Annotated in this window: 76 protein-coding genes and 3 pseudogenes (2 of these 79 only partly in view); 47 read left to right on the top strand and 32 right to left on the bottom strand. The window is 62.5% G+C overall.

Translation table 11 applies throughout. The features are described 5' to 3' along the window. The 5 genes and pseudogenes from HNP02_RS35435 to HNP02_RS35415 all read left to right on the top strand — a co-directional run. Positions 1-1,106 carry the final stretch of an MMPL family transporter gene (locus HNP02_RS35435; RefSeq protein ID WP_184445330.1) on the top strand. Its footprint begins 1,225 nt before the window's first position, so the window shows 1,106 of its 2,331 coding nt (coding positions 1,226-2,331); the start codon falls outside the window, past its left edge; the stop codon is at positions 1,104-1,106. A 1-nt stretch (position 1,107) separates the two neighbouring features. Next, entirely contained in the window at positions 1,108-1,791 is a 684-nt protein-coding gene (locus tag HNP02_RS35430; RefSeq protein ID WP_184445329.1) for a TetR/AcrR family transcriptional regulator, read from the top strand. 52 nt (positions 1,792-1,843) lie between these two features. Continuing rightward, positions 1,844-2,476, top strand: a complete 633-nt coding sequence (locus HNP02_RS35425) for a bifunctional 2-polyprenyl-6-hydroxyphenol methylase/3-demethylubiquinol 3-O-methyltransferase UbiG (RefSeq protein ID WP_184445343.1) — start codon at positions 1,844-1,846, stop codon at positions 2,474-2,476. A 384-nt stretch (positions 2,477-2,860) separates the two neighbouring features. Next, a complete protein-coding gene (locus HNP02_RS35420) occupies positions 2,861-3,127 on the top strand; it encodes a DUF4190 domain-containing protein (protein ID WP_184445328.1) in 267 nt (88 codons plus the stop codon). A 3-nt stretch (positions 3,128-3,130) separates the two neighbouring features. Further along, positions 3,131-3,430, top strand: a pseudogene (locus HNP02_RS35415) (SAM-dependent methyltransferase); the annotation flags it as partial. Positions 3,431-3,438: 8 nt separating this feature from the next. Here HNP02_RS35415 and HNP02_RS35410 read toward each other — a convergent pair. Beyond that, positions 3,439-4,152 (bottom strand): NAD-dependent deacylase, encoded by a 714-nt coding sequence (locus tag HNP02_RS35410; protein ID WP_184445327.1) that lies wholly within the window; start codon positions 4,150-4,152, stop codon positions 3,439-3,441. 36 nt (positions 4,153-4,188) lie between these two features. On the opposite strand from HNP02_RS35410, the gene HNP02_RS35405 reads away from it, so the two are divergent. Continuing rightward, on the top strand, positions 4,189-4,554 hold the full coding sequence (locus HNP02_RS35405; RefSeq protein ID WP_184445326.1) for a GntR family transcriptional regulator: 366 nt from the start codon (positions 4,189-4,191) through the stop codon (positions 4,552-4,554). Positions 4,555-4,589: 35 nt separating this feature from the next. Here the strand turns inward: HNP02_RS35405 and HNP02_RS35400 are convergent. The 3 genes and pseudogenes from HNP02_RS35400 to HNP02_RS35390 form a co-directional block, all read right to left on the bottom strand. Next, positions 4,590-4,852, bottom strand: a pseudogene (locus HNP02_RS35400) (class I SAM-dependent methyltransferase); the annotation flags it as partial. Between the two features lie 21 nt (positions 4,853-4,873). Beyond that, positions 4,874-5,392 (bottom strand): DUF1697 domain-containing protein, encoded by a 519-nt coding sequence (locus HNP02_RS35395; RefSeq protein ID WP_184445325.1) that lies wholly within the window; start codon positions 5,390-5,392, stop codon positions 4,874-4,876. Next, positions 5,389-6,207, bottom strand: a complete 819-nt coding sequence (locus HNP02_RS35390; protein ID WP_184445324.1) for a class I SAM-dependent methyltransferase — start codon at positions 6,205-6,207, stop codon at positions 5,389-5,391. Before HNP02_RS35390 ends, HNP02_RS35395 begins: the two co-directional genes overlap by 4 nt. Before the next feature lie 80 nt (positions 6,208-6,287). On the opposite strand from HNP02_RS35390, the gene HNP02_RS35385 reads away from it, so the two are divergent. After that, entirely contained in the window at positions 6,288-6,731 is a 444-nt protein-coding gene (locus HNP02_RS35385; protein WP_184445323.1) for a PPOX class F420-dependent oxidoreductase, read from the top strand. A 56-nt stretch (positions 6,732-6,787) separates the two neighbouring features. Further along, positions 6,788-6,955 carry a DUF5302 domain-containing protein gene (locus HNP02_RS35380; RefSeq protein WP_184445322.1) on the top strand — a complete coding sequence of 56 codons (168 nt, stop codon included), beginning with the start codon at positions 6,788-6,790 and terminating at the stop codon, positions 6,953-6,955. Between the two features lie 7 nt (positions 6,956-6,962). On the opposite strand, the pseudogene HNP02_RS35375 reads toward HNP02_RS35380, so the two are convergent. The 15 genes and pseudogenes from HNP02_RS35375 to HNP02_RS35305 form a co-directional block, all read right to left on the bottom strand. Beyond that, positions 6,963-7,856, bottom strand: a pseudogene (locus HNP02_RS35375) (acyltransferase family protein); the annotation flags it as partial. Between the two features lie 1,682 nt (positions 7,857-9,538). Next, positions 9,539-9,892 carry a DUF732 domain-containing protein gene (locus HNP02_RS35370; RefSeq protein WP_184445320.1) on the bottom strand — a complete coding sequence of 118 codons (354 nt, stop codon included), beginning with the start codon at positions 9,890-9,892 and terminating at the stop codon, positions 9,539-9,541. 298 nt (positions 9,893-10,190) lie between these two features. Next, positions 10,191-10,607 (bottom strand): DUF3846 domain-containing protein, encoded by a 417-nt coding sequence (locus HNP02_RS35365; protein ID WP_184445319.1) that lies wholly within the window; start codon positions 10,605-10,607, stop codon positions 10,191-10,193. Between the two features lie 110 nt (positions 10,608-10,717). Continuing rightward, the gene (locus HNP02_RS35360) at positions 10,718-11,083 is read right to left on the bottom strand and encodes a histone-like nucleoid-structuring protein Lsr2 (protein ID WP_184445318.1); all 366 of its coding nucleotides are present in this window, start codon (positions 11,081-11,083) and stop codon (positions 10,718-10,720) included. Between the two features lie 137 nt (positions 11,084-11,220). After that, a complete protein-coding gene (locus tag HNP02_RS35355; protein ID WP_184445317.1) occupies positions 11,221-11,472 on the bottom strand; it encodes a hypothetical protein in 252 nt (83 codons plus the stop codon). Next, complete coding sequence (locus HNP02_RS35350; protein ID WP_184445316.1) at positions 11,469-11,666, bottom strand: hypothetical protein; 198 nt, start codon at positions 11,664-11,666, stop codon at positions 11,469-11,471. The genes HNP02_RS35355 and HNP02_RS35350 overlap by 4 nt, the downstream gene beginning before the upstream one ends. Continuing rightward, the gene (locus tag HNP02_RS35345) at positions 11,663-11,878 is read right to left on the bottom strand and encodes a hypothetical protein (RefSeq protein WP_184445315.1); all 216 of its coding nucleotides are present in this window, start codon (positions 11,876-11,878) and stop codon (positions 11,663-11,665) included. The genes HNP02_RS35350 and HNP02_RS35345 overlap by 4 nt, the downstream gene beginning before the upstream one ends. Beyond that, entirely contained in the window at positions 11,878-12,114 is a 237-nt protein-coding gene (locus HNP02_RS35340; protein WP_184445314.1) for a hypothetical protein, read from the bottom strand. The genes HNP02_RS35345 and HNP02_RS35340 overlap by 1 nt, the downstream gene beginning before the upstream one ends. Beyond that, positions 12,095-12,358, bottom strand: a complete 264-nt coding sequence (locus HNP02_RS35335) for a hypothetical protein (RefSeq protein ID WP_184445313.1) — start codon at positions 12,356-12,358, stop codon at positions 12,095-12,097. Before HNP02_RS35335 ends, HNP02_RS35340 begins: the two co-directional genes overlap by 20 nt. Then, positions 12,349-12,645, bottom strand: coding sequence for a hypothetical protein (locus tag HNP02_RS35330; protein ID WP_184445312.1), 297 nt, complete (start codon positions 12,643-12,645; stop codon positions 12,349-12,351). Before HNP02_RS35330 ends, HNP02_RS35335 begins: the two co-directional genes overlap by 10 nt. Continuing rightward, positions 12,642-12,923, bottom strand: a complete 282-nt coding sequence (locus HNP02_RS35325) for a hypothetical protein (protein ID WP_184445311.1) — start codon at positions 12,921-12,923, stop codon at positions 12,642-12,644. Before HNP02_RS35325 ends, HNP02_RS35330 begins: the two co-directional genes overlap by 4 nt. After that, on the bottom strand, positions 12,920-13,147 hold the full coding sequence (locus HNP02_RS35320; RefSeq protein ID WP_184445310.1) for a hypothetical protein: 228 nt from the start codon (positions 13,145-13,147) through the stop codon (positions 12,920-12,922). Before HNP02_RS35320 ends, HNP02_RS35325 begins: the two co-directional genes overlap by 4 nt. Further along, positions 13,144-13,335, bottom strand: a complete 192-nt coding sequence (locus HNP02_RS35315; RefSeq protein ID WP_184445309.1) for a hypothetical protein — start codon at positions 13,333-13,335, stop codon at positions 13,144-13,146. Before HNP02_RS35315 ends, HNP02_RS35320 begins: the two co-directional genes overlap by 4 nt. Further along, a complete protein-coding gene (locus HNP02_RS35310; RefSeq protein ID WP_184445308.1) occupies positions 13,332-13,559 on the bottom strand; it encodes a hypothetical protein in 228 nt (75 codons plus the stop codon). The genes HNP02_RS35315 and HNP02_RS35310 overlap by 4 nt, the downstream gene beginning before the upstream one ends. Continuing rightward, entirely contained in the window at positions 13,556-13,786 is a 231-nt protein-coding gene (locus tag HNP02_RS35305; RefSeq protein WP_184445307.1) for a hypothetical protein, read from the bottom strand. Before HNP02_RS35305 ends, HNP02_RS35310 begins: the two co-directional genes overlap by 4 nt. A 97-nt stretch (positions 13,787-13,883) precedes the next feature. Between HNP02_RS35305 and HNP02_RS42330 the strand changes: the two genes are divergently transcribed. The 31 genes from HNP02_RS42330 to HNP02_RS35155 all read left to right on the top strand — a co-directional run bounded on the left by HNP02_RS42330 (position 13,884) and on the right by HNP02_RS35155 (position 44,852). Next, positions 13,884-14,204 (top strand): hypothetical protein, encoded by a 321-nt coding sequence (locus HNP02_RS42330; protein WP_221318379.1) that lies wholly within the window; start codon positions 13,884-13,886, stop codon positions 14,202-14,204. A gap of 142 nt (positions 14,205-14,346) precedes the next feature. Continuing rightward, a complete protein-coding gene (locus HNP02_RS42325) occupies positions 14,347-14,535 on the top strand; it encodes a hypothetical protein (RefSeq protein ID WP_221318378.1) in 189 nt (62 codons plus the stop codon). A 133-nt stretch (positions 14,536-14,668) separates the two neighbouring features. Beyond that, entirely contained in the window at positions 14,669-16,186 is a 1,518-nt protein-coding gene (locus HNP02_RS35295) for a terminase large subunit (protein WP_184445305.1), read from the top strand. Then, a complete protein-coding gene (locus HNP02_RS35290) occupies positions 16,183-17,901 on the top strand; it encodes a phage portal protein (protein ID WP_184445304.1) in 1,719 nt (572 codons plus the stop codon). Before HNP02_RS35295 ends, HNP02_RS35290 begins: the two co-directional genes overlap by 4 nt. Further along, positions 17,898-19,040: a hypothetical protein gene (locus tag HNP02_RS35285; RefSeq protein ID WP_184445303.1), complete on the top strand. Its 1,143-nt coding sequence runs from the start codon at positions 17,898-17,900 to the stop codon at positions 19,038-19,040. The genes HNP02_RS35290 and HNP02_RS35285 overlap by 4 nt, the downstream gene beginning before the upstream one ends. A 55-nt stretch (positions 19,041-19,095) precedes the next feature. Next, complete coding sequence (locus HNP02_RS35280) at positions 19,096-19,779, top strand: DUF4355 domain-containing protein (RefSeq protein WP_184445302.1); 684 nt, start codon at positions 19,096-19,098, stop codon at positions 19,777-19,779. Between the two features lie 39 nt (positions 19,780-19,818). Next, complete coding sequence (locus tag HNP02_RS35275; protein ID WP_184445301.1) at positions 19,819-20,991, top strand: P22 phage major capsid protein family protein; 1,173 nt, start codon at positions 19,819-19,821, stop codon at positions 20,989-20,991. Positions 20,992-21,003: 12 nt separating this feature from the next. Further along, complete coding sequence (locus HNP02_RS35270; protein WP_184445300.1) at positions 21,004-21,486, top strand: hypothetical protein; 483 nt, start codon at positions 21,004-21,006, stop codon at positions 21,484-21,486. Next, a complete protein-coding gene (locus HNP02_RS35265) occupies positions 21,483-21,863 on the top strand; it encodes a hypothetical protein (RefSeq protein ID WP_184445299.1) in 381 nt (126 codons plus the stop codon). Before HNP02_RS35270 ends, HNP02_RS35265 begins: the two co-directional genes overlap by 4 nt. Next, positions 21,847-22,257, top strand: a complete 411-nt coding sequence (locus HNP02_RS35260) for a hypothetical protein (protein ID WP_184445298.1) — start codon at positions 21,847-21,849, stop codon at positions 22,255-22,257. The genes HNP02_RS35265 and HNP02_RS35260 overlap by 17 nt, the downstream gene beginning before the upstream one ends. Beyond that, complete coding sequence (locus HNP02_RS35255; RefSeq protein ID WP_184445297.1) at positions 22,254-22,778, top strand: hypothetical protein; 525 nt, start codon at positions 22,254-22,256, stop codon at positions 22,776-22,778. The genes HNP02_RS35260 and HNP02_RS35255 overlap by 4 nt, the downstream gene beginning before the upstream one ends. Positions 22,779-22,793: 15 nt before the next feature. Next, positions 22,794-23,696 carry a hypothetical protein gene (locus HNP02_RS35250; RefSeq protein ID WP_184445296.1) on the top strand — a complete coding sequence of 301 codons (903 nt, stop codon included), beginning with the start codon at positions 22,794-22,796 and terminating at the stop codon, positions 23,694-23,696. Between the two features lie 93 nt (positions 23,697-23,789). Continuing rightward, on the top strand, positions 23,790-24,128 hold the full coding sequence (locus HNP02_RS35245; RefSeq protein WP_184445295.1) for a hypothetical protein: 339 nt from the start codon (positions 23,790-23,792) through the stop codon (positions 24,126-24,128). A gap of 499 nt (positions 24,129-24,627) precedes the next feature. Beyond that, entirely contained in the window at positions 24,628-31,182 is a 6,555-nt protein-coding gene (locus tag HNP02_RS35240; RefSeq protein ID WP_184445294.1) for a transglycosylase SLT domain-containing protein, read from the top strand. Between the two features lie 2 nt (positions 31,183-31,184). After that, on the top strand, positions 31,185-32,102 hold the full coding sequence (locus tag HNP02_RS35235; protein ID WP_184445293.1) for a hypothetical protein: 918 nt from the start codon (positions 31,185-31,187) through the stop codon (positions 32,100-32,102). Then, on the top strand, positions 32,099-33,823 hold the full coding sequence (locus HNP02_RS35230; RefSeq protein WP_184445292.1) for a hypothetical protein: 1,725 nt from the start codon (positions 32,099-32,101) through the stop codon (positions 33,821-33,823). The genes HNP02_RS35235 and HNP02_RS35230 overlap by 4 nt, the downstream gene beginning before the upstream one ends. 54 nt (positions 33,824-33,877) lie before the next feature. Further along, positions 33,878-34,333, top strand: coding sequence for a hypothetical protein (locus HNP02_RS35225; protein WP_184445291.1), 456 nt, complete (start codon positions 33,878-33,880; stop codon positions 34,331-34,333). Next, positions 34,330-35,343: a hypothetical protein gene (locus HNP02_RS35220; protein ID WP_184445290.1), complete on the top strand. Its 1,014-nt coding sequence runs from the start codon at positions 34,330-34,332 to the stop codon at positions 35,341-35,343. Before HNP02_RS35225 ends, HNP02_RS35220 begins: the two co-directional genes overlap by 4 nt. 9 nt (positions 35,344-35,352) lie before the next feature. Continuing rightward, entirely contained in the window at positions 35,353-35,643 is a 291-nt protein-coding gene (locus HNP02_RS35215; RefSeq protein WP_184445289.1) for a hypothetical protein, read from the top strand. After that, a complete protein-coding gene (locus tag HNP02_RS35210) occupies positions 35,643-36,293 on the top strand; it encodes a hypothetical protein (RefSeq protein WP_184445288.1) in 651 nt (216 codons plus the stop codon). The genes HNP02_RS35215 and HNP02_RS35210 overlap by 1 nt, the downstream gene beginning before the upstream one ends. Continuing rightward, positions 36,293-37,573, top strand: coding sequence for a hypothetical protein (locus HNP02_RS35205; RefSeq protein ID WP_184445287.1), 1,281 nt, complete (start codon positions 36,293-36,295; stop codon positions 37,571-37,573). Before HNP02_RS35210 ends, HNP02_RS35205 begins: the two co-directional genes overlap by 1 nt. After that, complete coding sequence (locus HNP02_RS35200; RefSeq protein ID WP_221318377.1) at positions 37,573-38,595, top strand: hypothetical protein; 1,023 nt, start codon at positions 37,573-37,575, stop codon at positions 38,593-38,595. The genes HNP02_RS35205 and HNP02_RS35200 overlap by 1 nt, the downstream gene beginning before the upstream one ends. Next, a complete protein-coding gene (locus tag HNP02_RS35195; RefSeq protein WP_184445285.1) occupies positions 38,592-39,926 on the top strand; it encodes a hypothetical protein in 1,335 nt (444 codons plus the stop codon). The genes HNP02_RS35200 and HNP02_RS35195 overlap by 4 nt, the downstream gene beginning before the upstream one ends. 11 nt (positions 39,927-39,937) lie before the next feature. Beyond that, positions 39,938-40,096: a hypothetical protein gene (locus HNP02_RS35190; protein WP_184445284.1), complete on the top strand. Its 159-nt coding sequence runs from the start codon at positions 39,938-39,940 to the stop codon at positions 40,094-40,096. 69 nt (positions 40,097-40,165) lie between these two features. Further along, the gene (locus HNP02_RS35185) at positions 40,166-40,495 is read left to right on the top strand and encodes a hypothetical protein (RefSeq protein ID WP_184445283.1); all 330 of its coding nucleotides are present in this window, start codon (positions 40,166-40,168) and stop codon (positions 40,493-40,495) included. 13 nt (positions 40,496-40,508) lie between these two features. Next, complete coding sequence (locus HNP02_RS35180) at positions 40,509-41,468, top strand: hypothetical protein (RefSeq protein ID WP_184445282.1); 960 nt, start codon at positions 40,509-40,511, stop codon at positions 41,466-41,468. After that, positions 41,465-42,898 (top strand): N-acetylmuramoyl-L-alanine amidase, encoded by a 1,434-nt coding sequence (locus HNP02_RS35175; protein WP_184445281.1) that lies wholly within the window; start codon positions 41,465-41,467, stop codon positions 42,896-42,898. The genes HNP02_RS35180 and HNP02_RS35175 overlap by 4 nt, the downstream gene beginning before the upstream one ends. Beyond that, the gene (locus HNP02_RS35170; protein WP_184445280.1) at positions 42,895-43,131 is read left to right on the top strand and encodes a hypothetical protein; all 237 of its coding nucleotides are present in this window, start codon (positions 42,895-42,897) and stop codon (positions 43,129-43,131) included. The genes HNP02_RS35175 and HNP02_RS35170 overlap by 4 nt, the downstream gene beginning before the upstream one ends. After that, positions 43,128-43,442 (top strand): hypothetical protein, encoded by a 315-nt coding sequence (locus HNP02_RS35165; protein ID WP_184445279.1) that lies wholly within the window; start codon positions 43,128-43,130, stop codon positions 43,440-43,442. The genes HNP02_RS35170 and HNP02_RS35165 overlap by 4 nt, the downstream gene beginning before the upstream one ends. Positions 43,443-43,512: 70 nt before the next feature. Further along, positions 43,513-44,610: a hypothetical protein gene (locus tag HNP02_RS35160; protein WP_184445278.1), complete on the top strand. Its 1,098-nt coding sequence runs from the start codon at positions 43,513-43,515 to the stop codon at positions 44,608-44,610. After that, positions 44,607-44,852: a glutaredoxin domain-containing protein gene (locus HNP02_RS35155; RefSeq protein WP_184445277.1), complete on the top strand. Its 246-nt coding sequence runs from the start codon at positions 44,607-44,609 to the stop codon at positions 44,850-44,852. Before HNP02_RS35160 ends, HNP02_RS35155 begins: the two co-directional genes overlap by 4 nt. A 106-nt stretch (positions 44,853-44,958) precedes the next feature. On the opposite strand, the gene HNP02_RS35150 is transcribed toward HNP02_RS35155, so the two are convergent. From HNP02_RS35150 to HNP02_RS35095, 13 genes are all read right to left on the bottom strand, one after another. After that, positions 44,959-45,111 carry a hypothetical protein gene (locus tag HNP02_RS35150; RefSeq protein ID WP_184445276.1) on the bottom strand — a complete coding sequence of 51 codons (153 nt, stop codon included), beginning with the start codon at positions 45,109-45,111 and terminating at the stop codon, positions 44,959-44,961. 10 nt (positions 45,112-45,121) lie between these two features. Then, complete coding sequence (locus HNP02_RS35145) at positions 45,122-45,313, bottom strand: hypothetical protein (protein ID WP_184445275.1); 192 nt, start codon at positions 45,311-45,313, stop codon at positions 45,122-45,124. A 17-nt stretch (positions 45,314-45,330) separates the two neighbouring features. Next, positions 45,331-45,696, bottom strand: coding sequence for a hypothetical protein (locus HNP02_RS35140; RefSeq protein ID WP_184445274.1), 366 nt, complete (start codon positions 45,694-45,696; stop codon positions 45,331-45,333). 40 nt (positions 45,697-45,736) lie between these two features. Beyond that, entirely contained in the window at positions 45,737-45,907 is a 171-nt protein-coding gene (locus HNP02_RS35135; RefSeq protein ID WP_184445273.1) for a hypothetical protein, read from the bottom strand. A 256-nt stretch (positions 45,908-46,163) separates the two neighbouring features. After that, entirely contained in the window at positions 46,164-46,289 is a 126-nt protein-coding gene (locus HNP02_RS43195) for a hypothetical protein (protein ID WP_255507318.1), read from the bottom strand. Continuing rightward, positions 46,289-46,690: a potassium channel family protein gene (locus HNP02_RS35130; protein WP_184445272.1), complete on the bottom strand. Its 402-nt coding sequence runs from the start codon at positions 46,688-46,690 to the stop codon at positions 46,289-46,291. Before HNP02_RS35130 ends, HNP02_RS43195 begins: the two co-directional genes overlap by 1 nt. Beyond that, positions 46,687-46,878 (bottom strand): hypothetical protein, encoded by a 192-nt coding sequence (locus HNP02_RS35125; protein WP_184445271.1) that lies wholly within the window; start codon positions 46,876-46,878, stop codon positions 46,687-46,689. Before HNP02_RS35125 ends, HNP02_RS35130 begins: the two co-directional genes overlap by 4 nt. Beyond that, positions 46,878-47,528: a hypothetical protein gene (locus HNP02_RS35120; RefSeq protein ID WP_184445270.1), complete on the bottom strand. Its 651-nt coding sequence runs from the start codon at positions 47,526-47,528 to the stop codon at positions 46,878-46,880. The genes HNP02_RS35125 and HNP02_RS35120 overlap by 1 nt, the downstream gene beginning before the upstream one ends. After that, positions 47,525-47,740 (bottom strand): hypothetical protein, encoded by a 216-nt coding sequence (locus HNP02_RS35115; RefSeq protein WP_184445269.1) that lies wholly within the window; start codon positions 47,738-47,740, stop codon positions 47,525-47,527. The genes HNP02_RS35120 and HNP02_RS35115 overlap by 4 nt, the downstream gene beginning before the upstream one ends. Then, the gene (locus HNP02_RS35110) at positions 47,737-48,045 is read right to left on the bottom strand and encodes a hypothetical protein (RefSeq protein ID WP_184445268.1); all 309 of its coding nucleotides are present in this window, start codon (positions 48,043-48,045) and stop codon (positions 47,737-47,739) included. Before HNP02_RS35110 ends, HNP02_RS35115 begins: the two co-directional genes overlap by 4 nt. Continuing rightward, the gene (locus tag HNP02_RS35105; RefSeq protein ID WP_184445267.1) at positions 48,017-48,310 is read right to left on the bottom strand and encodes a hypothetical protein; all 294 of its coding nucleotides are present in this window, start codon (positions 48,308-48,310) and stop codon (positions 48,017-48,019) included. The genes HNP02_RS35110 and HNP02_RS35105 overlap by 29 nt, the downstream gene beginning before the upstream one ends. After that, the gene (locus HNP02_RS35100; protein ID WP_184445266.1) at positions 48,307-48,642 is read right to left on the bottom strand and encodes a hypothetical protein; all 336 of its coding nucleotides are present in this window, start codon (positions 48,640-48,642) and stop codon (positions 48,307-48,309) included. The genes HNP02_RS35105 and HNP02_RS35100 overlap by 4 nt, the downstream gene beginning before the upstream one ends. 13 nt (positions 48,643-48,655) lie before the next feature. Next, entirely contained in the window at positions 48,656-49,468 is an 813-nt protein-coding gene (locus tag HNP02_RS35095; protein ID WP_184445265.1) for a hypothetical protein, read from the bottom strand. A gap of 577 nt (positions 49,469-50,045) precedes the next feature. Between HNP02_RS35095 and HNP02_RS35090 the strand changes: the two genes are divergently transcribed. The 8 genes from HNP02_RS35090 to HNP02_RS35055 form a co-directional block, all read left to right on the top strand. Continuing rightward, complete coding sequence (locus tag HNP02_RS35090) at positions 50,046-50,306, top strand: hypothetical protein (protein ID WP_184445264.1); 261 nt, start codon at positions 50,046-50,048, stop codon at positions 50,304-50,306. A gap of 36 nt (positions 50,307-50,342) precedes the next feature. Then, on the top strand, positions 50,343-50,669 hold the full coding sequence (locus tag HNP02_RS35085; RefSeq protein WP_184445263.1) for a hypothetical protein: 327 nt from the start codon (positions 50,343-50,345) through the stop codon (positions 50,667-50,669). 73 nt (positions 50,670-50,742) lie between these two features. Next, positions 50,743-51,564: an ERF family protein gene (locus HNP02_RS35080; RefSeq protein WP_184445262.1), complete on the top strand. Its 822-nt coding sequence runs from the start codon at positions 50,743-50,745 to the stop codon at positions 51,562-51,564. After that, positions 51,561-51,731 carry a hypothetical protein gene (locus tag HNP02_RS35075; protein WP_184445261.1) on the top strand — a complete coding sequence of 57 codons (171 nt, stop codon included), beginning with the start codon at positions 51,561-51,563 and terminating at the stop codon, positions 51,729-51,731. The genes HNP02_RS35080 and HNP02_RS35075 overlap by 4 nt, the downstream gene beginning before the upstream one ends. Further along, positions 51,728-52,636, top strand: a complete 909-nt coding sequence (locus HNP02_RS35070) for a hypothetical protein (RefSeq protein WP_184445260.1) — start codon at positions 51,728-51,730, stop codon at positions 52,634-52,636. Before HNP02_RS35075 ends, HNP02_RS35070 begins: the two co-directional genes overlap by 4 nt. Continuing rightward, positions 52,633-52,878 (top strand): hypothetical protein, encoded by a 246-nt coding sequence (locus tag HNP02_RS35065; RefSeq protein WP_184445259.1) that lies wholly within the window; start codon positions 52,633-52,635, stop codon positions 52,876-52,878. The genes HNP02_RS35070 and HNP02_RS35065 overlap by 4 nt, the downstream gene beginning before the upstream one ends. Beyond that, on the top strand, positions 52,875-53,405 hold the full coding sequence (locus HNP02_RS35060) for an ATP-dependent Clp protease proteolytic subunit (protein WP_184445258.1): 531 nt from the start codon (positions 52,875-52,877) through the stop codon (positions 53,403-53,405). The genes HNP02_RS35065 and HNP02_RS35060 overlap by 4 nt, the downstream gene beginning before the upstream one ends. Continuing rightward, positions 53,402-53,510 carry the 5' end (the start) of a hypothetical protein gene (locus tag HNP02_RS35055; protein ID WP_184445257.1) on the top strand. Its footprint extends 278 nt past the window's final position, so only the first 109 of its 387 coding nucleotides appear in the window; it begins with the start codon at positions 53,402-53,404; the stop codon falls past the right edge of the window. The genes HNP02_RS35060 and HNP02_RS35055 overlap by 4 nt, the downstream gene beginning before the upstream one ends.

Below are 53,510 nucleotides of genomic sequence, written 5' to 3'. Positions count from 1 at the left end.
TGCTGCCCGCATCGGCGTCGGCCCATCAGGTCGGTGACCAGTTGCGCAACGATTTCGCCGACGACTCCTCGACCGCGATCACCGTCGTCGTACCGGACGCTGCCGGGCTTGCCCCCGCCGAGATCGAGCGCTACGCCACCGACCTGTCCCGGGTCCCCGACGTGCAGGCAGTGTCCGCGCCGACGGGCACGTTCATCGGCGGACACGAGGTCGGGCCACCAACGGCGCCGACCGGTGCGGTCGACGGCAGCGCCTTCCTCACCGTCGGAAGCACGGCGCCACTGTTCTCCGACAGCTCCGAGACGCAGCTCGACCGCCTGCACCAGGTGCCAGGACCCGACGGCCACGCGGTGCAGATGACCGGCAGCGCGCAGATCAACCGTGACAGCGTTGATGCGATCACCACCCGGCTGCCGTGGGTGCTCGGTCTGATCGCGGTGATCATGTTCGGCCTGCTGTTCCTGTTGACGGGCAGCGTGACCTTGCCGCTGAAAGCCATTGTGCTGAACGTGTTGTCGCTGACCGCCGCATTCGGCGCCTTGGTGTGGATATTCCAGGACGGACATCTGAACGCCCTCGGCACCACGGCGACCGGCACACTGGTGGCCAACATGCCAGTTCTGTTGTTCTGCATCGCGTTTGGGCTGTCGATGGACTACGAGGTGTTCCTCGTCGCCCGAATCCGCGAGTACTGGCTGCAGCTGCGGACCAACGGCGAAGCCGCGCCGTCCGGCCTGCAGGCGATCAAGGCCGCCCGTGCCGACAACGACGCCGCGGTGGCACTCGGGTTGGCACGTACGGGCCGGGTGATCACCGCTGCCGCCGTGGTGATGTCGATTTCGTTCGCCGCCTTGATCGCCGCGCAGGTGTCGTTCATGCGGATGTTCGGCGTCGGGCTGACGCTGGCCGTGCTGGTCGACGCCACGCTGATCCGGATGGTTCTGGTGCCTGCCTTCATGCACGTGATGGGCGGCTGGAACTGGTGGGCGCCGCGGCCCTTGGTCCGGCTGCACCGGCGGATCGGGATCAGCGAGTCCGGACCAGAAGCCGACGCGACCGAACCCAAATCTGACCGGGCCATGGTCTCGGTAGTGGACACTGGCTAGCGTGACTATTCAGCCACTCAAGCGTCGTCGTGCTCCGCGCGGCTCCGGGGAACACCTTCGCGAGGAGATCCTCGATGCTGCCACCGATCTGCTGTTGGAGACCGGCCACGCGAAGGCCGTCTCCATCCGGTCGGTGGCGCTGCGCGTCGGAGTCACTCCGCCGTCGATCTATCTGCACTTCGCCGACAAGGACGCACTGCTGGATGCGGTGTGCGCCAGGTACTTCGAGCGACTCGACGAGGAGATGCAACAGGTCGCGGCCGATCAACCGTCGAATATCGACCGGCTCCGCGCGCAGGGGCTGGCATACGTGCGCTTCGCCACGCAGAACTCAGAGCTGTACCGCATCGCCACGATGGGCGAGGGCCGACTCGGCAGCGATGTCGACGTGGCGCTGAACAGCTCGGCGTTCGTGCACCTGCGCAACTCCGTCGAGGCATTGATCGAGGAGGGCATCTTCCCGCCAGGCGATTCCACCGTGGCGGCGCTGGAGCTATGGACCGTCGCGCACGGGGTGGCCGCGCTGTTGATCTCGCGGCCCTACCTGCCGTTCGGCGACGCCGAGGAGTTCGCCGACCGGACGTTGAGGTCGGTGTGCGCCGGTCACATCGTGACGGGTGCGATGGGGGTCGACGTGCCACCGCAGGAGGCCGTCGCGAGAATCAAGGAGCTTACTGATGGGTGACACCGGCGCTGGGGGTCCCCCCGCTTGCGGGGGAGAGCGCAGCGACCGGGGGATGGACACCGTCGACAACCCGTTCTTCGCGAAGGTGTGGTCGACGCTGTCCACCCGCGAGCCCGAGTCGATCCGGCAGCTGCGCCGTGAGAACCTCGCCGGGCTGACCGGGCGGGTGCTTGAGGTCGGCGCTGGCACCGGGACGAACTTCGAGTTCTACCCGGCCACCGTCACCGAGGTCGTCGCGATCGAACCCGAGCAGCGCCTTGCGGTACTGGCGCGGCGGGCGACCGACAGGGCGTCGGTCCCCGTCAGGGTGAGCACCGAAACCGTCGAGCGGTACGCCGGGACCTCGGAGCCCTTCGACGCCGTGGTGGCCTCACTGGTGTTGTGCTCGGTGCAGGACCCCGACGGCGTTCTGCGGCAATTATTTTCGATGCTGCGGCCGGGCGGGGAGCTGCGCTACCTCGAGCACGTCGCGAGCACCGGCGTGCGGGCGAGGATGCAACGGCTTGCCGACGCCACGGTGTGGCCGCGGTTGCTCGGCAATTGCCACACCCACCGGCACACCGAGCGGTCCATCGTGGACGCCGGTTTCGAGGTGGCCGAGACCCGCCACGAGTGGGTGCTACCTGCGTGGGTGCCGATGCCCGCATCCGAAACCGCGATCGGGCGGGCAGTCAGGCCGGCCTGACCGTCGAGTCAGCCCAGCAGCGCGGGCAGTCGCCTCGATATGAACTGAGTTCGGCAGGTTTGTATCGTTGCCTCATCCAGAGAAGCCCCACTCGGTCGTTGCAGTGCCCCTCCAACGGTAGTGTCTGCCCGCCGTACCTGCGGTGCCTGCCCACCAGCGGGGGCGGTCAGTGACGGCGCGCCGACGGGGCTGCGCCGCAATCGATCGTGGACGAGAATGCCACTCCCGACCGCGCGGCCACGCCCCGACTCGGGGGACGGTGTTCTCTTGGGTGAAGGCCCGGCTGTGGTTGGGTCGAGCCCGATCTGATCACCACCGACCCCGCGACGGGCGGCGCAGAGCGCCCAGGTGACCACTGTTTTCAGCAGATAGTAGGTTGTCGGCATGACCGGTGAAGAGGTCGATCATCCACTCGCAATGAACGTGTTGGTGTGGGGAATCCTCGGCGTCTGCTGTTGCGGTGCCGTCGGTGGTCCGATTGCGTGGATCAGGGGCCGAAGAGTGTTGGGAGAAATCGCTGCCTCGGGCGGCACGATGGGCGGCCGCACTCCGGCGTTGGTTGGCTATGTGCTCGGTATCATTTCGACGCTGTACACACTCATTTTCATCGTGGCCGGTGTTGCCTACATCGTCATAACGCGCAAGCCCTGATTCGCCGTGCAGGACCCTGACGGCGTTCTGCGGCAATTGTTTTCGATGCTGCGGCCGGGCGGGGAGCTGCGCTACCTCGAGCACGTCGCGAGTACGGGCGTGCGGGCGAGGATGCAACGCCTTGCCGACGCCACGGTGTGGCCGCGGCTGCTCGCCAACTGCCACACCCACCGGCACACCGAGCGGTCCATCGTCGACGCCGGTTTCGAGGTGGCCGATGCCCGCCATGAGTGGGTGCTGCCTGCGTGGGTGCCGATGCCCGCATCCGAAACCGCGATCGGGCGGGCTGTCAGGCCGGCCTGACCGCCGAGTCAGCCCAGCAGCGCGGGCAGTCGCTGCAACAGGTTGGGTAGAGCGGTGGCCGCGGATTCGCGCAACGAGATCGACGCGTGGTCCGACAGCGGTGTGCGCTCGGGATTGACTTCGATCACCGGGATGCCGTTGGCCAACGCGAGCTCCGGCAGCCCCGCCGCGGGGTAGACGATCGCCGACGTGCCCACCACGACGGCCACGTCGGCGGCGGTGACGGCATCCAGCGAACGCTCCCACGCGTCGGCGGGCAGATCCTCGCCGAACCACACCACGTCGGGCCGGATCAGGCCACCGCAGGCACAGGTTGGTGGTTTGACCGTCTCGACCGGCTCCGGCATGGCGGGCAACTCACCGTCGTACGGCGTGCCGCACCGGTCGCACTTGAATGCGAACAGGCTGCCGTGCAGGTGGTAGACCCGGGAGCTGCCCCCACGTTCGTGCAGGTCATCGACGTTCTGGGTCACGACGTGCACCTCGGCGTAGTCCTCCCACGCGGCGACCGCGCGGTGGGCGTCGTTCGGTTCGACGGACTTCATCATGTAGTGCCGCCACAGGTACCACGCCCACACCCTCTCGGGATGTCGGCGCCAGCCGTCGGCGCTGGAAATCTCGTAGGGGTCGACTTTTGCCCATAAACCGGTCTCGACGTGCCGAAACGTCGGCACGCCGCTCTCGGCAGAGATCCCGGCGCCGCTAAGTACCACCACATGCACACGACCAAACTAGCCGGACTTTGTGATACTGAGCACGTGACCGATTTGGGGGAATGGGTCCAGGTCGACCCGCGAGCCGCGAGGCCGCTGTTCGATCAGTTGCGGACCCAGATCATAGAGGGAATTAGGGACGGCAGGCTTTCGCCGGGGACGAGGCTGCCTACCGTTCGAGAGTTGGCCGTCCAGACGACCATGGCGGTGAACACGGTCGCACGTGCCTACCGCGAGCTCGAGACCGCCGGTTTGGTGGAAACACGGGGCAGGTTCGGCACGTTCGTCGCGCGGGCGGATCCGGCCGATTCGGCGATGGCGTCCGCGGCGCACACCTACGTGGTGACGGCGCGGGCACTCGGGCTGAACAAGGCGGCCGCCCTGCGGTACGTGGATGCGGCGTTCGGTTAGCCGAGCTAGCGCTCAGGGGCGTCCGCACGCAGTGCGAGCTGGTAGAAGCTGGTCTGCAGTCCCTCCGCGAATGCGACGATGGTGGCCGCCGGGTGATCGATGAGGTCGGTCAGGTCGCGTCGTCGAAGGCCAGTGCCCGCAGTGCCATGTCCTGGCGGCGGGAGTAGCCGAACTTGGCGAAGTCGAAGTCGATGGCGTCGGGCCTGCGGGCCTCCGACGCCCGCACCTTCAACGTGAGCAGCGCGGTCTCCGACACGCCGGTCAGCGTGGCGCCGTCGACCTTCGGTTCGGAACTCACCGACGCGAATCTACGACACGCTCAGGCCTTGAGCACCTTGTCGATCGTGCGCAGGTTGCGGGTGGTGGTCGACGACTTGTACCGCTTCTTGCCCATCGTCTTGCCGATCGTGCTCCCCAGCGTGCCCGACCTGGAGACCTGCCAGTAGATGACGCCCTCGCCGCGCTCGACCAACTCGTCGGGCCCCGCGCCGAGCTCGGCCAGCTCGTCGAGCACCGCCGGATCGGTGACGAACGTGACGTACGAGTGGTGGTCCTCGACCTCCCGCTCGAACGGATAAGCCTTCGAGATCGCCGCGACCGTCTCGAGATCGTAGGCCAGCACCCAGGCGTCGTAGCCGAACGTCTCGCGCAGCGCCGCTTCGGCTTTCGTACGCACCGCCTTCACCGACGCCTTGCTGTCCAGCAGCACGTTGCCGCTTGCCAGCACGGTCTTGACGGCGGTGAAGCCGGCCGCGGTGAGCGCGTCGGCCACCGCGGCCATCTTGAGATTGACCCCGCCGACGTTGACGCCGCGCAGAAACGCGGCGTAGCGCGTCAAGCGAACTCCAGCACCGTGGTGCTTGGCCGGATGCCGCGCAGTGGACCGATCCGATCCAACGGCGGCCAGGCAGCGACTTTGAACCACCCGCGACCGGGCGGCCATGGGACGTCGCGTGCGGCCTTGACGCCAGGAATCGTCCCGGCGAGGGCCAGCGCCTCGTCGACGGTCTGGCCGAACGGCATCGGCGGGGTGATGTAGCGATCCGAGAGCTTCAGGCCCGTCAGCGTGCGCTTGCTCAACCAGCGGGGGATCGAGTCGAACATCATCCGGCCGCCGGAGAAGCGCGCTGCGCAGTCACGGATCAGGCCGATCGCGTCGTCGGGTTCGAGGTACATCAGCAGGCCTTCGGCGGTGATGAAGACGCCGCGCGAGGAGTCGACCTGGTCCATCCAGCTGAGGTCGAGTGCGGACTGTGCGAGTGCGATCCGGTCGTCGCTGGGCAGCAACTCCCTCCGCAGCTCCATGACGGGTGGCAGGTCGATGGAGTACCAGGTCGAGCCATCGATCACGCCGTCCCGATCGAGGCGCCAGAAGCTGCTCTGCAGGCCCTCGGCCAGGGCCACCACCGAGGCTCCCGGGTGCGCGCCGAGGTAGTCGCGCATGACGTTGTCGAAGGCGACGGCGCGCAGCCCGTGCGACTGGTTGGCCTTGCCGAACTTGAGGTAGTCGTAGTCGATCGCGTCGAGCAGTGTCACCGCCCACGGGTCACGGATGACGCCGTCGGAGCGCTTGGCCTCCGTGCCGCGGTTGTGCAGCGTCCACAGCGTGGTCGCCGAAACGCCTTCCAGGATATTGCCGTCGATCACGGTCATGGCCCCATGTTAGGGATGTGGTGGCCGAATTCGGTCGCTTCCTCTCTGGCTCCCGTTGGCACAGCCGTAGGCTGGCTTCCATGACGCGGCACGTGTTCGACGAGAAGTTGTTGGCTGTGATCAGCGGCAACTCACTCGGGGTCCTGGCCACCATCAAGCGTGACGGTAGGCCGCAGTTGTCGAACGTCTCGTATTACTTCGATCCGCGCAACGTCGCCATCCAGGTGTCGGTCACCGAGCCGCGGGCCAAGACGCGCAACCTGCGCCGCGACCCGAGGGCCTCGATTCACGTGACGGCCGACGACGGGTGGGCGTACGCGGTGGCCGAGGGCGATACGGCCCTCACCCCGCCGGCGGCTGCACCTGGCGATGACACCGTCGAGGCGCTGATTGCCTTGTACCGCAACATCGCCGGTGAGCATCCCGACTGGGACGAGTACCGCCAGGCGATGGTGGCGGACCGTCGGGTCGTGGTGACGCTGCCGATTTCGCATCTTTACGGGCTGCCACCGGGCATCCGCTGAGACGTGCTTGGTTAAACCCGTCGGCCGTTGGGTGGGTAGCGCGTTAGTCTTGCCGCATGGCCGAGGAACCCGAAGACGACAACAAGCGCAAGTTCCGCGAAGCACTGGAACGTAAGAAGGCCAACGCGGGCGGTGGTTCCGCCCACAAGGACGCAGGCAATAAGCAGCCAAAGGCCCACGGCCCCGAGACGGCCCGCCGCGAGTTCCGGCGCAAGAGCGGCTAGCCCTCGGCTAGCCCACCTTCGCTGCGACGGGTGCCGCGGCTGCGACACCTTCGTTGGCCAGCCCTCGCGCGCCGATCAGCGCGACGAGCATCACCGAAACGCAGAATAGCCCTTGGTCTTTCAGGCCCCAACCGACCGATGCCAGGGTGGCCGCACCGGCGATCGACAGCAACGTGCCGACGGCCGCGCTGCGGGCTCCTGGTGCCGCGACGCAACCGCGGTCCCACAGCGGCAGCGGATTGTTCTCCAACGGCCGCAGCATGACGAACATCGCGGCCACCAGCAGTGCCACCAGGACCAACTGGGCGATGCTGAGCACCACGAAGTGCGGTTGGCCGGGGTAGCGCGGTAGGCCGAGGTAGTCGAACGCCAGGTGCACACCGAGCAGGGCAGGCATGTGCCACAGGTACAGGGTCATGGCACCGGTATTGCCGATCACCGCGAGCCGCCACACCTTGGGCTGCTGGGCCCATCGGCCGATGCTGGGTGCTGCGGCAATCGCGAACGCGCACAGCATGATTGCATGTCCGGCGAGCAGGAGTGACGGCGGTGTCATGTTCTTGAGATGCTGGGACTCGATGCCGACGAGGCTCAACTCGTACGGGCCCAACCACAAAAGGCTCAGGTTGACGGCGAACATCGTGATGCCGACGCTCAGTGCCGTCCGCGTCGTCAACAGCTTGCGCCGGTAGGCCACCCCGAACATGCCGGGGATCAGCCAGGCGAGCATGTTCACGTAGCCGACCGCCGACCAGGCGGGGTCGGTGACCCGGACTGCGTCGACCACCGCGACCACGGCGTACACCGCGACGACTCCTCCGAGCAGCCGCGCCCCTGTCGGGATGCGGGCCAGCAGCGGCATCGCCGCCAACACCATGACGTAGGCGCCGAGAAACCTGAGATAGGTCACAGGACACTCCACACTTGGAATGTGGGAAAGAGAGTCAACGTGGGAATAAGGCCGTTCGGGACAAGTCACTAGGCGGGATCAAGTCACCGCTACCGTTGGAACGCTCATCGCATCCACGTTGTCGAGTCGCTTACGCTTGCGCGACTCTCTCTATGTAATTCCACAGCCACACGGTGGCGTGCAGGGTCGATCTTCGGTAGCCATCCATCTCGCAGGCAAGGCCCCTACCGTGTCCCACGGCGCGTCATCCCGACGCCATCACGTACACCACCGGTACCTCCGGGCAGGCAGCACGATTCTCGGATTCTGGGCAGACCTCACCCCATCGACTTGGCGGGCGACCCCCTTCCCGTTTTCCCTGCTGGCCCCGGCGGGGCGGTGGAGCAGGTCGAACAAGGGGAACGTTAGGCATGAGTGTCCGGCAACGCAACCCCTAACTTTGAAATTGGACACTGTTTTGGGGTGTTTCCGCAGCTAGATTCGCTGGAATTAGTTTGGCGCACCTGGTGGACGAGGCTCTGTAGCAAACTATGCTTGACCTGGGAAAACGCTCTGACCTGCGGTTATGGGTATGCAGTCTGTAGTACGGCTAGGTAGGTGTCTGTACACGGTATGTGTGCTGGTAGAACGTGTTTGAGCATTAGCTGTCCGTATCCTGACGCATGTGTCGATATTGCGTACATCTAGCAGCGTTGTGACCTGCACATATACGGAATATGTGCTGGTCAGGGCGTGATTGCCATGCATACAGTGGTGTGCAGAACGCTGACCTGCATGTATGTAGAGAAAATGCAGGTCAAGACGATTCTGCTGGTAGTCGGCCTTAGACCTCGGTTGTTTGCTGGCGCAATATAGGCAACCCTAACCATACAAGTGCATATGTGCAGGTAGAGGCGATATGGTCGCTCACAGCTGTACCTGAGAGGGGTCGAAACGGAATCGAAACAGGCGATTTCGACAGTGGGTAGAACAGGGCCTGTGCATGTCGTGGCCAGCGGTCGATGCCTGCACGTGTGAGGCTGGCACACGGCAGAACGGCGCATTGCGGGTAGCTGCTGGGCGCACCATGGGGTCAACGGCCTTGGTTGCATGTCCATTGCATAGGGTCAACGCTCTGACCATGGTGTTTGCATAGGACGTGTATTGCGCATGCCTAGCGTCCACGCTGACGCATCGTCGCTGGTCAGGCATGGTGCGAACCGGGATACATATAAACCCCCTTCTATCTGCACGTATGCAGCATCCATGCAGGTCAGGGCAGCATCGGCATGTGTGATACACCATGTGATGCCATCCGTCAAGGGGTTGAGTGTATGTCGATAGTCGCAGGTCAGGTCTCTTGCGTTCTGCGTCGTGTTGTGCTAGGTCGCAGTGAGTGAACACTCGTTCGCTGAAGGGGTCATTTTGGGGTCTCGAATCGAGAGGTATTGCATAGATGCTCTATGTAGCTGACAGCGACGGAAACCATGCCTGACTTGCAGGTATTCGTCGGGTGGCGGGTAACCCGACCGGCCGGAACGGCCGGACACCTCATGCAAATCAGCCCCTCTCTCCCCGGCAGAAACGAGTGGGCCACTTGCAATTGCAATTCGCTGATACACTAAAAAGGCCCAGGAAAGTGCTCCAAAACTGCTGGTGGCACCCTCCTGGGCCTCTTTGCTGGCTTTGCGTGGTCAGCCTCCTGCGGCGGCAGCTCGCAGCGTCGGCATCTGGTCGGGGCACATGTTCTTGACGGCCGCGACGGTGATGTACTCCTGCTCTTTGTTGCTGTAGCCCGCGTTCTTGAGCGGGCCGCCGACGCTAACGGGGGCTCCGAGGCGGTCGCGCTGCTCGACGGTGATGGGCATGCCAGATCTGATCTGCGAACAGGTGATCTTGCCGAGGTCGATCATGGTGCTGATGTCTGAGTAGTAGATGCCGTTGGCGTCGAGGTCGCTAATGAAGTCGTATTGGTCGGCTTGAGCTGCGGGGGCCAGGGCGATGGCGCAGGCAGCTATCCCTACCGGGATAGCTAAGAGACGTTTCACTGAGATCCCTTCGTGTGGTGAACAACCAGATCGTAGGGCAAACGATTCAGGAGTGGGCAGCAATGGGTTGTGAGTACGGGCCGGACGGGAAGTGCGGCCGAAAGGTGGCGGCGCGCGGGATGTGCGCCTCGCATCGCCGGATGTGGTTGGCGGGGAAGCCTCTGGATACCCCGGTGCGGGCTTATCAGCGATACGACGAAGGGCCGGACGGCAAACCCGTGAAGGTTGCCATCCGACCCCGCGTCGTGCGCCGTGACCCTTGGGTCAAGGAGAAGGCTCTCCTTGGGTCTCTGGGTCTTTAGGCGTCTCGTTCTAGCCGCACTGCTTCCATGCGCCGGTAGAGGTCGAGGACTGAATCCAGGATTGGATGGGAGTCGCCTGCGTCATCGGCTGGGCCGGTCACGATGACGGTGCCGCAAAACCTGTCTAGCCCCTCCATCTCTGGGCTGAGTTTCCACCACAAATAAGTGGCCATGGGGTTGTCGGGCAGATCGTGGATCCTGCCTTCTTCGTTACAAAAGAAGGTCGCGCCTTCGACTGCGACGGGCTCCATGTAGCCGCCGAGGATCTCTTGGAAGGTCTGCAGTTTCTGGCTGATCTGCCGGACCTCGTACGTAGCGTCTGGATGGATAACTAGTACCTGAATCTCCCGCGCCGCCACGGTCAAGTCATACCTCACTTTGGTCATCTTTTCCCTTGGTTCGACTATGTGCACCCCTGGCGTTCCTGTGAGTTTTAGCACCGGTCCTGGCGGAGCTAACACTCATCAAGAGACAACCAATAGGTTAGCTGGCGTGACATGGCTACGTAAGCCCTGTGTGGCCCTTATTTTCGGTTCGCTTTGAGATAAGCCTTGACTAGATCGGGGTTTAGCTTGCCTCTTGTGGCTACTTCATATCCGTTTGCGCGGCCCCATGCACGGGCTTCTTGTCTCTGCGCTTGAGTCAACTCACCTGCCGTCTTCTTAGCTGGCTGCGCAATCCTCTTGACTACTGCGCTCTTTCTTGCCCACTTCGTCTTGGCGTGTGCCGCCTTGAGCCAGCGCGAGAGGTCTGCGACCAGCTCATCTGAGTGCTCATCTGTGAGGTCTAGCTTGTAGATGAAGCCGCGAAAGCCGATGGTCTCAACGTTCTTGGCTTCTAGCGTTTTGTCTAAGTCATCAACCGTGCGAATGCTGACTTCCCGTGCCACTTTGTTCCCTTCGTGTTCCTTGCGCTCAACGCAGAGAAGGGTAATACGTGACTATGCAGTGAGACACAAACGAGCCCCGACACTCAACCGAGTGTCGGGGCTCTTTGTCTCCCCCGAGAGGGGAGGTTACACGAGATTTACCTCGCTAGCGCGTGGGCGAAGTCGCAGGACGGCCCGCCGTTGTGGTAGCTGGTCGACTCGAAGATGCAGAGCACCTTGTGTGCGCCGTCCGGCAGGTTGACCCAGTGGGCGTTTGAGGTGCCGTCGAAGTCCGATTGCTGACTCGTCTGCCCTTGCTGAGTAGGTGCAGCTGGCCCGCAGGCCGCACTGAGGAGTACGAGAGCGATGATCGCCGTCGCCGTGGCTGCCCTACGGCCGAGTCCGCTCACTTGGCGTCGCCGAAGTCGCACTGCATGGAACCGCCGTCGCCGCCACCGTCGTATGGCAGCCAGGTGATGCACTTGACGCCGTCCACGGTCTGCACGTGGAAGCGTTCGACGCCACTTTGGGTTTGGGCGTTGCCGCATGCCGTCAGCCCGACGATGGCTCCGACCGCCAGGGTGGCGAGGAGGATCTTGGTCATGTTGTCCTTTCGATGGGTGGTTCGCGGTACCAGTCCTGATAGGTCTCCAGGTCCGCGTTCAGGGCGCTTTCGATGTCATCGATGGCGTGCAGCAGGTCGACGGTGGTCCGTTCGTCGTCAACCAGTTTCGTCACGTGACCTTTCACGATGCCGAGGGTGCTGGTCGCCGATCTGAACGCCTTCTCCGTGCCCGCCTTGTCGAGGATGGGCATCAGGTCTGCATCGTGTGGCGCAGTGGAATGGCGTTGGCCTCGGCGAACTCCCTCAGGAGCCGGTCGGCCTCGGCGATCCGCTTCTGCGCCGTCGCGAGCTTCGACTGCCTGCGCACGTTGGTCCCGAGCAGAACTGGATCGAGGGCGAACGTGCGACCGATGGCGCTGTCGAGACTGGAGATCGCCATCCGAATGAGCGGTTCGGCGACGGTCGGGTCAATCCTCTTGTTGCCCATGGATCTTCTCCCAGTCTTCTACGAACTCCTTGGCCTCTTTGAGGGTGGCTGCGGGTCCGTAGATGGTTCGTAGTGGCTCCGTCTTGCTGGACCGGACGTAGACGATCCACCCAACGGGCGTGAAGTCGCGTGTCTTGCGCTTCTGCCGAATGATGTACTGCACATTGGGGTCTCGTTCTGGGGTGGAGTGCCAGACGGAGTAGCCGGGGTTGTCAGCGGCGGCGCTGACCCATTTCATTGCCATGATTTCGCCTCCAGCCAGCGGTCGAGTTCCTTTTCTCGCCACAGCTCGTCCCAGATGAGGTGGGCGTGTTCCCAGACCCACCTCTGGAGAGCTGTCTCACTGCGGACCTGGTACGGGGCGACGTAGTGCCACTTGACGACATCTTCCGTTTCGCCGTCGACCAGCTCCAGCCGGATCTCCCCATGCCCTTCGGGGTTGCGGCGAACCCGCCAAAACCACCCCTCGGGAAGCGGTTTGGCTGGATCGTTGGGAAGACCTTGCCAGCTCTTGTTCGGTGGGGCGCTCATGACCAGCTCACCGCCGGGGTGGGCACCAGGTTGGGCCAGATCCCTTCGCCGACAGGCCCGTCGTCGGGTATGACGACGGTCAGCACGCGGATGTCGCGGCCGTTGGTGGGGCCAACGTAGCGGGGCAGCTTGGGGTTGAGCACGTCCTCGCGGTAGTTGTGCGCGTCCTTGGTGCGGGTGAAGAGCCGGATCTTCCAGTTCCACTCCCGGCCGTAACCCATTTTGAGCGTGGGCTTTCCGTCGATGTACTCGACCAGGACGCTGATCTGTGCGCTCATAGGGCTTGCTCCACCAAGCGTCGAATGTCCCACGCGAGGCTGGCCAATAGCGAGATCCGCGAGTGCTGCTCCTCGGCCTTCTTGACGCCCTTGCCTTCGGCGTCAGCGGTCAGCTGCCAGGCCGCTTCTTCGGCGTCGTCCAGGGTGTTCTCAGCCTCTCGGAGCTGCTCGACGGCCTTCTTGAGGAGCTTCTCCAGATCCTTCTTCGTCGGCTTGGCGCTCATGAGAGCCACTCGTAGATGAGGTAGAGCGGCAGGATGATTGGCCATGCGACGGCTGCGACGATCCAGCCCATCAGTAGCAGGATGAAGTCGCCGAAGTCCATCGCCAACTCAGCGGAGTTGGCGACCCCCACGACGATGCCGAGGACGACGCCGATCAGGTAGATGATGGCGAGCACGGTTGCGATCATTCGACCCACTCCGTGACGACGGTGCCATCTTCGTGGATCTCGGTGCGCAGGATGCGAACCTCGGTCGGCTGGCCGAGACGCTTCGCCCGCCCGCCGAGTGCGGTGCGTTGTCCGCGCGCAGTGGCCAGCGCCAAGTAGGAGCGGATGGTGCGTCCGCGATAGCGGTAGCCAATGCTGCAGCTCGCCTCGGGACTGAACCCGATCAGGGTGTAGAACTTGGTCACTTCTGCGACCTCTCTTCGCTAGTCAGGTGATACTTCATGCAGTCGATGCAGAGGTAGAACTTCTTCTCTACGTGCGGGTTTCGTTGCACTGCCCGAAGCCGCTGCGCTGCAACAAGTTCGGACTGTGCCGCTTCTGGGCTCGCGAAGCTGCGCTTCCCGCTGACCGGGCAAATGTCGAGCCCCTTGCGGATCCGCAGGCTCCTGGAGCGGTGCTTCACGTTGGTCATATTCGGAACTGTACGAGGACCCAAAGGGGGATAACAGGGAAGCTCCGAGACCCTCTAACCAGTTTGCCAGCTATAATTGAAAAGAGGAGGAGGAACCTTGATCACTCCATCGATCAACGCAGAGCGTCAAGCAAAGCTCCCACCGATCAGCGAAGAGACTTCGCTCGAAGAGGTGCTGACGATGATCACTGCAGATGTCTGTGAGCTTCGAAACCTCTACTTCGAACAGGCCAAGGACGCAACGGATTCCGCTTCTGCCGGAAGGCAGCCGGATTATGCCCTTCGCGTCCAGATCAGGGCCTGGGAACACGCACAGGACGTTCACTGGTCCTGGTACAAGGAGATTCAGAATGCCCGCACCACAGCCGCCGAGGGGCCTACGAGCCTGGGGCGAGCAACTGTGGACACAGGTAACTGAGTCTTCGACGTTTGACCCGGCCGGGTATTTCATCCTGGCCGAAGCCTGCCGCACGGCAGACGTAATCGAGCGCCTCTCTGGGATGTACAACTCGAACTCGACGGTTTGGGTTGCGCTCGCCGACGAGGCCGTTCAAGTCGCCATGACTGAAACTGGTGGGCAAGCCGTGGAGATCAACCTCTCGGTGAACCCGGTACTGGCTGAGGCGCGTCAACAGCGCCTGGCCCTGCGCCAGCTCTTGGCGCAACTCAAACTCGGTAAGACCGAGGACGACACGGGAGACGACGACCCCATCGCGAAGTTGATGGCGGATTTCGCTCTACCGGACTAGGCAACGTCCCGAACCTCCTGTGCGCAAGCGTATCTAACTGATACTGCTCCGCACACGACAGTCGGGCGGGCGCACGTCGATAGCTACGGCACGCGTGCGTTGCCGACTACCCAAGAAACGGACGGTTGGACCCTTGGCGGTCGCAACTGGTGCAACTCTCTGCGAAGAAACCGGAAACTGGTTCGACGCTGAGGGCGTCCGGCTTGGCGCACAGGTACCTCCGAACTACTGGATGCCTGACTATGCGGCCAGCAAGGGCGATAAGGCCATCGCATTCCTCAATGCCATCGGATACCACCTGGATCCATGGCAGCAGTTGATCCTGCGCGACCTCCTCGGAGAGCGTGAGGATCGCAAATGGGCTGCGCTGGAAGCGGTTTTGCTCATTCCGCGTCAAAATGGCAAGACGGCGATCACCGAAGCACTGGAGATCGTCCATCTGTTCCTGTTCGGCACACGCCTGATCATCCACACGGCGCATCTGTTCGATACGGCCTACGAGTCGTACCTCCGCATGTGCCAGATCATCGAAGACTGCCCTGCGCTTGACAAGTACGTCAAGCAGAAGCTGTCGGGTAACGGCAAGGTCGGCATCGTCCTCAAGAACGGTGCCCGTCTGCTGTACAAGGCCCGCGGTAAGGGCCAGATCCGTGGATTCTCGGGCGATTTGGTCATTCTGGACGAGGCATACGACCTCGAACCGGAGATGATCGCGGCCCTGATCCCTGCGCTGTCGGCGCGGAAGAACCCTCAAGTCATCTACACGTCCTCGACGGGTAATGAAGACTCTGCCGTCCTCCTCAAGGCCCGTGATCGCGGCATGGCGCACGGTGCCCGCATCGCTCTCTTCGAGTGGTGTGCGGACGAGAAGTGCGAACTCGATGAGGTCGACCAGTACTACAAGGCCAACCCCGCCTTGGGCATTCGCCTCGACCTTGAGTACATCATCAACGTCGAGCGTGGCTCCATGGGGGACAAGGAATTTGCGCGTGAGCGCCTCGGCTTGTGGCACGACAACTCGATCAAGGCCCCAATCGATGTTGAGAAATGGAAGCTCCGCTGTGTTGCTGATTCGCAGATCACTAGTCGCATTGTTCTTGCGGTTGACGCCGCTCCAGATCGATCCAGGGCATCCATCGCCCTCGCTGGATACACCGCTGACGGTCGTAAGCAGGTCGAGATTGAGTCCAGCGGCCGAGGTGTCTCCTGGTGCGTAGACGCGATTGACGCGATCTACAAGGGGCTCCAGTCTGAGCCACCGCTTGCGGTCTGCATCCAGTCAGGTGCCCGCGCTGGTGCGCTGATCCCCGAGTTGGAAGCCCTTGGTATCGAGGTTATTCCGTTTGGCGCGAAGGAGATCGCGCTCTCTACCGGCTTCCTGTACGACTCCGTTGACGACGAATCCCTTGTCCACCTTGGCGATACAACTGTCGAGGACGGCCTGCATGGCGGTCGCAAGTACAACATCGGCGGCAAGGTCGGCGAGGACGAATACAACGGCTGGGGCTGGACCCGCGCTGATACGTCCATCGACATCACTGGCGTCTGCGCCATCACCTACGCCCTCTGGGGCCTCAACATGAAGCGAGCTGAGTCCGTCGTGGAGAAGAAGCCCTACGAGGGTAAGCCTCGCGGAGGACGTGTCTGGTGACCGCCGTAATCGCGAACAACTCGCCCACCTACGCCTACGGCAACGTAAATCCCTTCGCGCACTTCGGGCCTCTGGCTGAGCCTCCGTGTGTCGACCTCCCCGCTGATGGGCTGCAGGGCCCAGAGCTGGAGAAGTACCTGAACAAGACGCTGTGGGCCGCGTTCGAGCAGGAGAAGGAACGTCTCCACTGGCTTGAGTTGTGGGGGACTGGCCGTCAGCCCGAGGTGCGTCCTCTCAAGCGCAACACGGAGCGTGCCGTCCTGCAGCGCATGGCCCGCACGTCCTGGCTGCCTCTGGCCGTCACCACGTTCGCGCAGCAGATGATCGTGGACGGCTACCGCAAGGCTGGCGAGCCCGAGAACTATGCGGCGGCGTGGGAGTCGTGGAACCGCAACAAGATGGGCATGCAGCAGCTTGCCATCAACCGCGCCACGATGAACTACGGCTACTCGTACGTCCGCGTCACTGACGCGAAGATCGAGACCAAGGATCAGGCGACCGGCCGCAAGGTCACGAAGTCGATGGCGCTGATGCGTGCCACGTCGCCGAAGGACTGCTTCGCGCTGTACAGCGACCCGTACTTCGATGAGTACCCGCAGTACGTGCTGGAGCGTCTGCCGGATCGCACGTTCCGCTGGTGGCTGCCGGACGGCAACTACATCCCGGTCAAGCGTGAGAAGAACAAGCTCACCGTTGGCGCGGAGGTCGGAACCACCTACGGCATGCCGCCGTTCGTGCGTTACGTGAACCAGATCGACCTTCATGGTCGCTGCTGGGGCGACGTGGAGCCGGTCATCGACATCGCTGCTCGTATCGATAAGACGGCGTTCGACCGCCTGATGGTGCAGCACTTCAACAGCTTCAAGGTGCGCTGGGCCACCGGCCTGGAGCAGGCCGACACGCCGGAAGGCGTTGAGCAGGACAAGATTCGGATCGGCAACGAGGACATCCTCATTGCCTCCGATGTCCAGGCAAAGTTCGGCACTCTCGATGAAACCTCCATGGAGGGGTTCATCAGCGCCTACAAGGCCGACCTGGAGACGTTCGCGGCTGTCATGCAGCTGCCGCCCAACCTCATGGGCCAGGTCGTCAACGTCGCAGCCGACGCCCTGGACGGCGCTCGTCGGCAGACGTACCAGCGTCTCTTCGAGAAGCAGACGGTCATGGGCGAGGCGCACGCACAGGTGATGCGACTCGCTGCCCTCATTGAGGGCCGTGATGACGACGCTGATGACTTCACTGCCCGCGTTACTTGGCAGGACGTTGAGGTGCGCTCCCTGGCGCAGTTCGCGGACGCCTGGGGCAAGATCGTCACCCAGCTCGGTGTGCCGAAGTGGGCTGCTTGGAACAAGATTCCCGGTGTCGAGCAGTCCGAGGTGGACGCTTGGCGTGAGCATGTCCTGGACGACGATCCCACGTCGAAGTACCTGCGCGAGGTGGTCGGCAAGACCATCACCGACCTGGGCGTGGATACGGCGACTGGTGCGCCCGTGGCTCCTCCGGTCAACACGGAAATCGCCGAGCTGCAGCAGGATACGGCGCTCAAGACCGCCAAGATGGGCGCTGACGCGACCGCTGCCGCCGCGAAGGTGTCGGCCGCTGCTGGTCGCGGTGCTCAGCCTGGCAACTCGAACGGTAAGGGCGGGCCTAACAACCCAGCCAACCAGCGGGGCACGAACAACAAGACCGGCCAGCCGAATCCGACTAAGTCGTGACCGCGCCCCAGGAGCAGCAGGAGCAGCCGCATCCGGGGCTACGAGCACTTGAGGCTTACATCGCGTGGCGCACTGCGACTCACCAGGACGATCAGGAGGCGGTTGCCGCATGGCTTGCGCTGCAGATGTACCCCCTGTGGGCGATCCAGCGGTTCACGGAGTTGGATCGTACGACCCCATTGTGGGTCAGCGCGGCTCTGCCCTCTGTGAAGACGGCGTACCTGCAGTCGCAGCGCCTGGCAGCTGTATTTGCGGAGGACGTGCGGTTCGCTGCCGATGCGCTCGCGGATCCACTGGCCATGAAGGTACCCGACGTGGAGCGCCCGAACAACGTTCCCGCTGCCCGCTTCGACACTTCCCTCATTCCGAACAATGTCGTTGACTTCCCCGGCCAGGACCACCTGGTCACGTTCGAAGACTTCCCGACGGTTGATGTTGCTACGTCGCTGACGATCAACGGCAACTACGAGATCAAGGCCGCGATGCCTGGTCCCGAGGACGACCTGATGTACAGCGGGCTGGCGAACAGCTCGGGCGCGGCAACCCGGCAGGCCATGAACGGTGGCCGAGGTGCCATGGGCCAGATCGTGTACTTCGACAAGCGCATCATCGGCTACGCCCGCGTGACGGACTCGAATCCGTGCTGGTTCTGTGCCCTATTGGCAAGTCGCGGCGCGGTTTTCAAGAAGGACTCGTTCAACCAGGGTGGCCGCACGAACCCTTGGTCTGGCGCTCTGACGAACGCCGACAAGTTCTTCGCGCAGCCCAACGAAGCCCCTGACGTGCCCGCCGAGTACACGAACGTGGCGAAGGTACACAACCACTGCCGGTGCCAGCTGCGGCCGGTGTACAAGTCCGAGAAGTCGTCGGGCGGCAAGTACGACCCGGTGCGTGATCCCGAGGCGCAGTTCTACTTCGACCAGTGGGACAAGGTCTCGCAGGAGTGGTACTGGCTGTCGAACAAGCAGCAGGCCCAGAAGTTCCGCGACCAGTACAAGCCGTACCAGAAGAAGTCGGCCGACGTGACCGACATTCGCCAAGAGCTTGCAGACCGACGTGATGCGTTGGCTGCCAACGGGTTGGACCTACGCACGCCTCAGGCGCAGTGGGCCAACACCCGCATCAACCAACTGGCATAAGCCAGGCAACGGTTCCACGGACGACCGAAAACAGTTCGGAAAGAAGAGAATACAAATGACCGCACCTGTCGACGGCGGAGCAGCCACCACTGAGACCACGACCCCCGAGGTCACGGACGGTGGAGACGGCAGTGAACTGACGCCCCCAGCAGCAAACAACTGGTGGCAGTTCGGTACGAAGGAAGACGCCGAGTCATGGGCGAATAACCTGGTGACAAAGCGCCTTTCGCGTGATCGCAAGGCCAACCTCGAACCTCTGCAGCAAACCAATGCTACACTTGAGGCAGAAGTTGCTCGCCTCAAGCCTCTGGCAGAACGTGCCATGAGCGAGGACGAGAAGCGGGACGCCAATCTGGCTGCCGCGCAGCAGGAGCTGGAAGAGCTTCGCAACTTCAAGGCCCAGGCCGCCCGCAAGGAGCTGGTCAACGGAATCGCCGAAGAGGTAGGGCTCCCAGCTCATCTCACGGCCTTCCTCACCGATGGTGACGCGGACTCGATTCGCGAGCAGGCCACGAATCTACTCAACGCCCTGAGTGAGGGCGGTTCGAACACCGGCAAGCGTGTTCCCCCTTCCAAGGCTCCAGCTCCAACCGCTGGGGACGAGAACGGCGGCGGGACAACGGCATCCAGCGGTGGTGGCGGTAATGGCAGCGAGCCTTCCGATGAGGAACTGATCGCACAGATTCGCGATGCCACCGCAGAGATCCGCAAGAACGGTGGTTTCAGCGTTCATCGCTGACCCCAATCCCTTTCCATCCTCTAAGGACTGAGATACACGATGGCAAATGCCTTCATCAAGCCCGCCGTGGTCATCGCCAGTGTGCTCGACCAGCTCCAGCATCAGCTGGTGCTGTCGAACTTCGTGTGGAAGAACGGCTACGGCGACTTCGCTGGCAAGTTCAACGACACGATCACGATCCGCATCCCGGTCGACACGATTGCCCACACTCGCAAGCTCCGCGCTACCGGCGCTGACCGAAACATGGTCACCAGTGACCTGACTGAGGTCACTGTCGACGTGAAGCTGACCGATGTCATCTACAACCGCATCGACCTGACCGACGAAGAGCGTGACCTGGACGTGATCTCGTTCGGCACCGACGTTCTGCCTCGCCAGGTGCGTTCGGTGGCCAAGCAGATCGAGGCGGGCATCGCCTACCTCATCACGCAGGCTCCGTACGAGAAGGTGACTTCGGTCGCCGCCGACTCCATCTGGAATGGCGTCATCTCGAACCGCCGCTACCTGAACACCCATGAGGTGCCGGTCGACGGCCGCTTCCTGCTGGTCGGTTCGGCCATCGAAGAGGCGCTGCTGCTCGATGACCGCTTCGTGCGCTACGACTCGGCCGGTGAGGCTGGCGCGAGCCGCCTGCAGACCGCGAGCATCGGTCGCCTGGGCAGCTACCCCGTGATCGTCAGCGAGCAGATCGCTCAGGGTGACGGCTACCTGTCGCACCCCACCGCGTACGCGATGCTGACCCGCACGCCAAGCAAGCCGTACACCAACACGGTCGCCACCTCGACGGTTGCCACCGAGAACGGCGTGACCCTGCGCTGGCTGGGTGACTACGACAGCGGTTCCACCACCGAGCGTTCCATCGTGGACACCTGGATGGGTGTGAAGTGCGTCGTGGACCCGGTGAACGCCAACGGTGACGAGGATCCGCACTTCGTGCGTGGAACTCGTATCCACCTCAAGGCCACCGACGCCACTCTGACTGGTGCGGGCACTGTTGGCCACACCGCTGGCGCGAACACCATCGCTCTGTCCCTGGAGGACAACAACGGTGATGAGCGTGCCGGGGACTCTCTGGTCACCTGGACCACGTCGGATCCGACGAAGGCCACTGTCGACGCCAAGGGTGTCGTGACTGGTGTGGCTGCAGGTTCGGCCACCATCACCGCGAACTTCGATGGCCTGACCAAGACCAAGGCAATCACCGTTTCCTGATCGGAGTAGGTCGTGTCTGACTTCCCAGACTCGCTCGCTACAACGGCGGAACTCGCAACCTGGATGGGCGAGACGTTCGATTCGGACGACTCTGCCCGTGCAGCGTTCATCATCCGCGTAGCCAGCGGGTGGGCACGTCAGATCTCGGGCAAGCTATGGCCTGACCGCGACGACGACTCCTTCCCGATCACCGTACGAGGCATCATTCTCGGGGCGGCACGGCGTGAGTTCGAGAACCCACGCCGTGTCACCTACGAGGTGCGCGGGCCCGAGTCGACCTCGTACAACCAACTCGCCTATCCGCCAGGGTTCTTCACGGCCCCTGAGGAGAAGGCCCTCAAGTACTACCGCCCCGGCGGCGGCTTGTTCACCGTGAGCACCTACCGCGATGACCCCTGTTTTGCTCTGGGCTACATCGGTATGGGTCCAGGCAACAAGCCACTCCCTTACTTCAACCCTGGTGAGCCAGGGTGGTTCGAGGCAGATCACCTATGACGCAGCGCGGCGCAACCGGAGTTGTCTACCGGGCTGCGAAGCGCAATGCGCATGGTGACCCTGTCGATGACGACGGGAACGTTATCCGCGTCGGTGCCGAGGGCACTGAGGTCGGCACGATCCACGGCATCATCACCGGCGGCTTGAGCGCCAGCCCTTCGCTGCAGCGCCAGGAGTCCTCTGACACAAGCGGTCAGATCGGGATCCCGAACAAGCAGCCCATCCGAGTTCGTTTCGGAGATCGAATCCTGATCGACGGCACCGTCTTTCGGGTGATCTCCAAGCCCTTGTGGATCTACGCGAATCAGCGTACTGGCACGAAGCCCGAGTTCACATGGGTGGAGGTGGAAGGAACGGCCGGTGCTCCAGGTAGCTGAAGAGGAACCTCTGCAGCCCGCCCTGTACGGCAACGTCGCTTACTTCTACAAGAAGCACAACCCAGCTTTCACTGAGATCCTCGTCGGCCCTCGGCTTTTCAACATCACGGCTGAGTGGACGGGCAAGGTCTACGAGTCCTACATGACTCGCCTGATCTCCCGTAAGCACGCCGACGATGAGCATCCCGGCCTGATGGAGAGTTCGACTCGCGCCGAAGTATTCATCGGCGGCTACGAGGGCGACCGTTGGATCGGTCAGATCACCGTCGCCGTCCCCTACGCCGTGGCCGATGAGTTCGGCCGTCACTCGCCCGCACCGGGCCAGAACAACTCGATCTACGAGGGTTCCGGCGACCTGCGCGGTGCCCTATACGAACACCTGCCTCGCATATGACCGATCCCATTCCGATGTTGGAACTGCCTGATTGGTACGAGGGCGGATACACAGACGCCGAAGATCTGGTTTGCCAGTACTTTCGGTGGCTCCTCGGAGACAAGGTCTTCGTTTGCACGTGGCTCCCTGAGGGCCATTACGTGCTGAGTCCCGGCCAGCCGGTCGGAGGTACGCAGCCGACTCTGCGGGTTTGGCGTCAGCCAGGAAAGAGCGACGAAGACACTCGCATCGACTTCGCTCTCGTCCAGATCGCGGCCATCACACCGACTCGCAAGGAGTCGTGGGAGTTGATCGAGTTCATCCGACGCATGTTGGAGGAGCCGGTCTGCAAGGGAGTGGAAGTCGTTCTCTCGGACGGCACTTCATCTTCCATCAAGTCTTCCGCTGAGTGGCTTGGTCCGCAGCTCATCCCTGAGCGCCTAGTGGACGAAAAGTTCATCCCCGTCACGTTCAAGATCGGCCTCCGCGAATCGGAGTCTCTGCCGAACTACCGCAAGGTCTTGAACACCCTTCCCCGATAAGAGGATTCAAACACAATGGCTGATTTCGAGACCATTCGGGACGCCCACAACGAGCTGGTCCGTGCCAACCTGCACTTCGCGATTCTGTTCGATGACATCGATAACGATGCCGTACAGACCCTGGAGGATCTCACCACTGGTGAGCTGATCCTGCCCGAGACCGCCGAGTCGGCGGGCGTCATCGAGAAGAGCGCGGGTGTGTCGCTGACCCACGACATCACCTCGAAGGACATCGAGGGCTACGGAGACGCGGAGCCCGTCCGCACCATCATCTCCAAGCGTTCGGTTAAGTTCAAGGCGAACTTCCTGGAGACCAACAAGGTTGTCCTGGAGAAGTTCTGGGGCACTGTCTTCGATGAGACGAACCTGACCGTGTCGGCGAACGGTGGCGTGACCATCATCGCTCCGACCCTGCCGGACAACGTCTACTACCGCGCCTACCTGGTTGCGGCCGACGACGTGAACGGTGCTGACCTGTTCACGTACTACATCATGCCTCGCGTCAAGCTGGTCGATGTCGACTCGCAGGACAGCAAGGACGACGACGCCTACACGTACGGGATGACCTTCCAGGCGTTCAAGGACTCGGACCTCGGGTTCGCCGTTCTGCAGGGTTGGTGTGGCCCAGGCTGGCTGAAGCTGGTCGACAAGACCGGCTTCGTGGCCCCAGTCGCCTCGCTGACTGCGCACGCCGTCGACACCGCCCTGACCCTGTCGACTGTTGAGACCGGCCAGGTCACCGTGACCGCCAACAACGGCATCAACTACACGCCTCTGGCGAAGTACACGGTCACCACTGGCCCGACCATTGTGAAGGTCGACAAGACCGGACTGGTGACGCCTCTGCTGGCCGGTACCGCAACGGTGACCGCGTCGTACGCAGGCAAGACCGCGACCATCAGCTTCACCGTCAGCTGACCCAACTCTTGAGCCCCGGTTCCCCGACTTCGGTTGGGGGACCGGGGTTTCCAAGCGCAGTAAACACAATCAAATTCGAACGGAGCAGATCGAATGGCAGCAGTAAAGGGCGCAGCCGCAGCAGCGGTGCGCGATGCAGAGACCAACGCGGTTGACGAGGTAGACGAGATCTGGGCGAAGCTCCAGACCGAGAACCACGTACCGCCGCTGGTGGTCAAGGGGATCACTCTCCTGGAGCCGACGAAGACCCAGATCGACGCGTGGCGTGCAGCCACCACTGTCGAGGCAGGGGAGCGGGCCCTCTTCGGAGACCAGTACGACGCCGTGCATGAGCTGTTCGACGCTCTGCCGCAGCACGTCTGGGAGAACTTCAACGTTCTCTACCTCAAGCACATGTTCGGGACTACCGGCGAAGAGCAACTGGGAAACTGATCAAGATCGTTGACCGCTATTGGTCAGCGATCTGCTGGGACTGCCAGCACATTCTGAACTTCTCGGCCTACGAGTACTTCCACTGGGAGCTAGTAGGTTCCAAGGCCGATGGCACTCCTTGGTGGCAGCGCAAGCGCCCCATCGAGGAGCTGCTCGGCTATTTCGACACCCTGATGAACATTCCAGGGAGCTTGACCAACGAAGCTGTCCTTACCGACCCAGAGACTATCGAGTGGATGGGGTCTCGCAAGGACTCTGACGATGGTCCGCGTCGTCCGAGGATTTTCGGACATACAGAAACGATCTCACTGCTCAAGACTCTGATTGAGCTGCAGATCGGAAAGCAGTTGCCACGCCCCATTATTCCGGGCTTGGAGCTGCGCACTCAGCGGAAAATCATCAAGACCGTCTCTGCTGTTGAGGCCGCCCAGAAGCGCAGTCAGCGCAACCGTGAGCGGGCCGAACAGCGGCGGGCTAAGGCAGCTAAGGGGTCTTAACCATGGCCACCCTCGCGGGCGAGGCTGCAATCCGCATCATCCCCACTCTAACGGGGTTCAAGACGAGTGCGGATCGTCAGCTCAGGGAGATGCGGTTCAAGCCCATCGAGATTGGGCTCGATCCGAACTTCGCCAAGGCTGACGCGGAGATGGACGCGTGGCGGGCACGCCAGCGTCTCAACGCAGTCAATGTCCCTGTCCGTGCCGACTTTCAGGCGTTCAAGCGCGACCTGACACAGGTCGAGCACATCTTCAAGCGTAACTCGCTTTCTCAGGCACTTCGCCTGCAAATCAAGGTTGTTGGGCTCGACGCCCTGCCAGCTCTCGCGTATGCGGCTGGCAGTGCTGCGTCGGGCCTAGATGCGTTGGCTGAGGCCGGTCTGGCGCTCCCCGGCATCTTGGGTGGCGCTCTGGCGTCGGTGGGCGCTCTTGCCATTGGCATGACTGGTATTTCGGCCACGTTCAAGGCGTTCTCGACTGACCAGAAGGATGCCACGAAGGCGGCTCAGGATCAGCAGAAGGCTAACCGCGATCTGTCCCGCTCGTACAGCGACTACAAGTCGGCTGTCCGCGACACGATCCGCTCGATCCAGGATCTGAACTCGGAGAACCGCCGGTCGAGCCTGAACGTTGCGGACGCGGTGCTGAGCGTGCAGGAGGCTGCCGACAAGCTCCGTCAGGGCGGGCAGCGTTCGATCACTGAACTGAAGCGCGACCAGATCGATTACCTGGAGGCGATTGATCACCTGCAGGACGTGCGGGTGAAGGCTCAGCGCACGTCGCAGGACGCAGCTGATGCGAACGCGAAGGGTGTCGCGGGCTCAGATTCGGTTGTCCAGGCCCTGGATCGCATCGCCGATGCGCAGGACAAGGTCAACCAGAAGAACCTTGGCGCAGACACGTTCGCTACGCAGCTGGCGAAGCTGGCTCCGCATGCTCAGTCGGCGATCAATGCCGTCCTGTCGTTCAAGGGTGCCTGGAAGCAGCTGACTACGTCGGTCCAGAACAACCTGTTCGACGGAATCGACAAGGCTGTCATCAACCTCGGTCAGCGTTCCCTGCCTGGCCTGGAGATCGGCCTGTCGCGTGTCGCGTCGGGGCTGAACGCGAACTTCAAGTCCATCGCGGAGTCGCTGGGTAGCGACACCAATCAGACTCTGGTGCAGCGCATCTTCGGCGACACCAGCGGTGGGCTGCAGAACTTCTCACGGGCGATGAACCCCCTGGTCGAGGGTGTTGCCCGTCTGACTAAGGAGTCGGCTGACTTCCTGCCGCGTATCGGTGCGGCTGCCGAGAAGGTCTTCACGCGCTTCGATGCATGGACCGAGAAGATCTCGGGCAACGGCGCTCTGGACAAGTGGATTGACAACGGCCTCAAGGCTGTTGACTCCATCGGCAACGCTGCGGTGAATATCGGCTCGATCATGACCTCGATTGGCGAGGCATTCGACAAGGTGTCGGGTCACCAGGGCGGCTTCGTCAAGACGCTGGAGGATGCGACCGGACAGCTTGCTGCGCTGCTAAACACCCAGAAGGGCAAGACCGGCCTGGCCGATTACTTCCAGCAGGCCAAGGTTTTCATCGGTCAGATCACTAACGCCGTCAAGCAGATGGCTCCTTTCCTCGGCGAGGTCCGCGACATTGCTCGCGACTGGTCGGGGGCGTTCTTTGAGGTCGCCGGATCTCTGCTCAAGGCAGCTGATTTCATCCAGCGCAACACGGGCCTGCTCGGCACGCTGTTGGAGACGTACCTGACGTTCAAGACCGTCAAGCCGATCATCGAGGGCGTCACAGGCGCGTGGTCGAACTATAACAAGATCGTCGCTGCTGCTGCCTCGCAGAACAGCCCGTTCCGCAACGTGGCCGGAATCCAGGCGACGGCCGACAGCCTGAAGCGCCTCAAGGGCGAGGCTGTCGAGACGCGTGCTGCGATGGCAGACATCGGCGGCGGCACTGTTGCTGGCTCGGTCGTTGGTGTCTCGAAGCGCAATGACGCTCAGGCGGCAGCCCTGCGCCAGGTGTCGGAAGATGCGAATCTCGCTCGGGCTGAGTCTATCTACAAGGGAATGGCAAACCGTCAGGTCGCTGACGAGAAGGCTCGCCAGGTTGCCATTGCAGCCCAGCGGGCGGCCATTGAGCGTCAGGTCCAGGTGGTCTCTCCTGTTCCGGCTCCGATCCAGCGTGCGCAGAACCGGTCGCTGCTGACTGCGCGAGGTGTCGCTGGCCAGGTACTGCCTAGTGCTGATGCCGCGCAGCAGGTTCGCGCCCTCATGGCGTCGGCTGGCCTGAATCCGGCCAACTACAACCAGGCCCCTCCTCGCGTGGTGTACAAGCCACAGGGTCTCGGCGAGACCTCATTGGTTCAGCCGCAGGACAAGGCTGAGGGAGAGCGCCGGGTTGCCCAGGCATGGCGCGGCACTGACCTAGCGGCTGCTGCAGAGGCCGCGAAGAAACTGGCCGAGGAGACCGATGCTCTGGCCGAGAAGACAACGGCTGCAGCGGATACGGTCACCAAGTTCGATGAAGCCGAAAAGAAGGCAACGTCCTCCACCGGGGAATCGACCAAGGCGCTTGGTGACGCCGAGACCGCGATGGCTTCGAGCGAGAAGCAGGCGGGCAAGACTGCGACTGCGGTCGGCAACGTCGGCACGAAGACTGCTGGCACCACGACTCGGGCTCGCACGTTCGTCTCTGCGTTCAATGAGGTCGGTTCGTCGTCGGACATCGTCACCGGCAAGCTGAACACGGTTGCTCAGACCGCCGAGGAGACCGGCGAGAAGGTCAACGGGTCGAGCGTCGGCTCCCTGGGTACGCGCCTCAAGGGCCTGGCTGGTGCGCTGGCTGGCCCCGCACTGCTGTCTGTCGGACTCCTCGCCGTCACCACTTTGGTGGAGAAGCTGGGCGAGGCTCACCGCAACGCTGCGCGTGACGCGAAGGCGCAGGATGACGCCCTCAAGAACCTCGCGACGACGCTGGACTCGACCACTGGCGGGTTCACGTCGCAGTCGCTGAACGACACTCTCAAGCAGTTCAAGTCGGCGACTCCGATCCCTGGCGTCGACTCCAATTTCATTCCGGCCGACGCGATGTCCCGCCTGGGCCTGAACCAGCGCACGACCACGATCACTGCTGCGGCCCCGAATCAGGCGGCACAGTTCCAGAAGGACCAGGACGCTCGCACGCAGGATCTGGCGAACCAGATCGAGGCGACTGACGAGTACAAGAACAACAAGGCGAAGTTCGACGCGTACGGCATCACGCCACTGGATCTGGCGCGAGCCGGTGCCGGGTATGACGCTGAGTCGAAGAAGGTCAACGACGCGATCAGCCACCCGAAGACGGTCTCCAATGGCCGTGGCGGCGCGGTTCCCATTGTCATCCCTGATCTCGCGAAGGTCGCCAACTCACTGTCGCCTGCGGGCAAGGATCTGTTCGGCGTCACTCAGGTGCTGCAGAACACCCATGAGCAGAACGCCGCTCAGGGTGCTCTAAACCTCAGCGTCTCACAGACTGCGGCCGGACCTCGTCAACTGAGCCCTCTTGCGCAGCAGGCGTTGGGCCAGTACGGGATTGCTCCCGGCTCACAGACCCTCACCGTTGGTGGCGAGGGTCAGATCCAGCTGAACCAGAACCCTGGTATCGCTGCGGAGAAGGCGCTGGGCGATCAGTACGGCATCACGTTCTCGCAGCCGGATCCCACTGGCGTGGTAACGGTTACGATCCCGCCGGACATCACGGACCAGTGGCTGCCGCGTATCTCGGGCTTCTACGCGAACGGTGGTCTGGTCGGCGGTATTGGTGGACCTACCAGTGACTCGAACCTGGCGATGGTGTCGCGTGGCGAGCACATTGCACGCGCAGCTGCGGTGCAGCACTACGGTGTTGGGCTCTTTGATGCCCTGAACAACCAGCAGATCCCGCGCGAGGCGATCCCTGGACTTGCAGGTGGTGGTTGGTGGCCTCTGTCGCCGCCTCCGGTGATTCCGCCGACGCCCGCCCCTGCTCCCGCTCCTGGGGGGCTGCTGCCAGGGCTGGGTACTTCCACTTCGCCTGCCCCTGGGCCTGGCTTGACTGGGCTGCTGTCGGGGGTTGCCGGTGGCGCTCCGCTGCCTTCTGCGCCGGTACTCGGCCCTCCTATGCCTGCAGCTCCGCCCGCGCCTCCTGCGCCGCCTGTAGCGCCTCCTACGGCCCCAGCTACGCCAACCCCTCCGGTTGCACCGGCAGCTCCTGCTGGGCCGACTCAGAGCATCACAGACCCTGGTTTGACCGCTCCTGGGGTGACCTTGACGGGCACACCTACTGAGAATGTGCCCACCTATACGCCTGGCACCACTCCTCCTGTCACGCCGGACATTCCGACGACTCCGACTCCTGAGGTCCAGGTTCCGAACTCGCCGATCTACTCGGTGGCCACGAATCCATTCACTGGGCAGTCGCAGCTCGCGATGTCCGGCCCGACTGCCACGCGCATTCAGCAGTTCGCGCAGGCCGTTGCGGGCAAGGTGCCGTACCAGTGGGGTGGCTTCTCGGCTGAGGGCATGGACTGCTCGGGCCTGGCGGCGGCTTTGGCGAACATCGCGACCGGACAGGATCCGTTCGCTGGTGGGCGTTTCGCGACCGGCAATGAGGGTGAGGCGCTGGCTCAGCGCGGCTTCATCGCTGGCGATGGTGGACCGGGCACGCTAACTATCGGCTGGAACGGCGAGCACACCGGGATCACGCTGCCGAGCGGCGAGCACATCGACGCGCAGGGCACTGCTACGGGAATCGTTCTGGGGCAGGGTTCGCAGGGCGCAACCGGATTCCCGAACGTCATGCACCTGCCGCTGCCGGACAACGGCACCCTCTCTGCGCTGTCGGCCAGTGGGGGACTCGGCCTCAGCCTGCCTGGTGGCGCTGGCGGCGGTAAGAAGCAGTCTCCGCAGGAGTACCTGGCTGGCCTGGCGAACAACGTCGGCGGGTCACTGTCGTCAATCGGTCTGCAGTTCCTCGACGGCATCACCGGCATCAACTTCTCGGGCATCGCCGGATTCGGCCAGGGTGTCGCCAACGACATCATCGGCAACGGCCAGTTCGGTGGCGCGAACAGCTCCGACTCGACTGGCATTGCAGACCAGGCGATCTCGGACAACCTCAATGGTGTCGCCGGGGTTAGCCCTGAGCTGAATGGCCTGCTGGGTGCGGCCGGTTTCGGGAGTGACCCGAACGCAGGCAATGGACCTGAGGCTAACGGTAGCGATCCGAAGACCGTCGTCCACAAGGCGATGTTGGCTGCTGGCTTCCAGGAGTCGGAGTGGCCTGCGCTGGAGAAGCTGGTCCAGGGTGAAAGTTCTTGGGATCCAACCGCCCGCAACGGCAACGCCTTTGGACTGTTCCAGTTCAAGGGTCATGAGAACGACGAGTTCGGCGCGATGGGCGCGTACTCGCAGGATCCGTACTCGCAGGCCGTCGCTGGCATGGCATACATCAAGTCGCGCTATGGCACTCCTACTGCGGCCTATCAGCATTGGCTGGCGCAGTCTCCGCACTCGTACGCGACGGGCGGTATGGGTGCAGCCGGTCCTGCGTGGCTGTCTAAGGGTGAGTACCGCACGAACGCTGCGGCCACGAAGTACTACGGCCCTGGCCTGTTCAACGCGCTGAACAGTATGTCAATGCCCCGCTTCGCGACTGGCGGCTGGCCGGGTGGCGGGAACGGCGGCAACGTCAACCCGCGCCGCATGAGTATCGGCCACTTCGCTGGCGGTGGTTGGCCGCTGATGCCACCACCTCCGGTCCCCGCACCGGGTGGCGGTGCGCCAAACGGCCCAATGCCGATTGCACCACCAGCTCCCCCTGAGCCAGCTCTGGGCGCGCCAGGTCAGCCTGGCCCGAACGGAGCACTGCCTGGCCCTGCGGCTCCCGGTCTCGCACCTCCCGGTGTCGGAGATCAGGGAAGCCCTTCGACTGGAGGCGCACTGGGGCCGGGGGCGACTGCTCCCGCGCCCGACCCCGGTGCGACTCCTCAGGTCTCCGATGCGCTGACCGCCATCGGTGGGCTTGGGCAGGCGATTGGCGGCGGTGGAGGCGCGGTCGGCCAGGGACAGCCTGGTGCCGATCCGTCGAGCCAGGTCGATCCTCGCGCAACGCTGGGCGCTGCGCCCACGTCGTCGGATCACACCCTACCGGCGATCTCTTCGGGGATTCAGGGTGCGGCAAGCACTCTCGGCTCGATTGCCTCGACGGCCGCTTCTTTGGCCGGTAATGCATTCGCTCCAGGTGCTGGCTCCGCTGCCGGTGCTGGCATCCAGGCGGGCTTCCAGATCGGTGGCCAGGTTGCTACGGGTGTCGCGAATGTCATCTCCTCGCTGCTGGTCGGCACTGCCACTGGCGGCTCCACCTCATCCGCATCGGGTGTCCCGCTGCTGCCTGCCCGTCAGGCGCAGACCCCTGTCGCGCCGGTCTACCAGAAGGTCCACAACGGTGACGTAAACGTCACGTCGTTTGACGACCTCAAGCGCACGCAGGACCGCTTGGACTCCCAGCAGCAGATGCCCTACATCAACAAGTTCGGGTGACGATGGACACAATTGATCGCACCGCGAAGATCGAGATCTTCGGTATCCACGGTGAGCATTTCGAGATCTCTGGTCCCGGCAAGGGTAACCAGGGCGTCGAATTGATGCCGAAGCTCAAGGGCTTCATCGACGCGCCAGTCAAGTCCCTTTGGCTCCCAGGCGCTTTCGGCCAGACGTTCGTGGACTTCCGCTGGGAGCGGCGAGACATCGTGTTCACCGTCAACATCTTCGCCGACAACGGCGACCCAGAGCTGTGGCGTTCCATTGACTCGGCGTGGCGCTTCGCGTTCGACTACGTGAAGGAAACCACGATCCGATTCACCACGTCAGATGGCTGGCGCGAGTTGAAGGTTCGTCTCTTGAACGAGCCCGAGGCGTACACGTCCGCTGACTGGGAGGGCAAGGATCCCGCCCTTTACGCCTGCTCCACGGTCGTGATGACGTGCGCCGCTGAGCTGCCGTTCTTCGTCGGGCCGTCCGACTTCTACACGTGGGACATGGACGCGGTGAAGGCCACCAAGAAGTTCAAGCTGTCCGTCGACTGCGACGTGCCGGTGTGGCCGAAGTGGACTCTGACCGACCAGGCCCGGTATCGGCTGCCCGACTTCTCTTGGGGCAATAACGAGTTCGGGCGTGGCGTCCAGGACGCCGGTCGTACCGTTCCAACACCTTTCATCCCGAAGGGCGCAGGCTGCGTGGCCAACTCTGACCCACGCGTGCAGACCCTTCTAGCCAAGAACCGAATGAACCTGCAGGGACTGTGGAAGGGCCAGGATCTCCTGTACCCCATCGCTGGTGGGACGTACAAGACGATCCCGGTTCAGGTATCTGATGCCGCTGGCGGCTTCGCTCTCAAGCTCGAAGTGCCGAAGTGGTACTCGCGTCCATGGTCCCGCCCTGTCGGATTGGGATATATGTGAGTCGCCTTGACGAACTGGTCGACATCGACCAGTCAGTAGAAGCATGGCGTGAGCAGCTGTACGTACTCCGCCGCGCGAAGCCGATGATCACCTTCTACCGGAACCCATCGGATCCGTCTGCGGTGGGCCTGGAGTACTACGGCCGTGTCGCCTACCAGGACACCATTCGCGCTTCGTTCCCATTCAAGAAGAACGTAAGCGCGGCGGGCACAATGGAATTGCGCTTTGACCACTACATCAGTGAGTGGCTGCGCTCAGTGCCGAACGACCCGAACCAGCTCAAGAACATCATCATCCGCGTCGACTTCTTCGGCGGGAAGCTGCGCTGGACGGGCCTGCTGTCGAACCACTCGGTGAAGATGCGCGACGGCATGCACTACATGGAACTGAACTTCATGGACGACCTTCAGTTCCTCCAGTTCCTGCTTGGCCCACCGAATCCCGTGCTTCCAATCCCGGTCTTCCAGTGGCCTCGCGTGTTGCCGATTTTTGGTCCCGCGAAGTGGGCGTGCTCGATCATGATCCTGCTCAACCTGATTCGAAAGGAGGGCAACCTGTGGGAAATCCCAGACGACCCGTTCGACTTCGAACAGTGGCTTGCCCTCTCGCCGACAGAGTGGCATAACTGGCAGGTTCACATCAAGTGCAACCCTCTGCCACTTGATGATTCGTCGCTGTGGACTGTCCTCGGCACTCGAATGAATCCACTCGACAGCGTCATCGCCGATGCGCTCGATGATGCACAGATCACCCTCCGCTGGCGTCGGATCTTCACGGACGAGGGTGAGGTCGAGACCGGCCTGCTCTTCGTGGATACACCGGCCAATGGTGCGCTCGTCTTCGAGTTCGTTGACGACAGCGGCTACTACAGCCCCCTGACTGGCACGTTCCTGGGCGGCACCATCGCGGACGGCATGTTCCGTTCGGTGGCGCAGTACATCGGTGGTTTCGTTGAGGATTCGGCACTGGAGATCACCGACGACGAGAGCCTCTACCCAGATGAATACTGGGGGCCAGGGTTCCTTGGAACTCTGGCCGCAGCTCCATGGCTCGTCATCCGAGACTCCGCGTACACGCCGATCGAAACGTCTCAGCTGACGTGGTCTCCAGCCACCGCGGTCTCCGTGATTGTGGGTGGCGACAACCCGGCTGCCGACGCCATTGCGAAGCTAATCATCGAAACCACAGGGTCTTTGATCGGTTACTTCCTTCTCGGCGGTTTCTCTTCCCTGGGTGACATTGCCAGCAGTGTAATCATGCCATTCATCGTCGGGACCATCGCGGCGTGGCTGGAGTGGAAGAACGTCGGCCGTGCGCAGAACCTCGGCTGGGTCCACCTGTGGGAGCTGTACCAGCAGGGCGCAGAGAACAATTCGTGGTCGCTGTCCGCTCTGGCGGCGCTGCGTGGTGGCTTCCTTGCATCCAAGTCGGAGACCTCGCACACGCTGTCGCTGCGCGGCAACTCCTGGATCATCCCCGGCGTTCACTTCCAGATCGGATCCCGCGTTGGGTCGACGTGCCGTGGCTACGACAACCTGATCTTCGTCAACCAGTGCGAGGAAATCATCCCGTCGTGGGACAACAGCGGCGACACGCCACTGTCGTTCCAGTGCAAGTTCGGTCAGAACAAGGCCGCACTGTCTGCCGGTGAGCGAATGGCCCGTCTGGCGAAGAAGACGCGAGACATCCTGAACAACATCGGCGTTCATCTCACGGCGTAAGTAGCCAGCAAACAGCCGGTATAATCAATTATAGGTAGATGAGGAGCAGGCGTAATGCCACTAAGCCATCATCCCGCCGATCCAAACCACCCCAAGGGCATGGCCTGGGCTATGGCCGCAGGCTTCCCTGATCCGCGTGGCGGAACTTTCTCCAATCAGCAGCTGGTCCTGATTCAAGGCTGGGATTCCTGGTCAGAGCAGTTGTGGGACTTGGGATTTCGTTGGCACCCAGAGCTGCAGACGAAGTGGGTTAAGGGCGGGAGTCAGTTCGCTGTCGGAACACTTGTTGATGAGAAGCCGCCCGAGGCAGCGACTTTCGAGCAGGAATGCGACGAAGTCCTGGAGATGATCGCGGAGTCGAATCCTGGGTTCGTGGATGAGATCCGGCGCATCCGAGACAGCGGCACGGAAGCCGAGCGCACCGTCGCCGTGAGTGAGCTACAGAAGAACGTCGCCGACATGATGCGCCTAGCCCAGTTCGTGCAGCAGCAGGGAGGTGGCCAGGGATGACGATGCCTTCGGGTAGCGATCCGAGTCAGATGACTCCAGGCGCTCTCGATGGCTCGCTCGTTGGCGGGGGCTTCTCGGCATTGGTCGGTCGCACGCAGGCTGCTGTGACCGCCGACAAGAAGACGCAGGTCGCAGGCAACAACATCATCACAACGGTGTTCGGCGCTGTCTATGAGGGCCTGGAGTCCGCTCTTGGCCTTGCGCAGGCGGTTATCGGTGGCATCACGCAGGCGATCACCGGACTGGTGGGCGGTATCCCAATTCTGGGACCGTTCATTACCGGCAAGTGGGTCGCGATCGACACCGCCCAGGCTTCTGCCGATAACGCGAATGTCGGTGTGGCGCAGCTTGAGGGCAAGCTGGCGCAGGGCAATGTCCCTGGCGGCGTCCTGATCGATGACACGTTCGCCCGCACGGCTACCAACCCCGGCCCCAACTACACCGTCTCACTGTTTGGCGTCGGGCCCTGGACTCCGCAGACTGACGGCAACAACCTCTTCTGGACTTCCATCGGCGGTGCTGACGGTGGTGCGCTGGTCCGTCACAACACGCCTCTGGCCACGAACACACAGTCGGTTGCGTTCGTCACGGCAGCTGCCTTCCCGGTTATTACCAACCCGACGTACCTGAGTCTCTTCGGACGCTGTGACGCGGCGATGACCAACCGCGTCGAGGCGACGATCACGAACAACGCCTGCTACATCGCCATCGTTGTCGGGGGAGTGGCGACCACTATCGGGTCGGGCTCCGTGTCCACCGCCAGTGGTGACCGCTGGACCTTGAAGTTGGGCACTACCAACGATGTTCGCGAGTTCGTCCTCTACCAGAACGGCACGGAGGTTCTCCGCGCCACCGACACTTCGGGCACATCACTCATTGGGTCCAGTAACCGATTTGTCGGTCTGACGATGTTCGCGGGCACGCAGTATCTCCCGCCATTCACCTTCGTTCAGGTCGGCCCCCCAGGACTACAGAGCTTCACGGCCAACGACCGGCTCGCTGCCGCTTAAAGGAACTTCATGCCAAGCATTGACTTCGATGCCGACGACATCACCACCCCAGCTGAGCTGTTCGGGATCCTCGTGGATCTCAACGCGCAGGGCTGGCGTGGGGCGGTGTCTGTCGCCTCTCTGTCGACTGATCCCGATGGGGAGATGGGTTGGCGTCTACAGGTTTCCAAGGACGCCACCTCGCAGGGCGGGCTGCCATCTCTGATGGAGGCTCACATCGGTGACAAGAAGGTCGTGTTCAACGGGGTCATCTCCGTGTTGACACAGGCCGACTACACCGCGATGTACGGGGTTTCGTGATGGCTGACCCAACCTTCTTCCAGATCGATGGCCCGATCCTCGTCCCCGGCGATGACGGCGCTGACGCTGGCCCGTACCCAGACCTGGTGGCTCCCACGTCGGGACTGGTGATCTTCAAGTACAACCTCGCTCCTGGTGAGCTGTTCCGTTTTGGCGAGACTGTGCCGCCCGCTGCGGTGATCAGTTCGAAGGAAGTTGTCGCGGTCATTCAGCCGGATGGGTCGTTCCTGCGGCAGAAGGATGACGGGACCGTTGGTGGCCCTGTGTATCTGCTCGCCAACACTCCCGCTCTCGGCATTGCCGGCGATTTGTCAATCTACGTGCGCTACAAGAATATTCACATTCCTGGCACGACTCGACCGGTTGCGTTGAACCCGTTCTACTTCAACTCGCCAACAGTCGGCGGGCTCAAGCGTTTCGCGGAACTGATCCCCGTACCCGCAGCGCCGGTAACAGGCGTGACGCAGGGCCTCACTGGCATCAGCTTCACCGGCGAGGGGCACGTAAACCTCGACGGCACTGTGCAGTTCGAACTGAACAACGGCACTGAGACCGTTCCGCTGGCGCTGAACTACCTATCGATGGGCGGGATCGACGGTGGCACTCCATCGGATCCCGGCATCGGACTCCTCGAAGGCGGATCCCCCTAATGACGATCATTCGGATCGAGCCACGTCGCGGTACAGCCGCGCAGTGGACGACCGCGAATCCCACCCTCGGCCCAGGCGAAGTGGGCTACGAGACCGACACGAAGCGCACTAAGACTGGAGACGGCGTTTTGGCGTGGATTGACCTTCCGTACTCGCTGGCCACCCCCGGTGTGCGTACTGGCATTTACTCGTTTGAGTTGACGAAGAGCCATGCGTCGAGTTGGCCGAATCAGCCGTTCACGAACCGCCAGCTGTTCCAGCTCCCGGTGGCCGCTACCCGCATGCGTGTACACGTGCGTAACCGCGACCACCTCGCTGACGTGGTGCTGACCGGCGACATCACCGGCCTGTCGCTGTACTACGGCATTCCGGCTGTTGACGCGAATGGTGAACCGAACGGCAACTTCACGGCTGCGCCGACTCTTATTCAGGCTCCGACGACGCTTGCCTCGGGCGGCGAGCTAATCACCCCATGGGTCGACCTGACGCAGGTGGCCGTCGACCACCGCACGCTGATGCTGTCGACCGGCTGGACCACTTCGGCGTCCGGCGGTATGGCGTTCTCGGGCGGGCTCAGTTGGCAGTCCCTATTGGCCACGGACGCTGGCGTCCAGAACCCTGTGGGTATTGCGCGGCAGAACAACGCGGCGTGGTTCCAGATGTGGATCGAGTACGAGTACGCCGACGCTGGTGCCCCACGCATTCTGGTCGTCGGCAACTCGCTGTCGAACTCGTCCAGCAACGGCACTGGCGACAACTACGGCACGCTCAGCTCTTGGCCGCAGCTATGGGCCAAGGCGCAGGGTGGTGTGGCTGCGAACCTATCGATGTCGGGCAGCTGGGCCGGACACTTTGCCACCGACTTCACTCGCTGGACTGTGTTCGACTCATGCGACACGGCTTTCGATCCAGACGTGGTGCTGTACTTCGCCCTGGCGTCCTCGGACACCGTGGACTCGACTGTCGCTGATGCGCAGGCGAACATGCGTGGCGCAATCAAGAACGGCAAGGCGAAGTATCCGAACGCCCGCCACCTGATCACCAACATCCCACCGCGCATGGAGTTCTCGGCCGGTGCCTCCGAAGCTAAGCGCGTAGCGATGAACACCTGGCTGCACATGCTGCCGGTGGGCACCGAGTCCTGCATGGACGTTGACTCCATCGTGACTGACTGGGCAACTCCCGGCCGGATCCGGTCAGTGTTCAACGCGGACGACACGCACTTCAATCCCCGTGGACATCAGGCTGTTTCGGAACTCATCCCCGTTCGGCGTGCATGATGGCGCAGATTCAACTACGTCGCGGCACCGCTGCGCAGTGGACATCCGCTAACACGCTCCTGGCGGCTGGCGAACTTGGCGCTGAGACCGACACTGGCAAGCTGAAGGTCGGCGACGGCTCGTCGCATTGGAACGCGCTGTACTACATCGGCCAGGTCTTCTTCGTTGACCAGGTCGAGGAGTACGTCAACAAGGCTGCATTCCCAGCGACTGGCGTCACCGACATCATCTACGTCGACAAGGCAACCAACTTGCTATGGCGTTGGGGCGGCTCGATTTACGTCAACGTCGGCGGCACTGACTCCAGTGGCTTCGTCACACTGACCGGCGTTCAGACGGTCCCGAACAAGACGCTGGTGAGCCCGAAGATCAACGCGATCTTCGACTCCAACGGCAACCCGATCCTCAACACCTCGCCGGTACCGAACGCGGTGAACTTCATTGCCGTACAGAACCACTCGGCCGGTAACTTCCCGGCCGTGCTGGCGTCCGGTGCGGACCCCAACGTCGCCCTCGGCCTAGTTCCACAAGGCGCTGCTCCCATCGTCCTCTATGTGGCGATCTCTGTGGCGACCATCGTTGCGGACGGACCAGAGCCGGATGTCGACATCTCCTTTGTGCCAAAGGGTGACGGCGACCTCAAGTGGGGCGACGACGTGCTCGCCCGTAAGTCTGACATCGACGCGGCCATCGCAACTGCCGTCACCGCTGGCGGAACGATTCCCACCATCGCCGCGCACGCCAATGCCGGTACCGGTGCGACCGCCAGTGTGGCCGGTGGTCGCTACGCGCAGTCCGTGTCCGTGACGACCGGAACGTCCGCTGCCTCAGGGACTCTCGCGACCCTGACATTCGGAACTGCGTTCCCCACCGTGCCGCACGTGAGCTTGGCACCGACGAACGGGCCTGCAGCGAACCTGCATCCGTTCGTCACCAAGACGACCACAACGGTCGTGCTCCAAATTGCAGGAACACCTCTGTCGAACACGACTTACACGTTCGACCTGATTGAGATTGGATGACTTTGCCAGCTCCTATTTACACGGACACCGTCCGTCTGGCTGATCTCTACGAACCAATTATCGACACGATGCCGTCCTCGGAGATCGTGACCGATGCGTACAGCACATCAGCCCAGACCATGGACAGTCTCGTCGGCGTGCCGTGGAATACCGCCGGTAAGTTCAACACGCAGGGCCAGAACTGGCAGTTCCAGACTCCAGGCAACTGGGCTGGCGGCGCGAAGAACGACACCTCGGCACGCGCCTCGGGTGGAAGCACGTTCAACATGTCCACCCGCTTCGAGTTCGTGTACACGGGCGACAAGCTCGACCTGATGTTCCTGTCGACCGGAGCGTTCGACTGTCAGGTCTACGTCGAGCACAACGGCCGCATGGTGAAGCTCCAGGACAAGCCTCTGGGCACCAGCCTGACCGGGTACGTCTTCCGTTCGATCAAGTTCGCAACACCTGGCGTGGCTCGCAGCGGCTACAAGAAGCGCCGCATCCGTGTGCATGTCGCAGGCAATGTCAACTTCCTGCAGGTGAACATCGAGGCGGCGGCATTGATGTACGCGGCACCGGCCCGCCCGATGGTGATCTTCGACGGCGACTCGTACTTCGAGCCGCTGCACAACCAGAACGTCGGCTCGGATGAGACCTACTTCTCGTACGGTCCTCAGGACGCGTTCTTCGAGGCGACCGGCATCGTCCATTGGAATGCCGCGCAGGGCGGTACGGGGTTCTTCCAGAACGGCGACACCGTCGCCCGAACGGACGACACTCCATCCTCGATCAACTCGACGCGTATCGGGTCTGCCTCACGCAAGACCACCATCGCGAACGGGTTCGCCATCGGTGCGGCCGATCCGATGACCGGCATCAGCTTCCCTGTGGCGTACATCCTGCACGGAACCGTCAACGACGCGGCCGTGAACCCTGGCGGCACTGCAGCCATGAAGGCCCGCGCGAAGGTTGTTTACAACGAAGCACTGGCCCTGGACTCCAACGGCCTGATGACGTTCATTCATGTTGGCAACGAGCCGTACACCATCTTCGGCACCAGCCCTGCGAGCTACGTGTCCGGTGGGGCGAACGACCTGAACCGTCAGGGGCATATCGCGGCCATCGCTGAGGTTGCACGCGCCTTCTACGTCGACCCGGCGAATCCCACGAACCCTTGGTGGACCGGAAACGGTGGCAACAACAACAGCCTGACCGATCAGCAGGCGCTGATCACGGGTGCGGACAACCTACACGGCAACTACCGGGGTTACTTCAACCACGGCCGTCGCATTGCAGACGCGATCCGACACATCCCCGTCCCTGCTGTCCGCGCCTACCGCGTCGGTTAAGGAGAACTCACATGGCAAACGTCCTCACTGTTGGTAACGAGAAGGCGTTCTGGGACGCCTACGCGGCGAGCATCGCTGAGCAGTCGGAGAACCACGTGGCAGCTGTAGCGAAGATCCAGGCCGACACTGTCGCCTGGCTGGACGCCGAGCGGGCTCAGAAGGCCAAGTAGCACTACGGATTCCCTCCTCGTTTCGACGGGGAGGGAATCCGCCCGCACCTACTACTCAGATAAAAGAACATGGATCACATCACTTTGGGGGAGGCCCTTCTCGGGCTGGCAACGGCTGCGGCCACGGGTGGAATCTTCAATCACGTGTGGGACACCGTGTTTGGTAAGCGCAAGCGCAAGCTTGATGAGACGGAGCTGCTGCAGCGGATGTCGGCAGCGTTCCGTGAAGAGGTACGCCGGGAGAACAGCGAGCTACGTGAGCGCCTTGAGAAGGTGATCCGTGGCCTGAACAAGCTGACCGACGTTGTCGATGACTTTCTGTACCGCGCAACAGGTATCAGCGAATCGGATCGCATGGCACTGCGTGAGGCGAATCAGCACGCGAAGCTCATCATCTAAATAGGAGTACACCATGGGCGTTTGGCGTCCTGAATTGGGTCGCCGCATGGCCGTGATGGATCTGGCTACTGGCGACACCCCCACGTACACATACACTTTGACCGCTCGCGAGAAGAAGGTGTTCCGCGACGGCGCGTATGCGTTCATCGAGTTCAAGAACTCGTTCAAGCAGACCCTCGCGATTTGGGAGGGGTACGTCGTCAACGGTGCGGTGACCTTTCCTGACGTAACGTCCGATGACACAACTCTTCTGGTGCGCGGCACCACGTTCGCTCTGAGTATCGAGGATGTAAACGCCAACGTCCGTATCCCGGTCTGGGGCACCGTAACTCGCAATGAGCCGCGCTACCCAGACTACCCGCAGAACAACACCGATTTCAACGCGATTCAGTACGACTACGACTTCGGCACCGTGGGAACGGTTGTCGACCCGTCGTGGGATGTCAAGAACGGTGCGCCGTCCGTCTGGGACAACTCCTCGTCCGGCCAGCCCAATGGCGTGGCCTGCGGGATCCTCTTCGATGACGCGGCGATGCTTTGGTACGCGCCGTTCCGTGGCGACTCCATCGAGATCAACTACTCGGTGGTCAACCGTGGCGCTGGCAAGTCGGGTGTGGCGTTCTGCTCGAACTCGGACATGTCGGAGTACCTCTGCGTCACGCATGAGACCGGCCTGATCAACAACAACCTGCTCATCGAGGTTGGCTCCAGCCCAGTGCATTTGACGACGTGGAAGTCGGTTCCGCACGTCACCGCGAACCTGGACAACTACACGATTCGCTACAACTCGATCACGAACACAGTGGCGGTGTACCAGGGGACGAACCTGGCCACGCCGGTCATCGACTGGACCGACGAGGCGAACCTGGTCGACCACGGTGACGGCCACACCTACTACGGATTGAACTGGCGTGCGTCGCTTCTAGCGCCTGGCACTCAGTTCACAGCCATCTCAGCACAGGACGCCGCATGAGTTTCACACAGTTTCTGCAGGATGATCCGCTCCTCGCCCGTGAGCAGATCATGGCGATTGCCATCGACGTGGCGAAGACATTGGGCATGCCCGACGTAAAGGGCGCGGCGATCCTCAACGTGATGGCCGTCTCCGTCGAGGTTGGCGTTGAGGACAACGACCCGCCGCACGCACGGCGCTTCTGGTGTCCGGCAAACCATAACGACGGAGATTCGTTCAACTACTCCCACGACTCGGTTTCGAACGATAATCGGTCAATCGGCTACCTGCAGCAGCAGAAGGGTCCGAACGGCGAGCTGTGGTGGGGGACGACTGCTCAGCAGATGGATCCGCACCAGGCGTTCATCTCGTTCCAGACGCGGCTAAAGAAGCGCGGATACGACGCGTCGAACGCTCAGTCCGCTGGCGAGGCTGCGCAGGCCATCCAGGGCTCGGCGTTCCCTGACCGCTACCGCGAGCAGTGGGATGACATCAACGCGCTGTACGACGCGGTGGCCGGAACAATCACCGCCCCAACAACTCCCACTCAGCCATCGTTCTCGTTCACCGAGAAGAACATCATCGACGGCGAGAACGCGTCGAACCGTCAGGGGCACAATCCGCGTCTGTTCGTCCTCCACACGGAGGAAGGCAACCTGCTGGGTCAGGCGCTGGATAACTGGATGGACAACAACGAGGTGTCCTACCACTACGCGGTGGACCCTGATGCTTCCGGGGCTGTCGCGTGGGATCTCGTTGACACCGACCTCAGCAGCTGGTCCGTCCTATCGGCGAATCCAGATTCGATCAACCTCGTCTTCGCTGGATCGTACGCGGCGATGTCGCGTACGGACTGGCTCAGCAAGTACGGCAAGGCAATCAAGGTTGCTGCCTACCTGGCCGTACAGGACTGCCGCAAGTACGGGATCGAGACGACCGTCCGCGTCGGCTTCGCGGCCGGGGGCTACTCGTCGCTAAAGACCAGCAACGGCATCACCGACCACTACGGCATCACCAAGGGTCTGGGCATCGGTACTCACACCGACGTTGGCCCCAACTTCCCTTGGGACGTATTCGCAAGCTACGTAGCACAATTCGCAAATGGAACCACGGAGGAAGACGACATGTTCACTGACGCCGACCGGGCACTGCTGACGCGTGTCCACTTCGAGCTGACCAACAAGTGGAACTCGCGTTCCATCTACGCAGAGCCCGGTGAGGGACCAGTGGACACCCTCGCTGGCATGGTGCTCAACGACGACGGCATGGAGCACTCCGAACTAGTGGAGCGCCTGGCCGTGCTGGGTGACCCTGACTCGCTGCGCCGCGTGATTCGCGTTGCCGCAGGCGAGGGAGTGGTGACTGACGCCGCGACGGTGGCCCGCGCAGCGAAGATCCTCGCAGAGGTTCCGGCCGACATCCTGACGGCATACGAGGCGGCTGCGAAGTGAGCTTCATCGAGTCGGCCGCGAAGGTCGTGATCCCAATCGTCGTGACGGCGTTGACGCCGGTCATCGAGAAGGCTGTGGAGGACGCGGTCACCAAGAAGCTGGACGAACTGATCCCCGATCAGATCGACAAGGTGTTCCTGCCCAACGTCATTCAGACGTTGGAGTCGCTGATCCCCGACCAGCTCCAGGCAATCATCAAGCAGTTCAACCCGCTGGGAGGGATCTTCAAGTGAAGATCGCAGAGATCTACAAGGCCATCACCGCCGCCGCCACTGCGCTGGCAGGTATGGAGGGCGTCGTGGCGTTCCTGAATGCCGACACCACACACCCGTGGGTGCATCTGGTAGCGGTCGGCTTCTCGGCCGTCGTGGGTGGCGCTACATGGTTCGTGAAGAACCAGGCTGCCATCGAGAAGGTGGTGGACGAACTCGACGGCGACGACGAGCCCACGCAGGCAGCCCCTGCGCCTTCCGTCCCGGCCATCGCGACCGAGGCGACCAGCGTGGTCGATGAGGTCATCGAGCAGTACAAGAAGACTCACTAAACCGTTCGCGTAATCGGGCTGTTCCGCTGGCAGCGGAATGGCCCTATTTCGTGATGCCAGAAAGGATTACATGACCACTACGTGGATCGGGTGGCAGGTCGGCATGTCCGGCCCCACCGTGAAGACGGCTAAGGCGAAGCTCAAGGCGAGGTTCTCCTATGCCAAGAGGCTCGATGACACTGAGGTGTTCGGGCTCGATCTGCAGGCCGCGCTGGTGACGTACCAGCAGAACAAGAATGCTGACAAGAACTACACCGGCCCAAAGCTGGGCTCCCATGGGTTCGGCGTCCTGGACTTCGACACCCAGGTCGCTCTCGGCGTCATCGTGATCGACAAGCCCGCGTTCGTGCAGGGCTACGACATCGTTCACTTCTCGATCAACGGCGCGGGCAGCACGTACGACATGGGCTACCCGTACGACATCGGGGAGCTGCTCGACAAGACGAAGTGCTACCACCAGCCCATCGGGTACAACACGGCCCCAGTGCCGATGTCCCGAGGCGTGAAGGACGGTGTCGCTGAGTTCATTCGTCAGCTCGACATGCCGCGCGGCCCGAAGGGTGAGAACTGCACCCAGATCCCTTGGTGCGCAACGGTGTACTCGATGGGTGCCATCGTGTTCATGACGGTGTTGATGCGCGTCCTGTACGGCGACCTCGGACGGTTCAAGGCCACATACCGTGGGTCGAGCGCATTCGGCAACCCGATGCGTGAGCACGGGCATACGTTCCCCGGCTGCTCCTACTCGGACGGCGAGGGCATCGTTACGCCGACCGCACACGACACCCCGGTGGAGCATTGGGACTTCGCTTCCGACAAGGCGATGACCAACACCAAGGGTGACGACCTGTACTCGAAGATCAACAAGGCCGGGTCTACTGCGGATCAGATCGCTGACATGCGTGCGGTGTGGGACATCGTCAACACTGGCAATCCGCTGAACCTGGCCGGACAAGTGTGGAACCTGGTGTCGAGCCCAACGTTCAATGAGGGCGTTGGTGCGTTCAAGGCCGCTACGAATGCGCTCGACTTCTTCCTGATCAAGGTGACCAGCCCTCACACGACGTACCAGTTCGTGAACCCCATCGACGGAGATCCGCGCTCCTGCTGGGACATTGCGCTCCAGCACGCCCGCGACATCGTGGCGGCAGCCCCGGTGCGCCGATGAGCGTCACCGTGTTCACGAAGAACTCCTGCCCGCAGTGCCTGGTCACGAAGCGACATCTGAAGGATCGTGGCGTTGAGTTCGAGACAATCAACGTCGATGAACAGACCGAGTGGCGTGACCGTCTGATCGAGATGGGCTACATGGCGATGCCCGTCGTCTTGGTCGAGGACGAGGATGTGTGGTCGGGCTACTCATCGGATTCTATTGAGGAGTGGTGGCCGAAGCAGCGAAAGGCTGCGTAGCGCCCTCTTATTGGCTCCAGGAACGACGAAACCCCGGCCCCCCTTGTGAGGGGGTCGGGGTTTCTCTATGGGCCTTGTGAGCCCCGTTTAGTAACGCCGCCTTCTGTCAGCCCAGCGGCGGGACGTGTGGCCCAGGGTGGCCCACTTTGTACGCGCAGCAGAACACATCCTGCGGGGCACGCGGCGCCGTCATTCGCCCGACCATGAAGGCCACGGCGGCGAGCACCCAGCACGCAAGGCCAATTGCGATGCCTTCCACGTCAATCTCCTTACGTCAGGTGTTTTTCGAAGTCTGCGAACCGCGGATTGCGGTTGTCGGACGGCGCGTAGGGCTTGCCCCAGTAGCACGTCGAGACGACTCGCTCGCCCTCCGCACTGATGCTGTCGTCAATGTGCCGCCAGCCCCCGCCGATCTGTTCGATGCCGTCGCCGCAGACGTAGCAGTCAGGTACTTCGTGCATGCCAGTCCCTATGTCAGCTAGGCGCTTGACTCGGCAAAATGCACGACCTTCTCGCGGTCGTCCACGTCGGTATACGACTTGCCACCGTCCTCCGAGAACATGCGGGAACAGCGGCGGTTCTGCCACATGCCGTACCCAACCTCGATCCAGTCGTCCGGGTCGTCGGTTAGCGGAGCCAAGTTCTCGAAACGCAACAGCCTGCTGATAGTCGGGATAGCGACCATTGCTGACCCACCAGAGTGCCCCATATCGGCGAACGCTTGGATCACCTTGAGGTAGCCCTTGATCACGTCAGGCTCTTCTCCGATCAGATCCAACTCACGACGTGCGTGAGCGACCAGATTGCTTGGTGGCCTGCGCCGAAACCAATTGCGAACGTTCACGATTCCTCCTGTTGTGTTGTGCCGATAAGTACGCGTCCCGTTAGCCGACGCCGTGGGCGCACATCATGCACATCCACAGGCCGGGGACGGTGGACTTGCCCATCTGACGGGCGATTCCGTAGGTGTGCAAGCAATGCAGGCACAGGCCGGGTTCGTAACTGCTGATCTCATGCGTGCAGTCGCCGTCCTCGTCCGGTTCGGTACAGGTCATGTCATCTCCCTACGTCACGTCGCACCCGAACGGGCACGATGCTCCGATGTCCACCCAAAGACGCACGGGTAGGCCGCACACGTCGCACACGTAGGTGCCGTCCCCAAGCTGGCTCCACATCAGGCGACGGCAGGTGTAGGCGTTGTCACTTCCACTCCCACTCCTCGCAGCACCCCGAACAGTCCTCGCCGCAGATCTCGGCAGGGTGTAATCCGCCTGTCTGCGCGTCCATCTCTTCTTTGGTCTCGGCCACTGGTCAATCCCTTCCGGTCTGCAGGGTGCCGTCGTGCAAGTATCCGAACCGCTCCTGATAGTCAGGGACGAAGACCCGGTAGACGAAGAGGTCTGCATCACCGTCGTAGGCGACCATCACGCCGCTCATCATCGGCACTTCGCCGGATCACCGCCATGCCCGCATCGGGGCGGGAGCCGGTCGACGTACTCACGGACGAACCCGATGTCGCTCTTGATCTCTTCTTGCTCCTCATGGGTCCACGCGTCGTCGTTCACGATGAGGCGGCTGGCCATGCGGGCTGTGATGAGGGGGACGACGAAGAACACGGAGAACACGATCAGCGCGATACCGACGATGCGACCGCCGACCGTGGCGGGGTACTGGTCGCCGTAGCCGACTGTCCCGGCGGTCACGATGGCCCACCACAGTCCGTCCCACCAGCTCTTGTTCTCGAACACGGCGTAGCCGGTGGCACCGAGGATCAGAGCGATGGTCGCGTACGTCCACAGTTCACGGAAGGTGTCCGTGGCGCTCTGTAGCCGGTTCATGGTCGAGCCGTGATCGTGACACCGTCCGGCCAGGACTCGCGGAAGTCGCTGTAGCCCTTGATAACTGTCACGGACAACTGCGCTGACAGCGGTATGTCCATGTCGCGGCACAGGTCGTAGAACTCGCGCAGCTCACCGAGAGTCATCGGGCTGCTGAGCGAGACCTCACGCTTGACGCTGGTGCCCATTAGAGCTGCTCCTGCAGTTCTCGAAGTAGGCCGATTCGCTTGACGAGCTGGTCGGCGGTGAACGTGCCGTACAGCCCTTCGAGGGACGGCGGCAACTTGCTCTTGGTGAACGTGACTGTCGGCTGGTCGAGCGGGACCACGTCCTCGAACTGTGCGATCACGATGCACGTCTCGGGCTTGACCACGCGGATGGTGTGGATCTCGGGTGCCGACATCCAGTACTGCTGGCCGGGGGCGAACTGATACGTCTTGTATCGCTGCAGGATCCAGCCACCGTCCTTGGTGAACCCGACACCACCGTTGAGCGGTGTGTACCACAGGTGCGTCTCGTAAACCTCGCCGCACTCATCAGCAATCGGGTCGTCCGACATCGGATCCCAGCATGGCGGGGTGCGGTACCACTGGTTCTCGATGACGCCGGACATGCATTGCGTCACGAAGTTGTACCGGTGGTCGTGCGGGTTGACGACCTCGCCCGCTTTCTGCGAGTCCATACCTTCGGCGAAGAAGTACGCCTTGAGGGTCAGGCCCGCGTCACGGTGCAGGCACACGTAGTCGAGGCCCTTGGCGTGGAAGTCCTTGTAGGACTGTGTCAGCAGGTAGTCGATGTCGAGGTCATCCCAGATCACATCGCGGAGAATGGCGCTCACTGGAACGGCAGCCCGATACGTGGACCCAAGTGAGTGCCGGGGTCCAGGCGTAGATCGCCGCCAGGGACGAAGCCACTCTTCGGGGCGTTCACGAATGCGCAGCTGGCCGGTGCGCCGGGGTTGGCGGGTGTGGGCACGGGCTCACCGGGGTTGCACGCCGACAGTCCGAGGGTGGCGGCAGCCGCTGCTGCGGCGATCAGGATCTTGGTCATACCGAGGTCAGCCTCACTAGCTTGCGGATGTCATCGAACCGGTTGAGGCAGTGAGTGCATCCCATGCTGCCGTTGGTGCGGATGCGTTCCTTCCACACTGGAAGGAACTGGAGTGCCTGGTCCCAGTGGGTCTTGCACAGCCAGCCTTGGATGCAGTCGTGGTACTCCTGGTATCCGGCGATGTCGCCGCCACAGGCCAGCTGTTCCTTGCGCTGACTGCAACAGTCGAGTTCCTTGAACGCGCCGTCGACCGCCGACATGATGTCGGTGTCGAAGTCAGTCCTCGGCAGGGTCGGTGTCGACATCTTTGCTATCTCCGTAATACAGCTGGAACTGGTCGTCGGTCAGAACTTCATGGGAACCGTTGGGGTGCCGGACAATCCAGTCACCCGCGTACGCACGCTGCGTCTCCAGGCTGCCGTGGGTGGACACCACGAACCACGCCAGTCCACCTGCGCCGGTCTTCACCTGGCGGGCGGTTGGAACGGAACGCTCCACACCTGACCAGGGTCGGGCCACCTGAATGGCTCCGACCTTGGTCGGGTTGTGGGTGAACGTCTGCAGGGTCACAGCTCGCGGAACACCTGGTTGTACAGGCTCACCGGCAGCACCTGAGCCTCCAGGGCCTGAGGGGTCAGGACGATTGCATCGCCGACCTCCAGGACGAAGTCCTCTGCCTTGGTGTCGTCCTTGACGGTGATCGAGACCAGCTCGCCGGTAGCCGCGAAGACGGTTTCGATCCCCAGCGGGACGCCACGGCGCTCAGCCTCCAGCGACACGATGTAGCTGATGGCGGCGAGGTTACGGCCGGTGACCTTCGCGCCCAGGCCGAAGATCGGCTCGCCTGCGGGGACGATCCGCTTGAGTCCCGGTGTCCCGTTGATGGTGTTGTTCTTGCTCATGATTCCTTCGGGGTTACTTGATGATTTCGATGAGGTAGTTGGGGGTGTTGCGGATGACGGGTCCGTCCGCGCTGATCGACACCCAGACGTCGCCGTCGCCGAACGCGGAGGACTTGCCCTCCCAGGTCTCGCCGTTCCAGCGGTAGATGAAGACCGTTCCGTCGTCGGCCGTGAAGGACCATTCGGCGTCACGCTCGTCTTCGCCGAGGCTCTTCGCCTGACGCGGCGCACGGTCGGCGAGCGTCGTGGTGTACGGGCCGTAGTCGGTCAGGAGGTCGGAGTTGGAGGCGATCTCATCCCAATCTCCAAGAATGTCGTCGCAGTCCTGGATGTACCAGACACCGTTCACGTGCTTGTAGCGGTCGCCCTGGCGATCCATCCACACCGAATCGATCTCGTTGTACCCGAGGTTGTCGACCGACCAGGCCGTGGTGGCGGGTGCGTCCAGATCGACTGCGCCGGAACGGTCGAACGTGTCCGTGATGACGCCGCCGCCGGACAGGAACTCGGCCCCGTAGTACTCGTCGGGGTACTGTTCGGCCTCCTCGACTTCCGCGACGAAGTCGTCCCAAGCTTGCGCCTTCTCGATCAGGTCCGTCAGGACGCTCACCCAGTCGATGATGTTGGCGCGGTTCAACGACTCTGCCTCTTCGGCGGTGAAGTCTTCGTCGGCGACCAGCGGTCGGAATGCACCGGACACGATCTGGTCCCCGAGGTCGAGGGTGATGCAGTACGGCTTGTCGGGCTCTGCGAAGGCGCGGTACGCGGTGACGACGCGCTCGCCGTCAACCAGCCCCTCGTAGTTCTCGCGGATGTCTGTGCTCATGCGAATGAGCTTGGCAGGCGCGGGAGTTGGATTACAGGGAAGCGTACGCGCTTGTAATAGGGTTACAGGTAAAGCTGTATTACTAAGCCTCAGTACAGGTTTGAGCTTTACTATCGAGTAGGAGGATCTATTAAGAGGATCACTCCGTTGACCTTGTCGGGTACCAGACCCAACCGGTCGCTCTGGGGAGACGCAACACATCCGTGTTGCTAGGCCCCTTCGGGGTAGGGGCTCGCTGCGCTCGCACGGTCCTTTTAGAAGGTAACGGTTTGCTGACCAGTGATTACAGGGGGCAAGGCGCTGAGCAGGGGCGATGGAGGAGCTTGAAGGCGTGCTGGCAATGAAATGTGATGTGAATCACACAAGATGAGGTTAACCTTACCGAACCGTAAGTTCGCGGTTGCCGATGGCAAGGATGGGGTACGTTACCGGTGGGCCAGGTCGGTAAGTGGATTCCCTTCCTGTCTGATCTGGTGCGGACGATTAGGTTCGGTCGCCCCGCCGGGGGTCGTGTCCCGGCGGGCCCCCCGACACATCTCCCTGTAATCCGTCGCTGTCGTTTGACAGGATCCTCCGCATGCCCAGTCGCGCTGAGTTCCTTACTGAGCGAAACGAACTACTGGAGTTGCTGTGGGAGCTGGACGACGAGCTGAGGAATTGGCATGCCGGTGGCGTGTGGAGACACTCGGGCAGCGCCGCCCAGTCCGCTGCATATTCGGACAAGATGACCCAGCGCCACATGCTTGCTCAGGAGTTGAAGGCGATTGGGTGTGCCCCATGGGACTTCAACCCATTCCGTGACAACTGCTGGCTCGTACGCCCGCAAATAGCGGCCTGACCTGCGATTACAGGGCTGAGGCATGATGATACAACGATGGGTACAAACAAGCTGCGGCGCATTGCGCGCCGGAACCACGCAGTCCTGACGGATGACCCAGACGGTCTGATCTCGACACTGCAGATCACGAAACGTCTTCTGCAGGAGTCCATCAACGCTGGCGAGCCGGTGACGATCATCACCGCGCTGGAGTACGCGTTGGAAATGTCTGCACCCAAGGATCCTCACCGCACCTGGTGGTCGGCGCTGCGAGTCATCTTGCGCAACACCACGGTTGAGAAGTCCACCCTCGCGATCCTCGCGGACGCCATCGAGGGCCAGGGCAAGACGAACCGAAAGATCAAGCAGCTCATCGCTGCATAGCCGTGCTCGGCATATTCCCCTGGTGGACATGGCTATTCGTGTTCGCCTTCCTCTACATAGGAGCGCATGACCTGTGAGCGACGATACCGCCAAGAAGGCTGAGACCACCGAGGTGAAGCCGTCTGGCGTCGACACTGCCAAGTCGGTGAACGTGCGCGTCCCCGCCGAGTCGGTCAACTACGCCTACAACACTCGCGTACTGACATCGACCGGTGAGATCGGGACTGCGTTGGCCGCAGCTCTCGTCGCCGCCCAGGCCGAGTTCGGTGCCGTCGCCAAGGACACCGCGAACCCGTTCTTCAAGAGCAAGTACGCCGACCTGCCCGCCGTCAAGGCCGAGGCGCAGCCGGTCCTCGCCAAGCATGGGCTGGCCGTCATCCAGGAGCCGGGGTACGTCCTGATCGAGGGCAAGCCGCACGACACTCTGGCCACCACGGTGCTGCATGAGTCGGGCCAGTCCCGTACGTCCAAGATGATCCTGCGGCCGGTGAAGAACGATCCGCAGGCGCAGGGCTCCGCGATCACGTACGCCAAGCGGTACGCATTCATGGCAATCCTGGGCCTGGTCGCCGACGAGGACGATGACGGCAACGCAGCGTCCGGCCGTGGCGGAAAGCCCGCCGCGCAGCGCCCATCCCGCGCCAAGTCGTCACCAGCTCCCGGTGAGTCTCTCGGCGACCCGGCCGTCGCGGAGCTGATCAACCGTGTCAAGGCAGCAGCGAAGGCGTCGGGCAACAACCCGAAGGCTGTGCAGGCGTTCTTCGCTGAGGAGTACCCCGATGGTGGGGCAATCGTCAATTCCACCGACCAGGCTGCTCTGACCAAGGTCGCTGAGCACTTCGAGGCCATCGCCAACGCGGGCTCGGAGCTGGGTGCTACGCAGGTGGCCGAGTGAGCGTCGGGGCACCGGTCGCCCGAAAGCTTTGGTCGGACGGCGAGAAGGCGCAACTCCGTCTCCAGGTGCTCGACCGGGTCATCGGTTACCAGGCTGCATTCGCCAATGCGGAGGAACTCCTAGCAGGCGCGCAGGCTGCATACGAATGGGTCAAGGACGGTAAGTGACCGACTGGAAGATCCCCCGCGACAACTACGGTCGCCCGAAGCTATACCCACCGGAAGGTGGGCCACGCGTGTCGTACTCGCGATGCTCGACCCTGGCGAAGGACATCGACAAAGCCAGCGACGGCCTATTCAAGTACTACCAGGCCAACGCCATGATCGGCATGGCGCAGACACCGTCCCTACTGAACCGTGTCAAGGCCATCGTCGCCAAGGGCGGCAACTGGGACAAGGAGAAGGGCGCTCTCAAGGAGATCGCCGCGACGGCCGAGACCATCGGCGGCAACACCAACAAGGCTGACCGTGGCACGTCGATCCATGACTACTGCGAGGCCATCGAGGTCAACCCTGACGGATTCGACTGGGGCGCAGTCGAAGAGGACATGAAGGGGCCGCTGGACGGCTACTACGAGTACATCTCATCCTCGCCCCACCTGTCGTACATCGCCCGCGAGGTGTTCCTGTCAGTGAACGTGCCGATGAAGACACCGACCGGCAACGCGTTCGTCCTCCGTGCCGCTGGTTCCGCTGACCGCATCGTTGAGATCGACGGCAAGCGGTACATGGTGGACATCAAGACCGGCAAGGACGACGAGTACCGCATGGGCGTCTCTGGCCAGCTCGCCCTGTATGTCGAGGGCCAGCTCTACCAGGACGACATCGTGCGGCAGGACGTGCCGTGGGCCGACTTCTACCCGAACGCTGACGGCAAGGCCGAGTTTGCTTCGCACGACTGCGATTACGACGAGGCCCTGATGTTCCACTGCCCCCAGGCCCCGAACATGCAGGGCAAGTGGGAGTGGACCGTTCACCGCGTGCCGCTGGAGCGCGGCCGTCAGATCGTCCGCTGTGGTCAGTGGGCGAGGAAGCTGCGTTACGTCTCCGAGTTCAAGAGGATCGAGCTGTGAAGTTCGAGATCTTCACCGAGGAGGAAAACCGATACGGACGGCCCGACTGGTTCTACCGGGCCATCGATGGCGATACCGAGTACCTGGTGAACTACACGCACTTCGACCATCGCGGAGAGATTGCCTACTGGATCACTGGTAACCGACCACTCGGAAGTGGCCCTGGAAACTGGGATTTCGACACCAGTGGTGCGTACGAGACGAAGGAAGCAGCCATGGCGAGTGTCGGAGGATGGCCGTGAGTCGCACCGGCCACGTACACCGCGCATACCTCATCGGGCATATCTCCGAGGAGACCGCCACCGCACTCGTCAAGGAACTGTACGAGATCGATGAGCGGTACCCCGAGTCTGACATCGAGCTGGTGATCAACTCGCAGGGCGGCAACATCATCGACGGCCTGTCGGTGTACTCGACACTGGTCGAACTGTCCGAACGCGGCAATGGCAAGCACTTCATTACCACCAAGGTTCGCGGCATGGCCGGATCGATGGCCACCGTCATCCTCCAGGCCGGGGACTGGCGAGTCAGCGGCGAGTTCGACGTGACGATCTGGCATGAGGCGAAGATGAGCTTCGACGCCGACTTCGTCTCCACGATCAAGCGTGACGTGGCGGTCTGGGAGTACCAGGACGCGATGCTGAGCGGACTCGTCCAGCAGCGTGCCGGGTTGACCGACGAGGAGTGCAAGGCCCTGCACGGTCCTGTTGACCGTCTGGTGTTCGCCAAGGAAGCGTTGGCGCTCAACCTGATTGATGCGATCGCATGAGCTGGGATGACTCCGAGGACTACGTCTACACGGAGCTGAGTCCAGCACTCCTGGACCGGCTGCTCGACAAGAACTCGTTCCTGATGGACAAGTGGGACCGGATGC

This window comes from Mycobacterium sp. AZCC_0083 (genome assembly GCF_014202335.1).
GTDB lineage: Bacteria > Actinomycetota > Actinomycetes > Mycobacteriales > Mycobacteriaceae > Mycobacterium.
Note: the sequence above shows the minus strand (reverse complement) of the source record. Positions and strands in the feature narration are given on the sequence as shown.

Coding starts and splice junctions, on each gene's coding strand:
- HNP02_RS35425 (WP_184445343.1), top strand. CDS start 1,844: ATGGACACCGTCGACAACCCGTTCTTCGCGAAGGTGTGGTCGACGCTG.
- HNP02_RS35420 (WP_184445328.1), top strand. CDS start 2,861: ATGACCGGTGAAGAGGTCGATCATCCACTCGCAATGAACGTGTTGGTG.
- HNP02_RS35390 (WP_184445324.1), bottom strand. CDS start 6,207: ATGACCGTGATCGACGGCAATATCCTGGAAGGCGTTTCGGCGACCACG.
- HNP02_RS35385 (WP_184445323.1), top strand. CDS start 6,288: ATGACGCGGCACGTGTTCGACGAGAAGTTGTTGGCTGTGATCAGCGGC.
- HNP02_RS35380 (WP_184445322.1), top strand. CDS start 6,788: ATGGCCGAGGAACCCGAAGACGACAACAAGCGCAAGTTCCGCGAAGCA.
- HNP02_RS35350 (WP_184445316.1), bottom strand. CDS start 11,666: ATGACCAAGATCCTCCTCGCCACCCTGGCGGTCGGAGCCATCGTCGGG.
- HNP02_RS35345 (WP_184445315.1), bottom strand. CDS start 11,878: ATGCCCATCCTCGACAAGGCGGGCACGGAGAAGGCGTTCAGATCGGCG.
- HNP02_RS35340 (WP_184445314.1), bottom strand. CDS start 12,114: ATGGGCAACAAGAGGATTGACCCGACCGTCGCCGAACCGCTCATTCGG.
- HNP02_RS35335 (WP_184445313.1), bottom strand. CDS start 12,358: ATGGCAATGAAATGGGTCAGCGCCGCCGCTGACAACCCCGGCTACTCC.
- HNP02_RS35330 (WP_184445312.1), bottom strand. CDS start 12,645: ATGAGCGCCCCACCGAACAAGAGCTGGCAAGGTCTTCCCAACGATCCA.
- HNP02_RS35325 (WP_184445311.1), bottom strand. CDS start 12,923: ATGAGCGCACAGATCAGCGTCCTGGTCGAGTACATCGACGGAAAGCCC.
- HNP02_RS35320 (WP_184445310.1), bottom strand. CDS start 13,147: ATGAGCGCCAAGCCGACGAAGAAGGATCTGGAGAAGCTCCTCAAGAAG.
- HNP02_RS35315 (WP_184445309.1), bottom strand. CDS start 13,335: ATGATCGCAACCGTGCTCGCCATCATCTACCTGATCGGCGTCGTCCTC.
- HNP02_RS35305 (WP_184445307.1), bottom strand. CDS start 13,786: ATGACCAACGTGAAGCACCGCTCCAGGAGCCTGCGGATCCGCAAGGGG.
- HNP02_RS42325 (WP_221318378.1), top strand. CDS start 14,347: ATGACTGAAACTGGTGGGCAAGCCGTGGAGATCAACCTCTCGGTGAAC.
- HNP02_RS35280 (WP_184445302.1), top strand. CDS start 19,096: ATGACCGCACCTGTCGACGGCGGAGCAGCCACCACTGAGACCACGACC.
- HNP02_RS35275 (WP_184445301.1), top strand. CDS start 19,819: ATGGCAAATGCCTTCATCAAGCCCGCCGTGGTCATCGCCAGTGTGCTC.
- HNP02_RS35265 (WP_184445299.1), top strand. CDS start 21,483: ATGACGCAGCGCGGCGCAACCGGAGTTGTCTACCGGGCTGCGAAGCGC.
- HNP02_RS35255 (WP_184445297.1), top strand. CDS start 22,254: ATGACCGATCCCATTCCGATGTTGGAACTGCCTGATTGGTACGAGGGC.
- HNP02_RS35250 (WP_184445296.1), top strand. CDS start 22,794: ATGGCTGATTTCGAGACCATTCGGGACGCCCACAACGAGCTGGTCCGT.
- HNP02_RS35245 (WP_184445295.1), top strand. CDS start 23,790: ATGGCAGCAGTAAAGGGCGCAGCCGCAGCAGCGGTGCGCGATGCAGAG.
- HNP02_RS35240 (WP_184445294.1), top strand. CDS start 24,628: ATGGCCACCCTCGCGGGCGAGGCTGCAATCCGCATCATCCCCACTCTA.
- HNP02_RS35235 (WP_184445293.1), top strand. CDS start 31,185: ATGGACACAATTGATCGCACCGCGAAGATCGAGATCTTCGGTATCCAC.
- HNP02_RS35225 (WP_184445291.1), top strand. CDS start 33,878: ATGCCACTAAGCCATCATCCCGCCGATCCAAACCACCCCAAGGGCATG.
- HNP02_RS35220 (WP_184445290.1), top strand. CDS start 34,330: ATGACGATGCCTTCGGGTAGCGATCCGAGTCAGATGACTCCAGGCGCT.
- HNP02_RS35215 (WP_184445289.1), top strand. CDS start 35,353: ATGCCAAGCATTGACTTCGATGCCGACGACATCACCACCCCAGCTGAG.
- HNP02_RS35210 (WP_184445288.1), top strand. CDS start 35,643: ATGGCTGACCCAACCTTCTTCCAGATCGATGGCCCGATCCTCGTCCCC.
- HNP02_RS35205 (WP_184445287.1), top strand. CDS start 36,293: ATGACGATCATTCGGATCGAGCCACGTCGCGGTACAGCCGCGCAGTGG.
- HNP02_RS35200 (WP_221318377.1), top strand. CDS start 37,573: ATGGCGCAGATTCAACTACGTCGCGGCACCGCTGCGCAGTGGACATCC.
- HNP02_RS35195 (WP_184445285.1), top strand. CDS start 38,592: ATGACTTTGCCAGCTCCTATTTACACGGACACCGTCCGTCTGGCTGAT.
- HNP02_RS35190 (WP_184445284.1), top strand. CDS start 39,938: ATGGCAAACGTCCTCACTGTTGGTAACGAGAAGGCGTTCTGGGACGCC.
- HNP02_RS35185 (WP_184445283.1), top strand. CDS start 40,166: ATGGATCACATCACTTTGGGGGAGGCCCTTCTCGGGCTGGCAACGGCT.
- HNP02_RS35180 (WP_184445282.1), top strand. CDS start 40,509: ATGGGCGTTTGGCGTCCTGAATTGGGTCGCCGCATGGCCGTGATGGAT.
- HNP02_RS35175 (WP_184445281.1), top strand. CDS start 41,465: ATGAGTTTCACACAGTTTCTGCAGGATGATCCGCTCCTCGCCCGTGAG.
- HNP02_RS35160 (WP_184445278.1), top strand. CDS start 43,513: ATGACCACTACGTGGATCGGGTGGCAGGTCGGCATGTCCGGCCCCACC.
- HNP02_RS35155 (WP_184445277.1), top strand. CDS start 44,607: ATGAGCGTCACCGTGTTCACGAAGAACTCCTGCCCGCAGTGCCTGGTC.
- HNP02_RS35145 (WP_184445275.1), bottom strand. CDS start 45,313: ATGCACGAAGTACCTGACTGCTACGTCTGCGGCGACGGCATCGAACAG.
- HNP02_RS35135 (WP_184445273.1), bottom strand. CDS start 45,907: ATGACCTGTACCGAACCGGACGAGGACGGCGACTGCACGCATGAGATC.
- HNP02_RS43195 (WP_255507318.1), bottom strand. CDS start 46,289: ATGAGCGGCGTGATGGTCGCCTACGACGGTGATGCAGACCTCTTCGTC.
- HNP02_RS35130 (WP_184445272.1), bottom strand. CDS start 46,690: ATGAACCGGCTACAGAGCGCCACGGACACCTTCCGTGAACTGTGGACG.
- HNP02_RS35125 (WP_184445271.1), bottom strand. CDS start 46,878: ATGGGCACCAGCGTCAAGCGTGAGGTCTCGCTCAGCAGCCCGATGACT.
- HNP02_RS35115 (WP_184445269.1), bottom strand. CDS start 47,740: ATGACCAAGATCCTGATCGCCGCAGCAGCGGCTGCCGCCACCCTCGGA.
- HNP02_RS35110 (WP_184445268.1), bottom strand. CDS start 48,045: ATGTCGACACCGACCCTGCCGAGGACTGACTTCGACACCGACATCATG.
- HNP02_RS35100 (WP_184445266.1), bottom strand. CDS start 48,642: ATGAGCAAGAACAACACCATCAACGGGACACCGGGACTCAAGCGGATC.
- HNP02_RS35095 (WP_184445265.1), bottom strand. CDS start 49,468: ATGAGCACAGACATCCGCGAGAACTACGAGGGGCTGGTTGACGGCGAG.
- HNP02_RS35090 (WP_184445264.1), top strand. CDS start 50,046: ATGCCCAGTCGCGCTGAGTTCCTTACTGAGCGAAACGAACTACTGGAG.
- HNP02_RS35085 (WP_184445263.1), top strand. CDS start 50,343: ATGGGTACAAACAAGCTGCGGCGCATTGCGCGCCGGAACCACGCAGTC.